Source organism: Actinomadura sp. 3N407 (assembly GCF_052245875.1).
Classification (GTDB): Bacteria; Actinomycetota; Actinomycetes; order Streptosporangiales; family Streptosporangiaceae; genus Spirillospora.
On sequence record NZ_JBQQBP010000003.1, the window covers coordinates 171,935 to 228,731 of the forward strand.

The 56,797-nt window shown below is 71.9% G+C and carries 51 protein-coding genes and 1 pseudogene (2 of these 52 cut by a window edge); 27 read left to right on the forward strand and 25 right to left on the reverse strand.

From position 1 onward, the window contains the following. From ACTWPP_RS08540 to ACTWPP_RS08550, 3 genes are all read right to left on the reverse strand, one after another. Positions 1-278, reverse strand: partial view of a sugar ABC transporter substrate-binding protein gene (locus tag ACTWPP_RS08540; RefSeq protein ID WP_443103574.1) — the 5' end (the start) only. Its footprint begins 721 nt before the window's first position; 278 of the gene's 999 nt are visible here — the first part of the coding sequence; the start codon lies at positions 276-278; its stop codon lies off the left edge, out of view. Between the two features lie 11 nt (positions 279-289). Beyond that, positions 290-1,054, reverse strand: a complete 765-nt coding sequence (locus ACTWPP_RS08545) for an SAM-dependent methyltransferase (RefSeq protein WP_443103575.1) — start codon at positions 1,052-1,054, stop codon at positions 290-292. Positions 1,055-1,217: 163 nt separating this feature from the next. Then, positions 1,218-2,012 carry an SAM-dependent methyltransferase gene (locus tag ACTWPP_RS08550; protein WP_443103576.1) on the reverse strand — a complete coding sequence of 265 codons (795 nt, stop codon included), beginning with the start codon at positions 2,010-2,012 and terminating at the stop codon, positions 1,218-1,220. Here ACTWPP_RS08550 and ACTWPP_RS08555 point away from each other — a divergent pair. The 4 genes from ACTWPP_RS08555 to glgX all read left to right on the forward strand — a co-directional run bounded on the left by ACTWPP_RS08555 (position 2,011) and on the right by glgX (position 6,030). Then, positions 2,011-2,457, forward strand: a complete 447-nt coding sequence (locus ACTWPP_RS08555) for a hypothetical protein (RefSeq protein WP_443103577.1) — start codon at positions 2,011-2,013, stop codon at positions 2,455-2,457. The genes ACTWPP_RS08550 and ACTWPP_RS08555 overlap by 2 nt on opposite strands. A gap of 77 nt (positions 2,458-2,534) precedes the next feature. After that, positions 2,535-3,053 (forward strand): DUF4262 domain-containing protein, encoded by a 519-nt coding sequence (locus ACTWPP_RS08560; protein WP_443103578.1) that lies wholly within the window; start codon positions 2,535-2,537, stop codon positions 3,051-3,053. A gap of 38 nt (positions 3,054-3,091) precedes the next feature. Next, complete coding sequence (locus ACTWPP_RS08565; RefSeq protein ID WP_443103579.1) at positions 3,092-3,679, forward strand: GNAT family N-acetyltransferase; 588 nt, start codon at positions 3,092-3,094, stop codon at positions 3,677-3,679. A 257-nt stretch (positions 3,680-3,936) separates the two neighbouring features. Further along, positions 3,937-6,030, forward strand: coding sequence for a glycogen debranching protein GlgX (gene glgX / locus ACTWPP_RS08570; RefSeq protein WP_443103580.1), 2,094 nt, complete (start codon positions 3,937-3,939; stop codon positions 6,028-6,030). Between the two features lie 6 nt (positions 6,031-6,036). Here the strand turns inward: glgX and ACTWPP_RS08575 are convergent, their stop codons facing one another. Both ACTWPP_RS08575 and ACTWPP_RS08580 read right to left on the reverse strand, forming a co-directional pair. Then, positions 6,037-7,434: an FAD-binding oxidoreductase gene (locus ACTWPP_RS08575; protein WP_443103581.1), complete on the reverse strand. Its 1,398-nt coding sequence runs from the start codon at positions 7,432-7,434 to the stop codon at positions 6,037-6,039. A gap of 3 nt (positions 7,435-7,437) precedes the next feature. Beyond that, on the reverse strand, positions 7,438-7,992 hold the full coding sequence (locus ACTWPP_RS08580; protein ID WP_443103582.1) for a dihydrofolate reductase family protein: 555 nt from the start codon (positions 7,990-7,992) through the stop codon (positions 7,438-7,440). Between the two features lie 138 nt (positions 7,993-8,130). On the opposite strand from ACTWPP_RS08580, the gene ACTWPP_RS08585 reads away from it, so the two are divergent. Then, positions 8,131-11,439, forward strand: coding sequence for a BTAD domain-containing putative transcriptional regulator (locus tag ACTWPP_RS08585; RefSeq protein ID WP_443103583.1), 3,309 nt, complete (start codon positions 8,131-8,133; stop codon positions 11,437-11,439). On the opposite strand, the gene ACTWPP_RS08590 is transcribed toward ACTWPP_RS08585, so the two are convergent. Next, complete coding sequence (locus ACTWPP_RS08590; protein WP_443103584.1) at positions 11,436-11,837, reverse strand: hypothetical protein; 402 nt, start codon at positions 11,835-11,837, stop codon at positions 11,436-11,438. The two genes, ACTWPP_RS08585 and ACTWPP_RS08590, sit on opposite strands and share 4 nt — an antisense overlap. Before the next feature lie 146 nt (positions 11,838-11,983). On the opposite strand from ACTWPP_RS08590, the gene ACTWPP_RS08595 reads away from it, so the two are divergent. Further along, positions 11,984-12,703 carry a pyrimidine reductase family protein gene (locus tag ACTWPP_RS08595; protein ID WP_443103585.1) on the forward strand — a complete coding sequence of 240 codons (720 nt, stop codon included), beginning with the start codon at positions 11,984-11,986 and terminating at the stop codon, positions 12,701-12,703. Here ACTWPP_RS08595 and ACTWPP_RS08600 read toward each other — a convergent pair. Then, positions 12,685-13,386 (reverse strand): dihydrofolate reductase family protein, encoded by a 702-nt coding sequence (locus tag ACTWPP_RS08600; protein ID WP_443103586.1) that lies wholly within the window; start codon positions 13,384-13,386, stop codon positions 12,685-12,687. The genes ACTWPP_RS08595 and ACTWPP_RS08600 overlap by 19 nt on opposite strands. Before the next feature lie 76 nt (positions 13,387-13,462). On the opposite strand from ACTWPP_RS08600, the gene ACTWPP_RS08605 reads away from it, so the two are divergent. Beyond that, positions 13,463-14,554, forward strand: coding sequence for an ATP-dependent DNA ligase (locus ACTWPP_RS08605; protein ID WP_443103588.1), 1,092 nt, complete (start codon positions 13,463-13,465; stop codon positions 14,552-14,554). A 99-nt stretch (positions 14,555-14,653) separates the two neighbouring features. Here the strand turns inward: ACTWPP_RS08605 and ACTWPP_RS08610 are convergent, their stop codons facing one another. Continuing rightward, entirely contained in the window at positions 14,654-16,330 is a 1,677-nt protein-coding gene (locus tag ACTWPP_RS08610; RefSeq protein WP_443103589.1) for an alkaline phosphatase D family protein, read from the reverse strand. Between the two features lie 218 nt (positions 16,331-16,548). Between ACTWPP_RS08610 and ACTWPP_RS08615 the strand changes: the two genes are divergently transcribed. Together ACTWPP_RS08615 and ACTWPP_RS08620 are read left to right on the forward strand one after the other, a co-directional pair. After that, on the forward strand, positions 16,549-19,044 hold the full coding sequence (locus tag ACTWPP_RS08615; protein WP_443103591.1) for a HelD family protein: 2,496 nt from the start codon (positions 16,549-16,551) through the stop codon (positions 19,042-19,044). 204 nt (positions 19,045-19,248) lie between these two features. Beyond that, positions 19,249-21,189 carry a Xaa-Pro dipeptidyl-peptidase gene (locus ACTWPP_RS08620; protein WP_443103592.1) on the forward strand — a complete coding sequence of 647 codons (1,941 nt, stop codon included), beginning with the start codon at positions 19,249-19,251 and terminating at the stop codon, positions 21,187-21,189. 66 nt (positions 21,190-21,255) lie between these two features. On the opposite strand, the gene ACTWPP_RS08625 is transcribed toward ACTWPP_RS08620, so the two are convergent. After that, positions 21,256-21,489 (reverse strand): hypothetical protein, encoded by a 234-nt coding sequence (locus ACTWPP_RS08625; protein ID WP_443103593.1) that lies wholly within the window; start codon positions 21,487-21,489, stop codon positions 21,256-21,258. 65 nt (positions 21,490-21,554) lie between these two features. Continuing rightward, positions 21,555-22,640 (reverse strand): DNA polymerase domain-containing protein, encoded by a 1,086-nt coding sequence (locus ACTWPP_RS08630; protein WP_443103594.1) that lies wholly within the window; start codon positions 22,638-22,640, stop codon positions 21,555-21,557. Between the two features lie 65 nt (positions 22,641-22,705). Between ACTWPP_RS08630 and msrB the strand changes: the two genes are divergently transcribed. Beyond that, the gene (gene msrB / locus ACTWPP_RS08635; RefSeq protein ID WP_443103595.1) at positions 22,706-23,107 is read left to right on the forward strand and encodes a peptide-methionine (R)-S-oxide reductase MsrB; all 402 of its coding nucleotides are present in this window, start codon (positions 22,706-22,708) and stop codon (positions 23,105-23,107) included. Positions 23,108-23,166: 59 nt separating this feature from the next. Further along, the gene (locus ACTWPP_RS08640) at positions 23,167-23,808 is read left to right on the forward strand and encodes a TIGR04222 domain-containing membrane protein (protein WP_443103596.1); all 642 of its coding nucleotides are present in this window, start codon (positions 23,167-23,169) and stop codon (positions 23,806-23,808) included. On the opposite strand, the gene ACTWPP_RS08645 is transcribed toward ACTWPP_RS08640, so the two are convergent. From ACTWPP_RS08645 to hemG, 3 genes are all read right to left on the reverse strand, one after another. After that, complete coding sequence (locus tag ACTWPP_RS08645; RefSeq protein ID WP_443103597.1) at positions 23,805-24,386, reverse strand: hypothetical protein; 582 nt, start codon at positions 24,384-24,386, stop codon at positions 23,805-23,807. The genes ACTWPP_RS08640 and ACTWPP_RS08645 overlap by 4 nt on opposite strands. Before the next feature lie 85 nt (positions 24,387-24,471). Next, positions 24,472-25,170: a hydrogen peroxide-dependent heme synthase gene (hemQ, locus tag ACTWPP_RS08650; protein ID WP_443103598.1), complete on the reverse strand. Its 699-nt coding sequence runs from the start codon at positions 25,168-25,170 to the stop codon at positions 24,472-24,474. Further along, entirely contained in the window at positions 25,127-26,599 is a 1,473-nt protein-coding gene (gene hemG / locus ACTWPP_RS08655) for a protoporphyrinogen oxidase (RefSeq protein ID WP_443103599.1), read from the reverse strand. Before hemG ends, hemQ begins: the two co-directional genes overlap by 44 nt. Before the next feature lie 139 nt (positions 26,600-26,738). Here hemG and ACTWPP_RS08660 point away from each other — a divergent pair, with 139 nt between their 5' ends. Continuing rightward, positions 26,739-26,876, forward strand: a complete 138-nt coding sequence (locus tag ACTWPP_RS08660; protein ID WP_443103600.1) for a hypothetical protein — start codon at positions 26,739-26,741, stop codon at positions 26,874-26,876. 164 nt (positions 26,877-27,040) lie between these two features. Next, positions 27,041-28,084, forward strand: coding sequence for a DUF4349 domain-containing protein (locus ACTWPP_RS08665; protein ID WP_443103601.1), 1,044 nt, complete (start codon positions 27,041-27,043; stop codon positions 28,082-28,084). A gap of 20 nt (positions 28,085-28,104) precedes the next feature. Here the strand turns inward: ACTWPP_RS08665 and hemE are convergent, their stop codons facing one another. Beyond that, complete coding sequence (gene hemE / locus ACTWPP_RS08670; RefSeq protein ID WP_443103997.1) at positions 28,105-29,121, reverse strand: uroporphyrinogen decarboxylase; 1,017 nt, start codon at positions 29,119-29,121, stop codon at positions 28,105-28,107. Positions 29,122-29,448: 327 nt separating this feature from the next. Here hemE and ACTWPP_RS08675 point away from each other — a divergent pair, with 327 nt between their 5' ends. The 3 genes from ACTWPP_RS08675 to ACTWPP_RS08685 all read left to right on the forward strand — a co-directional run bounded on the left by ACTWPP_RS08675 (position 29,449) and on the right by ACTWPP_RS08685 (position 31,754). Beyond that, entirely contained in the window at positions 29,449-29,571 is a 123-nt protein-coding gene (locus ACTWPP_RS08675) for a hypothetical protein (RefSeq protein WP_443103602.1), read from the forward strand. A gap of 130 nt (positions 29,572-29,701) precedes the next feature. After that, on the forward strand, positions 29,702-30,259 hold the full coding sequence (locus ACTWPP_RS08680; protein WP_443103603.1) for a DUF3000 domain-containing protein: 558 nt from the start codon (positions 29,702-29,704) through the stop codon (positions 30,257-30,259). Positions 30,260-30,548: 289 nt separating this feature from the next. Next, the gene (locus ACTWPP_RS08685; protein ID WP_443103998.1) at positions 30,549-31,754 is read left to right on the forward strand and encodes an HRDC domain-containing protein; all 1,206 of its coding nucleotides are present in this window, start codon (positions 30,549-30,551) and stop codon (positions 31,752-31,754) included. Positions 31,755-31,760: 6 nt separating this feature from the next. Here the strand turns inward: ACTWPP_RS08685 and ACTWPP_RS08690 are convergent, their stop codons facing one another. The 8 genes and pseudogenes from ACTWPP_RS08690 to ACTWPP_RS08725 form a co-directional block, all read right to left on the reverse strand. Continuing rightward, complete coding sequence (locus ACTWPP_RS08690; RefSeq protein WP_443103605.1) at positions 31,761-32,123, reverse strand: hypothetical protein; 363 nt, start codon at positions 32,121-32,123, stop codon at positions 31,761-31,763. A 79-nt stretch (positions 32,124-32,202) separates the two neighbouring features. Further along, entirely contained in the window at positions 32,203-33,396 is a 1,194-nt protein-coding gene (locus ACTWPP_RS08695) for an ABC transporter permease (RefSeq protein ID WP_443103606.1), read from the reverse strand. Then, a complete protein-coding gene (locus tag ACTWPP_RS08700) occupies positions 33,393-34,091 on the reverse strand; it encodes an ABC transporter ATP-binding protein (protein WP_443103607.1) in 699 nt (232 codons plus the stop codon). Before ACTWPP_RS08700 ends, ACTWPP_RS08695 begins: the two co-directional genes overlap by 4 nt. 11 nt (positions 34,092-34,102) lie before the next feature. Continuing rightward, entirely contained in the window at positions 34,103-35,149 is a 1,047-nt protein-coding gene (locus ACTWPP_RS08705) for a peptidoglycan-binding protein (RefSeq protein WP_443103608.1), read from the reverse strand. Then, on the reverse strand, positions 35,146-35,478 hold the full coding sequence (locus tag ACTWPP_RS08710) for a hypothetical protein (protein WP_443103609.1): 333 nt from the start codon (positions 35,476-35,478) through the stop codon (positions 35,146-35,148). Before ACTWPP_RS08710 ends, ACTWPP_RS08705 begins: the two co-directional genes overlap by 4 nt. Before the next feature lie 696 nt (positions 35,479-36,174). Then, positions 36,175-36,615 carry a hypothetical protein gene (locus tag ACTWPP_RS08715; protein ID WP_443103610.1) on the reverse strand — a complete coding sequence of 147 codons (441 nt, stop codon included), beginning with the start codon at positions 36,613-36,615 and terminating at the stop codon, positions 36,175-36,177. A 788-nt stretch (positions 36,616-37,403) separates the two neighbouring features. Then, positions 37,404-38,207 (reverse strand): thioesterase family protein, encoded by an 804-nt coding sequence (locus ACTWPP_RS08720; protein WP_443103611.1) that lies wholly within the window; start codon positions 38,205-38,207, stop codon positions 37,404-37,406. A gap of 1,585 nt (positions 38,208-39,792) precedes the next feature. Beyond that, positions 39,793-40,320, reverse strand: a pseudogene (locus ACTWPP_RS08725) (TerD family protein); the annotation flags it as partial. A gap of 350 nt (positions 40,321-40,670) precedes the next feature. On the opposite strand from ACTWPP_RS08725, the gene ACTWPP_RS08730 reads away from it, so the two are divergent. The 4 genes from ACTWPP_RS08730 (at position 40,671) to ACTWPP_RS08745 (ending at position 44,312) form a co-directional block, all read left to right on the forward strand. Next, entirely contained in the window at positions 40,671-41,510 is an 840-nt protein-coding gene (locus tag ACTWPP_RS08730) for an SMP-30/gluconolactonase/LRE family protein (protein ID WP_443103612.1), read from the forward strand. Positions 41,511-41,594: 84 nt separating this feature from the next. Next, complete coding sequence (locus ACTWPP_RS08735; RefSeq protein WP_443103613.1) at positions 41,595-42,398, forward strand: hypothetical protein; 804 nt, start codon at positions 41,595-41,597, stop codon at positions 42,396-42,398. Between the two features lie 43 nt (positions 42,399-42,441). Continuing rightward, positions 42,442-43,104: a response regulator transcription factor gene (locus tag ACTWPP_RS08740; RefSeq protein WP_443103614.1), complete on the forward strand. Its 663-nt coding sequence runs from the start codon at positions 42,442-42,444 to the stop codon at positions 43,102-43,104. Then, positions 43,101-44,312 (forward strand): sensor histidine kinase, encoded by a 1,212-nt coding sequence (locus ACTWPP_RS08745; RefSeq protein ID WP_443103615.1) that lies wholly within the window; start codon positions 43,101-43,103, stop codon positions 44,310-44,312. The genes ACTWPP_RS08740 and ACTWPP_RS08745 overlap by 4 nt, the downstream gene beginning before the upstream one ends. Here ACTWPP_RS08745 and ACTWPP_RS08750 read toward each other — a convergent pair. Further along, entirely contained in the window at positions 44,309-46,117 is a 1,809-nt protein-coding gene (locus ACTWPP_RS08750; RefSeq protein WP_443103617.1) for an AMP-binding protein, read from the reverse strand. The two genes, ACTWPP_RS08745 and ACTWPP_RS08750, sit on opposite strands and share 4 nt — an antisense overlap. Before the next feature lie 219 nt (positions 46,118-46,336). On the opposite strand from ACTWPP_RS08750, the gene ACTWPP_RS08755 reads away from it, so the two are divergent. The 6 genes from ACTWPP_RS08755 to ACTWPP_RS08780 all read left to right on the forward strand — a co-directional run bounded on the left by ACTWPP_RS08755 (position 46,337) and on the right by ACTWPP_RS08780 (position 54,091). Next, positions 46,337-47,539 (forward strand): thiolase family protein, encoded by a 1,203-nt coding sequence (locus tag ACTWPP_RS08755; protein WP_443103618.1) that lies wholly within the window; start codon positions 46,337-46,339, stop codon positions 47,537-47,539. Next, positions 47,536-49,623 carry a 3-hydroxyacyl-CoA dehydrogenase NAD-binding domain-containing protein gene (locus ACTWPP_RS08760; protein WP_443103620.1) on the forward strand — a complete coding sequence of 696 codons (2,088 nt, stop codon included), beginning with the start codon at positions 47,536-47,538 and terminating at the stop codon, positions 49,621-49,623. The genes ACTWPP_RS08755 and ACTWPP_RS08760 overlap by 4 nt, the downstream gene beginning before the upstream one ends. A gap of 188 nt (positions 49,624-49,811) precedes the next feature. After that, positions 49,812-51,293 carry an amino acid permease gene (locus tag ACTWPP_RS08765; protein ID WP_443103621.1) on the forward strand — a complete coding sequence of 494 codons (1,482 nt, stop codon included), beginning with the start codon at positions 49,812-49,814 and terminating at the stop codon, positions 51,291-51,293. A 95-nt stretch (positions 51,294-51,388) separates the two neighbouring features. Continuing rightward, entirely contained in the window at positions 51,389-52,222 is an 834-nt protein-coding gene (locus ACTWPP_RS08770; RefSeq protein ID WP_443103623.1) for an SAM-dependent methyltransferase, read from the forward strand. Positions 52,223-52,307: 85 nt separating this feature from the next. Further along, positions 52,308-53,654: an FAD-dependent oxidoreductase gene (locus tag ACTWPP_RS08775; RefSeq protein ID WP_443103624.1), complete on the forward strand. Its 1,347-nt coding sequence runs from the start codon at positions 52,308-52,310 to the stop codon at positions 53,652-53,654. A 71-nt stretch (positions 53,655-53,725) separates the two neighbouring features. Then, positions 53,726-54,091 carry a hypothetical protein gene (locus tag ACTWPP_RS08780; RefSeq protein WP_443103625.1) on the forward strand — a complete coding sequence of 122 codons (366 nt, stop codon included), beginning with the start codon at positions 53,726-53,728 and terminating at the stop codon, positions 54,089-54,091. Positions 54,092-54,110: 19 nt separating this feature from the next. On the opposite strand, the gene ACTWPP_RS08785 is transcribed toward ACTWPP_RS08780, so the two are convergent. Continuing rightward, entirely contained in the window at positions 54,111-55,073 is a 963-nt protein-coding gene (locus tag ACTWPP_RS08785) for a helix-turn-helix transcriptional regulator (RefSeq protein WP_443103626.1), read from the reverse strand. Positions 55,074-55,136: 63 nt separating this feature from the next. On the opposite strand from ACTWPP_RS08785, the gene ACTWPP_RS08790 reads away from it, so the two are divergent. Then, positions 55,137-56,279, forward strand: coding sequence for an epoxide hydrolase family protein (locus ACTWPP_RS08790; protein WP_443103628.1), 1,143 nt, complete (start codon positions 55,137-55,139; stop codon positions 56,277-56,279). Between the two features lie 222 nt (positions 56,280-56,501). On the opposite strand, the gene dxs is transcribed toward ACTWPP_RS08790, so the two are convergent. Beyond that, positions 56,502-56,797 carry the final stretch of a 1-deoxy-D-xylulose-5-phosphate synthase gene (gene dxs, locus ACTWPP_RS08795; protein WP_443103630.1) on the reverse strand. The gene runs 1,642 nt beyond the window's last position, so only the last 296 of its 1,938 coding nucleotides appear in the window; its start codon lies beyond the right edge, outside the window; it ends in the stop codon at positions 56,502-56,504.

Here is a 56,797-nt window from a genome sequence, read left to right on the forward strand (position 1 = left end):
CCGAACCGCTTGGAGGTGATCGCGTCCTGAATCTGGCGGACCTGCGTCGGGGCGTCGAAATTGGAGTCGAAGAACTCCGCCTTCCCGCCCTCCTTGGCCGCCTGTTCCTTCACGCCTTCGAACGTGGCCTGCGAAAACGAGTTGGCCTTGGCGAACCCGAAGAACGCGATGCTCTTGGCGTCACCGCCACCGCCGCCGGACGAGCCGCCCTCGTCCGGGTCCGCGCACGACGTCAGGAGGACGAGCGCCGCCGCGGCGGCCATCCAGCGCCTTCTCACGATTCGCCTTCTCATGGCTTCCGCCCTACTCCCACATAGAACCATTCACCGCCGGGTCGCTCCCGGTCCTCGTCGTCGTCCGGGCGCCATTCGTTGACCACCGTGACCCCGGGGTCCAGCAGTTCGAATCCCTCGAAGAACCGGGAGATCGCCGCGTGGTCGCGGTGGATCAGCGGGGCATTGGCCTCGTCGTAGACCTCCCTGGCCGCCGCGCCGACCTCCGGGTGGGCGTCGTCGGTCAGATGCGTGACGATCAGGTGGCTGCCCGGCGCCATCCGTTCGGCGAAGGTCCGCACCACGCCCCAGGGGTCCTCTTCGGCGGTGAGGCAGTGCAGGATGGCGACGAACAGCACCGCGACCGGCTCGGAGAAGTCGATCAGCCGCAGGACCCCGGGGTCCTCCAGGATCTCGCGGGGGCGGCGGACGTCCCGCTGCACGACGTTCGTGGTGTCGTCGATGGCGCGGAGCGCGCGGGCGTGGGCGAGCACGACCGGGTCGTAGTCGACGTAGACGACGCGCGCGGTGGGCAGGACCCGCTTGGCGACCTCGTGCACGTTCTCCTGCGTCGGCAGGCCCGTGCCGAGGTCGAGGAACTGGGTGATGCCGTTCTGGGCGGCGAGCCGGACGGCGCGCCCGAGGAACCGCCGGTTGGCGATGCAGATGTCCCGGCTCGGGCCCAGCGCCATGATCTTCCGGGCGGCCTCGCGGTCGGCGGGGTAGTTGTCCTTTCCTCCCAGGTAGTAGTCGTACATCCGGGCGGCGTTGGGTGTATCCACGTCGGGTTCGTACGGCGTGAATTCCTCTCCTGTCACCGATGCCCCTTCGCATGGCGGACGGCGCGATGCCACAGCGTATTACCCCGCAAGATCACGGAAGGCAATTCTCGTGGGAAAGCACTCAATAGAGGGATTTACCGCCAGACCCCTTTGTGGGTTTCGGTCAGGGCTTGCGGCCCACGGCGCCGTAGGCGTCGATCCGGGCCGCGTCGCCGTCGGGCCGCCATTCGGTGATCGGCACCATCCCCGGCTCGACCAGTTCGAGGCCCTCGAAACACCTGCCGAGCTGCTCCGGGCTGCGCAGGACGTAGGGGGCGCCCCCGCTCTCGACGAGCTTCTCCGCGCCCTCGACGACCGCCGCGCCCGTGTCGGTGCCGTCCCACAGCACCAGGTGGCTGCCGGACGCCGTCGCGTCCATCACCCGTTCGACGATCGCGCGGACCACGGCCAGGTCCGGCTCGTAGCCGAGCACGCCCATGAACATCACCGCCACCGGCTCACCGAGATCCACCACCTTCGCGGCCTCGTCGAGGATCCGGCCCGGGTCGTGGTAGTCGGCGTGCACGTACGTGGTCACGCCCTCCTCGGTGGCGCTGCCGAGCAGCGCGCGGGCGTGCACCAGCACCAGCGGATCGTTGTCGACGTAGACGATCCGGGACTCCGGCGCGACGCCCTGCGCGACCTCATGCGTGTTCTGCATCGTGGGAAGCCCGGTCCCGATGTCGATGAACTGGCGGATGCCGCACTCGGCCGCCAGGAAGCTCACCGCCCGGATGAGGAAGCGCCGTGACTGCCGCGCCATCGTGACGATCTGCGGATACACCTCCGCCACCGCGTCACCGGCGGCCCGGTCGGACACATAGTTGTCCTTGCCGCCCATCCAGTAGTTCCAGATCCGCGCCGCGTGCGGAACCTCGGCGTTCACGGCGGCGGGCTCGACTGCGTCGCGGTCGAACATGGGAAGTCCTTCCTCGGGGGGAACCAGCGACTCTCCGGGTCAGTTCAACGTACTTGCCCGCCCCCCGTCCCGGGGAGCCGATCGGCGGCCGGACCACCGTTCCGGAACCGGAACGAGACGCGGTCCGGGCGCTGGCCCGGCGCGTCGCGGAGCGGACGTTCCCCGGGGCGCGGGACGTCCGCGTCCACACCGAACAGGGCCGTGGCATGCCGGCGCCGGCGCCGCCGTCGCGGTCCCGGCGGGACGCCAGGGCGACAACCTCGGCGTCGCGGGCCTGCTCGGCGGGACGGCACTGGACGTCGCGACCGCCGCGCCCCTCGCCGCCGTGCCGCTGGGGCTGCCCGCCGTGATGCTCCTGGCGACGATGCTCGCCCGCCCGCGCTCCGGACCGGACGCCCCCGGCGGCCACGGGAGCGGGCCCCGGGACACCGGCGTGTTCTGGTGACGGTCCCGGTGCGATACACAGGGTCGATTGATCGTAAACTGAAGGTCATGTCCGGCGATCGCCCATCATGCACCTGCGTGATCTGTCGTGACTACGGTGACCGCGACCGGCTCGACAACTTCCAGCTCCGCACCATCGTGCACATCACGCAGTACGGCTGGAGCGTCGTCCTCGTCCACCCCGACGACGCCGGACCCGGCTGGGCGTACACGGTCGGCCTGTGGCACAGCCACCGCGCACCGGAACTGGCGATGTTCGGCGGCGACGTCTACGAGACGGAGGAGATCCTCAACACGCTCGGCCGGCACACCGCCGAGGGGCGCGCCCCCGCGGACGGCGAGCGCCGCGACGGCCTCGTCCGGGGGCAGGCCGCCGCATTCCGGGAGATCGACCCGCGCTGGTACGACGCGCTGTTCGGTGGCGCCGTCACGTTCTACCGGCGCCCCCCGCTGCCGATGCTCCAGGTCGTCTGGCCCGACCGGGACGGCCTGTTCCCCTGGCAGCCCGGCACCGACCTGCCGTTCCGCCACTCCCAGCCGTGGCTGTGGCTCGACCCGAAGCAGCACTCCGCCGGCGTCTGGACACGCCGGCTCTGACCGGGCCCCGGCGCGCGGCGAGGCATACGATCGGCGGGATGTACGGGCCGCTCGCCGAGACCATCCGGACCCAGCGCCTCGTCCTGGAACCGCTGGCCGCCCATCACGCCGACGAGATGGCCCCCGTCCTGGACGACCGGCGCCTGCACCGCTACATCGGCGGCGAGCCCCTCACCCTGGAGGAACTCCGCGCCCGCTACGCGCACCTGGTCGCCGGGCCGGCGCCGTTCCACCAAGAGTACTGGCTGAACTGGATCGTCCGCCGCGGCCGCGACCGGCAGGCCGTCGGTTACGTGCGGGCGACCGTCACCCCGGCGGCGCGGGCCTTCACCGTGACGCCCCCCTCGACCGGCTCGACCGTCAGGCCGGGCCCGCCGCGCCGCATCGCCTCCGTCGCCTGGGTCATCGCGATGCCCTACCAGGGGTTCGGGTTCGCCACCGAGGCCGCCCGCGCCCTGCTGAACTGGCTCCTCGCCCACGGCGTCCACGACATCGTCGCCACCGTCCACCCGGACAACCGCCCGTCCGCGGCCGTCGCCGCCAAGCTCGGCCTGTGCCGCACCGGCGAGACCACGGGCGACGGCGAGGACGTCTGGCGCCTCCCGCACGGAGTGTCCCCGCCGTGACACCCTGGTAACGAGCGTGGCGCACGGAGCGGGGGCTGGCAGGAGGACGCCGAGCGGAGCTCGTCCATTGGATGGTGGTGGGTGGGGGCTGGCAGGAGGACGCCGAGCGGAGCTCGTCCATTGGATGGTGGTGGGTGGGGGCTGGCAGGAGGACGCCGAGCGGAGCTCGTCCATTGGATGGTGGTGGGTGGGGGCTGGCGGACGGTGGGTAGGCCACAATCGACGGGCCAGGACGGACCGGCCGAGGAGTTGGAGACATGCGGGAGGTTTGGCCCGGGGACCCCTATCCGCTGGGCGCCACCTGGGACGGCACGGGCACGAACTTCGCGCTGTTCTCGGAGGTGGCACGGCGGGTCGAACTGTGCCTGTTCGACGCCGGCGGGCGCGAGACGCGGCGGGAACTGCCCGAGGTGGACGGGTTCGTCTGGCACGGGTACCTGCCCGGCGTCGGCCCCGGCCAGCGGTACGGCTACCGGGTGCACGGGCCGTTCGACCCGCGCCAGGGGCACCGCTGCAACCCGTCCAAGCTGCTGCTCGACCCGTACGGCAAGGCCGTCGAGGGCGAAGTCCGCTGGCACGAGTCGCTGTTCTCCTACCGGTTCGACGACCCCGACGCGCTCAACGAGGACGACAGCGCCCCGTACATGCCGAAGAACGTGGTGATCAACCCGTTCTTCGACTGGGCGGACGACCGGCCGCCGCGCGTCCCGTACCACGAGAGCGTCATCTACGAGGCGCACGTGAAGGGCCTGACGAAGCTGCACCCCGGCATCCCCGAGGAGCAGCGCGGCACGTACGCGGGCATCGCGCACCCGGTGATGATCGACCATCTGCTCGACCTCGGCGTGACCGCCGTGGAGCTCATGCCGGTGCACCAGTCGATCCCCGAGCACGCACTGGTGGCGCGGGGCCTCGACAATTACTGGGGCTACAACACGATCGGGTTCTTCGCGCCGCACAACTCCTACGGCTCGTCCGGGCAGTGCGGCGAGCAGGTGCTGGAGTTCAAGGCGATGGTCCGCGCCCTGCACGAGGCGGGCATCGAGGTCATCCTGGACGTCGTCTACAACCACACCGCCGAAGGCGACCACCTCGGGCCGACGCTGTCGTTCCGCGGCATCGACAACGCGTCCTACTACCGGCTCCGCGACGACGACAAGCGCTACCACCTCGACTACACCGGCTGCGGCAACTCCCTGAACGTCCGCAACCCGCACGCGCTGCAGCTCATCATGGACTCGCTGCGCTACTGGATCCTGGAGATGCACGTCGACGGGTTCCGCTTCGACCTCGCCTCCGCGCTGGCCCGCGAGCTCCACGACGTCGACCGGCTCGCCGCGTTCTTCGACCTCGTCCAGCAGGACCCGGTCGTCTCGCAGGTGAAGCTGATCGCCGAGCCGTGGGACGTCGGCGAGGGCGGCTACCAGGTCGGCAACTTCCCCCCGCTGTGGACGGAGTGGAACGGCAAGTACCGCGACACCGTCCGCGACTTCTGGCGCGGCTCCTACGCGACGATGCCGGAGTTCGCGTTCCGCCTGACCGGCTCGTCCGACCTGTACGAGCACAGCGCGCGCCGCCCGTTCGCGTCCATCAACTTCGTCACCTGCCACGACGGTTTCACCCTCACCGACCTGGTCTCCTACGACCACAAGCACAACGACGCCAACGGCGAGAACAACCGCGACGGCACCGACGACAACCGGTCGTGGAACTGCGGCGCCGAAGGCCCCACCCGCGACCCCTCCGTCCTGGCCCTGCGCGCCCGCCAGCGCCGCAACTTCCTGGCGACCCTCTTCCTGTCGCAGGGCGTGCCGATGCTCTCCCACGGCGACGAACTGGGCCGCACCCAGAAGGGCAACAACAACGCCTACTGCCAGGACAACGAGATCGCCTGGGTGCGCTGGGAGGACTCCGACGACATGGAGTTCGTCCGGACCCTGTCGCGGCTGCGGCACGACCACCCGGTGTTCCGCCGCCGCCGCTTCTTCACCGGGACCGGCACCGGCGCCGCCGCCGACATCGCGTGGCTGACCCCCGCCGGTGAGAGCATGACCGACCACGACTGGAACGTCGGCTTCGCCAAATCCCTCGGCGTCTTCCTCAACGGCGACGCCATCACCGAGCCCGACCCTCGGGGCCGCCGCGTCCGCGACGACTCGTTCCTCCTCCTCATCAACGCCGGCTCCGACCCCGTCGAGTTCGCCCTCCCCGGCGGCGAGTACGGCGAACGCTGGGAGTTCACCCTCGACACCGCCGAACCGGGCACGATCGGCGAACGCCCCCGCGTCAAGGCCCGCGACACGGTGACGGTCACCGACCGCGCCCTCATGGTTCTCAGGAGGCTCCCCTAGCCGTACCTAGCCCCGTGGCGTCGGCGGGATGTTGTGGTTGAGGTGGAAGACGTTGCCGGGGTCATACCGGTCCTTGAGCGCCGTCAGCCGGGCCAGCTTCTCCTCGGGGTAGGCGCGCCGCACGCCCGGCTCGCCCTCGTCGGTCAGGGTGTTGACGTAGGCGCCGGCGGCGAAGGGCTCCAGCGTCGCCGCGTACCGGCGTGCGGCCGCCATGCGTTCCGCGTCCTCGGCGGGGTCCGGCCAGCGCGCCGCCGCGACGAACTCGACGAGCGTGTCGCGGTGGCTGAAGGCCGCCTCGTCGTCGGCCACGTCCGCGATCGCGCCGCCGTACGACTGCAGGCCGGCCGCCGGCAGATACGGCGCGTCGGGGTCGTCGGTGCCGCGGGCGAGGAAGGCGCGGACGGCGTCGTCGGGGAACTCGCTGAAGTAGTGGCCCTTCCAGTACCTGCGGTGCCGGTGGCCCTCGGCGCTGTCGTCCATCGTCTGCAGGTCGAGATAGGACAGCTCCTCGACGCGTTCGGCCACTGGCGAGCCCAGGCCGCGCAGGGCCGGCAGGAGGCGGCGCCCCTCTTCCGGATCCCCCACCCAGACGTAGCCGATGCCGGCCAGTGGCCGCCCGCGCAGCTCGGGCGGCAGGTGCGGCCAGTCGCCCGCCGTGCCGACCCACGCCGTGAGGGTGGCGCGGCGCGGCGCGTCGCCGATCAGATCGCGCCACCCGCGCAGCGCCGCCGCCGCGTCCTCGGGCGGGAAGTACAGGTCCGCGAGGAGGGACCGGGTACCGACCTGATGCAGCCGGAACTCGAACTCGGTCACCACGCCGAAGTTGCCGCCCCCGCCGCGCAGGCCCCAGAACAGGTCGGGGTGCTCCGCCGCGTCCACATGCAGGACGGTGCCCTCGGCGGTCACCAGCTCGAAGGACGTGACGTTGTCGCACGAGAGGCCGTGTTCCCTGGCCAGCCACCCCATCCCGCCGCCGAGCGTCAGCCCGCCCACGCCGGTGTGCGACACGTTCCCCGCCGTGGTGGCCAGGCCGTACGGCTGGGTCGCGCGGTCCAGGGCGCCGAGCAGCGCGCCGCCCTGGACGCGGGCGCGACGCCCTTCGGGATCGACCCGGACGGCGTCCATGGGCGCCAGGTCGATCACCAGGCAGCCGTCGGCGACCGGGGTCCCGAGGATGCTGTGGCCGCCGCAGCGGACCCCGATCTCGAGGCCCTGCTCGCGCCCGAATCGGATCGCGGCGGCGACATCGTCCGGGCCGGTGCAGCGGGCGATGAGCGCGGGCCTCTGGTCGACCATCGCGTTCCAGACGCGCCGGCACTCGTCATAACCGTCGTCGCCGGGGGTCATGACCCGCCCCGCGAAGCCGCGCCGCAGCAGCGCCGCGCCCGTGGCTCTCGTGGCCATGGGCTAGGCGTCCTGGGCCGAAGGCACCCGGTAGGAGAGCATGACGACGCCGGATCTGAGGGTTCGCGTGCCGATCAGGTCCAGCCGGGCGTCGTTGCCCTCGCTGAGCAGCATGTCGCCGGGGCCGCCGACACCCGCGAAGTGCGGGTGCACCCACAGGTGGAGGACGTCGAGCAGGCCGTTGGCGATCAGCGCCCGCGCCACGGGGCCGAAGCCGTGCATCAGGACGTCCCCGCCCCGCTTCCTGAGCGCCGCGACCTCCGCCACCAGGTCGTCCTTGATCACCGTCGTGTTGTTCCAGCCGGCCTCGTCGAGGGTGGTGGAGGCGACGTACTTCGGCATGCTGTTGATCCGGTCGGGGACGGCGCCGTCCCGCTCCGGCCAGACGGACGCGTACGCGTCGTACGTCTCACGGCCCATCAGCAGGGACTCGCTCGCCTGCAGCTGTTCCAGGGCGATCTGCTCGGTCTCGTCGTCCACGTAGGCGAAATGCCAGACCTCCATGTGGTTGATGACCCCGTCGACGCTGACGAACGTGGAATTGACGATCTTTCCCATTCCGGGCTCCCCCGTCGTTCGATTCACAGGCCCAGATTCGTATGAATGGTCGTGCGCTGGGCCTCTCCACGGTGACGGATGATGTTGACGGTTTGTCGACGGTCACCCGACGTGACGAGCCCGCGTTATCGTGCCCGCATGCGCTTTGGGGTACTGGGCCCGGTGGCGGTGTGGACGACCGGCGGCGAACCCGTTCCCGTGCCGGGCCGGAAGGTCCGCGCCCTGCTCGCGGTGCTGCTCGCGCACGAGGGGCGTCCGGTGCCGGCCGCCCGCCTCATCGACGCGCTGTGGGGCGAGAACCTGCCGGGCGACCCGGCGGGCACGCTGTCGGGCAAGGTCACGCAGCTGCGCCGGGCCCTGGAGCGGGCGGAGCCCGGCGGCCGGCGGCTGGTCGCGTCGCCCCCGCCCGGCTACCGGCTGCTGATCGACGCCGACGTGGTGGACGCCGGCCGGTTCCGGGCGCTGACCGTGCGGGCCCGCGAAACCACCGACCCGCGGGCCAGGGCGGGGCTGCTGTCCGACGCGCTGGCGCTGTGGCGGGGCCCGGCCTTCGCCGACTTCGCCGACGAGCCGTTCGGCAGGACCGCCGCCGCCCGGCTGACGGAGGAGCGGCTGGCCGCGTGGGAGGACTACGCGGAGGCGCGGCTCGCACTCGGCGAGCACACCGGGCTGGTCGCCGAGCTCGCGCAGCTGCTGGCCGCGCATCCGCTTCGGGAACGGCTGCGCGCCGCGCACATGCGGGCCCTGTACCGGTCCGGACGGCCCGGCGAGGCGCTGGACTCCTACCGGGAGCTCCGCGCACGGCTGGCCGACGCGCTCGGCCTCGACCCCGGCCCCGACCTGGTGGCGCTGCACCGGGCCGTGCTCGCCCGGGATCCCGCGCTCGCCGCCCCGGCCCCGTCGCCCGCGGTACGGCCGCGCACCAACCTGCCCGCCGCCCTCTCCGAGCTGATCGGCAGGGACGCCGCCGTCGCCGCGGTCCGGGCCCGGCTGGCGACCGGCCGGCTGGTCACGCTCACCGGCCCCGGCGGGGTCGGCAAGACGCGGCTGGCCCTGGAGACCGCGGGCACCATGGTCGACGAAACCGGCGAGTTCCCCGACGGTGTCTGGCTGGCCGAGCTGGGCGGGCTGGAGGCCGGGTCGGCCGGGCGGCCCGAGGACGTGGTGATGGCGGCGCTCGACATCCGTGACATGACGGGTGCGGCCGACCGGCTCGTCGACGCGCTGCGGGCCAGGCGGCTGCTGCTCGTCCTCGACAACTGCGAGCACGTCGTCGAGCAGGCCGCCGAGCTGACCGGGCGGCTGCTGCGGGGCTGCCCCGGGCTGCGCGTCCTGGCGACCAGCCGGGAGCCGCTCGGACTGCCCGGCGAGGCCGTCCGGGCGGTCCCGCCGCTCGACGTGTCCGGCCTCGCCGCCGAGGGCGCCGACACCGGCGTGGCCGGGCTCGCCCGCTCGCCGGCCGTCCGGCTCTTCGTGGCGCGGGCGGCGGCCGCCGCGCCGGGATTCGCGCTCACCGCCGGCAACGCGCCGGCGGTCGCGGTACTGTGCCGGCGGCTCGACGGGATCCCCCTGGCTCTGGAGCTGGCCGCCACCCGGGTCAGGGCGCTCGGCGTCGAGGACCTGGTGGCCCGGCTCGACGACCGGTTCCGGCTGCTGGACGCCGGCCGGCGGGACGCCCCCGCGCGCCAGCGGACCCTGACGGCGATGATCGACTGGAGCTGGGACCTGCTCACCGAGCCGGAACGCGTCGTGCTGCGGCGGCTGGCGGTGCACGCCGACGGGTGCACGCTGGAGGCCGCCGAGGATGTGTGCGCCGGGCCCGGCGCGGTCGACCGGGCCGACGTGGCGGGCCTGCTCGCCCGCCTGGTCGACCGCTCCGTCGTCACGGTCGCGCACGGCTCCGGCGGTCCGCGGTACCGGCTGCTGGAGTCGGTGGCCGCCTACTGCGGCGACCGGCTGGCCGAGGCCGGCGAGACCGAACGGGTGCGGGACCGGCACGGCCGGTACTACACCGAGCTGGCCGTCCGGGCCGAGGACCGGCTGTACGGCCACGATCAGCGCCGGTGGCTGTGGCGGCTCGACACCGAGACCGCGAACCTGCGCAGCGCCCTGGACCATGCGGTACGGCTGGGGGACGCCGAGCGGGCGCTGCGGCTCACCTGCGCCCTGACCTGGTACTGGTTCCTGCGCGGCAGGCTGGCCGAGGCCCGGCGCTCGCTCCGTGCCGCCCTGTCGGTCGAGGCGCAGTCGGTCGAGGCGCAGTCGGTCGAGGCGCAGTCGGTCGAGGCGCAGTCGGTCGAGGCGCAGTCGGCCGGGGAGCGGGCGGCCGGGGAGCGGGCGCACGCCGCGCTGCGGGCCAGGGCGGAGGCCTGGAAGGCCGGGATCGAGGTCCTGCTGGGCGAGCCCGTCCCCGCGGCCGCCCGGGTGTGCGAGCGGGTTACGGAGCCGGTCGCGCGCGCCAGGGCGGAGTGGTTCCTGGCGTACGCGGAGACCGACTTCGGAAATGTACCGGCGGTCGACGAGCGCCTGGAGCGGGCGCTTCCCCTCTTCCGCGGCGCCGGCGACCGGTGGGGCACGGCCGCGGCGCTGAGCACCCGGGCGAAGCTCGGGTACCTGCGCGCCGACCTCGGGGCGCTGGAGCGCGACGGCGAGGAGAGCGCCGCGCTGTTCCGCGAGCTCGGTGACCGCTGGGGGCTGCTGCAGGCCACGGCGTGGCTGGGCGGACTGGCCGAGATGGTCGGCGACCACGTCAAGGCGACCCGCCTGTACCGCGAAGGGCTGCGCATGGCCGAGGAGCTCGGCCTGTGGCCCGAGGTCTCGGTGGGGCTGGCCTCCCTGGGCTGGATCGCCGTGCAGCAGGGCGACTACCCGCGGGCGCGGGACCTGAGCGGGGACGCGCTGCGGCTGGCCGCCGAGCAGGGGTTCCGGGTGGGCGAGACCTTCGCCGAGATGGGAGTGGCGTTCGCCGCCCGCCGCCAGGGCGACCTCGACCTGGCGGAACGGCACCTGGGCAAGCTGGTGCGCGCCGCCGGGCCGGAAGAGGAGGACCGGGCGCCGCCTCTCTACCTGCCGGTGGTCCTCACCGAGTTCGGCCTCCTCACCGAGCGGCGCGGCGATGCCGCCGAGGCCAGGCGGCTGCACCTGAGGGCCCTCCGGACGTCACGGAAGCTGGGCAGCCCCCGGGGCGTCGTGATGGCGCTGGAGGGACTGGCCGGCGCCGTCGGTCTCGCCGGTGACCACGAGACCTCGGCCTGGCTGCTGGGCGCCGCCGCCGCCGCGCGGCGGGCGGCCTCGATACCCCTGGCCCCTTCCGAGCAGGCGGAGATCGACCGCATCGCGACGGCCACCCGGACGGCGCTCGGCGAGACCGCCTTCGACGCCGCCCACCGGGACGGCCGGGCCCGGACCCCGGACGAGGTGGCGGCCCGGCTCGACGGCTGGCGTTAGGCGCGGGTCACTTCGAGGGCGCTGAGGAGGACCAGGACGAACGTCGTGGCGGCGACGGTGCCGTGGACGGCCACGGCGGCGGCGGGGAAGGCCTGTTCCGCGCCGCGGGCGTGACGGCCGCCGCCTCCGACGAGCCAGCGGGTGAACAGCATGAACCCCTGGAGGGTGACGACCAGCAGCGCGGCGAACGCGAGCCAGGCGTACGCGGCCCGCGCGGTGACCAGATAGGCGATCCAGACGACGAGCCCGGCGGTGCCGGCGAGGGGATGCCCCACCACGACCAGGGCCGGGAACCGCGTCACCTTCGCCGAAGGCCCCCCGTCGGCCATCCATTCGATCAGCAGGTAAGCGCCCGCGCCGGTGGCGAGGACCCACGCGCCCAAAGCGGCGAACTCCAACCCCCCGCTCCCTCCGTGAGATTCTCATCCCCGTCCCCCGGCCTTAGTGTCACCCCCGAACCCTTCCGCCATGACGGATTCGTACAGATTGATGCGCGGACCGTCATCCGCGTGGCCGGCCAGGGCTGGAGTAGCTTGGGTCCCCTATGCGGACCCTTTCTCCGGAGGCCGGCGACGTCGACCTCGCCGAGCGCTACGCCTACCCGCCGGACGGACCGTGGCTGCGGGCCAACATGGTCGCCAGCCTGGACGGGGCGGCGCAGCGCGACGAGCGCAGCGGCGGCCTCGGCAGTCCCGCCGACCAGCATCTGTTCCTGCTGCTGCGCGGCCTCGCCGACGTGGTCATCGTCGGCGCCAACACGGTGCGCGCCGAGGGCTACGGGCCGGTCAGGCCGAGCGAGGGCTGGAACGGCGTCCGGGACGGGCGCACCCCCGTCCCGCCGCTGGCGATCGTCTCGCGCACCCTCGACCTGGACTTCGACGCGCCGATCTTCACCGAGGCGAAGGCCAGGACGATCGTGCTGGCGACCGCCACCGCCGACCCGGTGCGGCTGAAGGCCGCGCGGGAGCGCGCCGACGTCATCATCGCCGGGAAGGACTCGCTCGACTTCGCCGCCGCCGTCGGGGAACTCGCGGCGCGCGGACACAGGCGCCTCCTGTGCGAGGGCGGTCCGGGCGTCCTCGCGCAGGTGGTGACGGCCGGGCTGCTCGACGAGCTGTGCCTCACGCTGAGCCCGCTGCTGCTCGGCGGGCATCCGACGCGGATCCTGAACGGGCCGCCGGTCTCCGTCCCGCCGGAGCTGACCCTCGCCCACACCCTGCAGGACGAGGATTTCCTCTTCCTGCGTTACGTCCGCAGCCGGTAGCGCACGAACAGCACGCCTTCGTCCAGGTGCAGGGCGGTGGGGTCGAGCGGCACCTCGGCTTGCAGGCCGTCCAGGAGGCGGGTGTGGCAGGGACCGCCGAGGAGGGTCGGGGCGATGTTGAGGCACAGTTCGTCGACGAGGGACGCGCGGATCAGCGCGGTGGCCAGGGCGGGGCCGCCCTCGCAGAGGAGACGCTCGTAGCCGAGGTCTTCGCGGAGCGTCCTGATGGCGGCGGGCAGGTCGACGTCGTCCTCACCTGCGTCGACCACCTGGATGTGGCTCGGAACCTTGTTCCGGACGTTCCGCGATGTCACGACGATGGTCGGTGTCTCGGCCTCGGTGAACAGTGGAAGCGTCCAGTCGAGGTCGAGCGAGCGGCTCACCACGACGATGGGGGCGGGCGGGCCACCGCGGCGCGCGCGCAGATCGGTGCGCAGGCGGGCGGGGCCGAGACGTCCTGTGCGGACGGTCGCGGCCCCCACTAGGATCGCGTCGGCGAGGGCCCGCAGGGTCCGGAACACGCGGAAGTCGGCGTCGCCGCCGAGGGTGTCGGTCCAGCCCTCGGCGTCGGTGACGGAGCCGTCCACGCTCATCACCATGCCGAGTCGGAGCGCCGGCGCGTCCGCGTAGGCGTCGAACGGGTCGATGCCGCCGGCGGCGGGCTCGGGCAGCAAACGGCGCATGACCTGCAGGTTATCCAATGACCGTTTTGCGCCCACGGGATGTCCTTTTGTCGGTGCCGGGGAGCAAGATGGGGGGATGGACCTGCCGATCAGCCTGCCGCTGCCGCCGATGCTGGCCAAGGCGGTCAAGACCATGCCCAAGGGTGACCTGCTGTACGAGCCGAAGTGGGACGGCTTCCGCTGCATCGTGTTCCGCGACGGCGACGAGGTGGAACTGTCCAGCCGCGGCGAGAGGCCGCTCACCCGCTACTTCCCCGAGCTGGTCGAGGCGGTGAAACGGGAGCTGCCCGAGCGGTGCGTGGTGGACGGCGAGATCGTCCTGCCGAAGGGCACGCGTCTCGACTTCGACGGCCTCCAGCAGCGCATCCACCCGGCCGCGTCGCGGATCAAGCTCCTGTCGGAGCAGACACCGGTGTCGTTCGTGGCGTTCGACCTGCTGGCCCTCGGCGACGAGTCGCTGATGGAGGTGCCGCTCGGCGAGCGGCGGCGGCGTCTGGTCGACACGCTGTCGGGCGTGAAGGCGCCGGTGTACGTGACGCCGGCGTCCGACTCCTACGACCTGGCGCTGCGGTGGTTCGACGAGTTCGAGGGCGCCGGGCTGGACGGCGTCATCGCCAAGCCGCGCGACACCGTGTACGAGCCCGACAAGCGGATCCTGTTCAAGGTCAAGCACGAGCGGACCGCCGACTGCGTGGTGGCGGGCTTCCGCTGGCACAAGTCCGGGCCGATCGTCGGGTCTCTGCTTCTCGGGCTCTACAACTCCGAGGGGAAGCTCCAGCATGTCGGGGTGGCGGCCTCGTTCACGATGAAGCGCCGCGCCGAGCTGGTCGAGGAACTGCAGCCGTACCGGCTGGACGATCTCGCCGACCATCCGTGGGCGGAGTGGGCGCAGCAGTCCGAGGCGACCGTCGACCGGATGCCCGGCGCCGTGTCGCGGTGGACGGGCAAGAAGGACCTCAGCTGGGTCCCGCTGCGTCCCGACCTGGTCGTCGAGGTGGCCTACGAGGCGATGGAGGGCGACCGGTTCCGGCACACCGCCCGCTTCCGCAACTGGCGGCCCGACCGCACGCCCGACTCCTGTACGTACGAGCAGCTGGAGGTGCCCGTGGCCTACAACCTGGACGACATCTTCAGCGGCTCGGCGACGAGCCCGCGCGCCGACCGCTGAGGCGGGAGGAGCCGGGTCCGGGTCCGGCGCCGTGCCGCGTCCGGCACCGGACCCGCGGGGGGCCGGGACGCGCGCCGCACGCGTCCCGGCCGCGGTCCGTCAGGGCTGGGTCTCGTTCTCGATGGTCTGCCGGATGATCTCCTGGTCCGGCCGCGCCGACATCTTCGCCGAGGCGTGGGGCCGCAGGTAGGTCTGGTTGACGCCGGGGACGCGGTCCTCGATGACGAACGTCGCCTTCACGGACGCCTCGGCGCCCGGCGTCCGCACGGTCGGCAGCGTCGTGAAGTCGGCCTTCATCTCCTCCTTGCCGATCGTCGTGATCACGTAGCCGCGCTGATTGTTGTAGAAGCGCAGGTGCGGGTTGATCTTGAGGAAGGGGTGGTCGGCGGGGTCGGAGTCCCGGCCGTCGCCGTTGCTGGTGATGGACGTGCACACCAGCTCGGAGCCGACCGTCCTGGAGTTCGGGTCGTCGTAGTCGGCCTTGAGGTCGCTCGCCCAGTGGGCGTGGACGTCGCCGGTGAGCACGACGGGGTTGCGGACCCCGGCGTCCAGCCAGCCCTGGGTGATCCGGTCACGGGACGCGGCGTAGCCGTCCCACGCGTCCATCGACGTCTTCTTCACCGGGCCGGCGGTGTTGTCGCGCTGCGCGAAGAACACCTGCTGGCCGATGACGTCCCAGCGGGCGCGGGACCGGCGGAAGCCGTCGAGCAGCCACTTCTCCTGCGCGTCGCCGGTGATGGAGCGCTTCGGGTCGGCGGCCTCGGGGCAGTCCTTGTAGCCGTCGCCGCAGCCCTGGTCGTCCCGGAACTGGCGGGTGTCGAGCATGTGGAAGCCGGCGAGCCTGCCCCACCGGATCCGCCGGTAGAGCTGCATGTCCGGGCCCTTCGGGAGGGAGCGGCGGCGCAGCGGCATGTTCTCGTAGTACGCCTGGAACGCGGCGGCGCGGCGGGTGCGGAACGCCTCATGGGACGGGGTTTCGGAGTTGTTCTCGGGGATGTCGTCGGCCCAGTTGTTCTCGATCTCGTGGTCGTCGAACACGACGAGCCACGGCGCGGCCTCGTGCGCCGCCTGCAGGTCGCGGTCGGACTTGTACTGGGCGTGCCGCTGCCGGTAGTTCGCCAGCGTGACGGTCTCGGGGCCGTCGTGGTCGCGGACGTTGCCGCCGGGGCTGTTGTAGACGCCCTTCTTGTACTCGTACTGGTAATCGCCGAGATGCAGGATCAGGTCGGGGTGCTCTTCGGCCAGCCGTCGATACGCCGTGAAATAGCCGTGTTCGAACTGGGAGCACGAGACGAAGCCCATCGCGAGGGCGGGACCGAAGGTGGCCGGGTGCGGGGCGGTGCGCGCCCGTCCGGCCGGGGAGACGTGGTCGCCGGCGCGGAAGCGGTACCAGTACTCGCGGCCGGGTCGCAGGCCGTTCAGTTCGACGTGGACGGAGTGGGCGGCGGCGGGCCGGGCGGCGGCCGTGCCGCGCCGTTCGATGCGGCGGAAGCGCTCGTCGGAGGCGACCTCCCACCGCACCGGGATCGTGCGGTCCGGCATCCCGCCGAGGCCGTCCTCGGCGAGGGGGTTGAGGGCCAGCCTGGTCCACAGGACGAACCCGTCGTGGTCGGGGTCGCCGGACGCGACGCCGAGGGTGAACGGGTCGCCGGGCAGGGGCCGGGGGCGGGGGGCGGCGTGGGCGGGACGCGGGGCGGAGGTCACGGCGACGGCGGTGGCGAGTCCGCCGGCGACCAGCAGGGTTCGCCGGTTGATCGGACGTGCGGTGTCGGCCATGGAGAAAGCGACCTTTCGGAGGTTCCGGTAACGACTGCCGGAAAGCCTCACCACGGCCGGTGACCTGGAGGCACCACGCGGATGACATCCGCCACAACAACGATGATCTTTTGGGGAGCGGGCTAGAAGATCATGTGCAGCGGGAAGAACGGATGGTAAGGTAGCGACTTACGAGTTGCGCATAAAAATTCCATCCTGAAAAGGAGTGTAGCCGAGGCATGGGACTCCGTCAAGCCGACGCTGTCAACCCGGAACGCGATGAAAAGGCGCGAACGTCCGCGATGCTCGCCGAACAGGAGTACGTGTCCCGCGTGTACGCGCGGCTCGACATCGAGCGGGCGAGGGCCGAGGCCGCGCTGCGCGACGGACCCGCCGCGGGCGGCGGCAGCGCTTTCCAGGCCCGGCTGGAGAGCGCCGTCGCCACCGACGAGGCGGCCCGCCGCCTCGCCGGTCTCGGCGGCGTCGAGCACGGGCTGTGCTTCGGCCGCATCGACCACCGCGCGGACGCCGACGGCCCCGGCGACACGTTCTACATCGGCCGCATCGGCCTCCGCGACGAGGACCACGAGCCGATGCTGATCGACTGGCGCGCCGCCGCCGCACGCCCGTTCTACACCGCCACCCCCGGCGCCCCCGGCACCCTCGCTCGACGCCGCCACCTGCACCTGCGCCGCCGCGAGGTCGTCCGGCTGGACGACGAGGTGTTCGACCTGGAGGGATTGGACGAGTCCGAACGCGGCGGCATCGTCGGCGAGGCCGCCCTCCTCTCCACCCTCCGCCGCGGCCGGACGGGCCGCATGAGCGACGTCGTCGCCACCATCCAGGAGGAACAGGACCAGGTCATCCGTTCGGACCTGCAGGGCGTCCTCGTCGTCCAGGGCGGCCCGGGCACCGGCAAGACGGTCGCCGCCCTGCACCGGGCCGCGTACCTCCTCTACACGCACCGAGACATCCTCGAACGGCGCGGCGTGCTCGTCGTCGGGCCCAACGCCACGTTCCTCCGCTACATCGAGCAGGTCCTCCCCGGCCTCGGCGAAACCGATGTCGCCCTTGCCACCGTCGGTGAGCTCTACCCCGGCCTCAAGGCGACGGCGACCGAGACCCCGGCGGTCGCCGTCATCAAGGGAGACCTGCGAATGGCGGACCTGATGCAGGCGGCCGTCCACGACCGGCAACGCATCCCCGCAGACGGCCTCCACATCGAAACCGACGGCCTCACCCTGGTCGTGGACGCCGAAAAGTGCGAGCAGATACGCGACCGTGCCCGCGGCCTGCACCTCCCCCACAACGTCCAGCGGCGCCGCTTCGTCCACGACCTCCTGGAGGCCCTCGCCATCAACAGGGCCGAGCAGTACGACCGCATCATGGACGAGCCCTTGGAGCAGCTCGCCGAGAACGGCGGCCTCCCCGACTGGCTCCAGGAACTCATCGACGAGGCCGAAGACGAGCCCCTCCTCGACGAAACAGACCTCCGCCTGGCCAAGGAAGCCCTCTGGCAGGATCCCGCCGTCCGGTCCGCACTCAACGGCCTCTGGCCCGAGCTGACACCCGAGCGACTCCTCACCGACCTCTACGCCGACCCCGACGCCCTCGCCCGAGCGGGCGCACGAGCCGACCTCGATTGCACGCTCCTCCACCGTCCCCCCAACGCCCCATGGACGATCTCGGACGTCCCCCTCCTTGACGAGGCAGCCGAACTCCTGGGCAAGGACGACTCCGCCGAGAAAGCGCGCCGGCGCGCCGCCGAAGCCGCCCGCGCCCAGGAGGAGCTGTACGCCCGCGAGGTCATCGAAGCCGCCGGCCCTGCGAACCCCGAGATGCTCTCCGCCGCCGACCTGCTCTCCGCCGCCGAGCTGGCCGAACGCCACCACGACGACGGCCCGTCGCTCACCACCGCGCAGCGCGCCATCGCCGACCGCGAATGGGCGTACGGGCACGTGATCGTGGACGAGGCGCAGGAACTGTCCGAGATGGCCTGGCGCACCGTGATGCGGCGCGTCCCGACCCGTTCCCTCACCGTCGTCGGCGACACCGCGCAGACCGGCAACGCCGCCGGCGCCGCGTCCTGGGGCCAGATGCTCGACCGCTACGTCCCCGGCCGCTGGCGCGAGCAGCGCCTCCTGGTCAACTACCGCACCCCCGCCGCCATCATGAGGGTCGCCGCCGACGTCCTCGCCGCCGTCGCCCCCGGCCAGACCCCGCCCGAACCCGTCCGCGACGACGGCCCCCCACCCACCGCGATCGCGATGCCGGTGACCGAACTCCCGTCCCTCATCGAATCCGAGCTGTCACTCGTCACCGGCGGAACCCCCGACGACATCGGCGGCGCCTTCAAGGAGGGCCGCCTCGCCGTCATCACCTCCGCCGCCCGCCGCGCCGCCGTCCTGGAGGCGGTCCCGGACGCCGCCGTCGGCGCGACTCCGAAGGCCCTCGACTCCCCCACCGTCGTCCTGACCGCCGAACAGGCCAAGGGCCTGGAGTTCGACTCCGTCATCGTCGTCGACCCGTCCGGCATGCTGACCGAGTCCCCGAAGGGCGGCCAGGACCTCTACGTCGCCATGACCCGAGCCACCCGCCGCCTGACCCTCACCCACAACAACGACCTCCCACCGTTCCTGTCGGCCCTGGAGCAGGCCGGCGAGGATCGGGGCGTGCGCGGCGGCGACGACCCCGCGCAGGGCGGGCCTGCGGTTGCCGACCGCGTGGAGGGGTGAGTTGATCCGGCCGGTGCGGGGGCATCCTCGCGCCGGCCGGAAAGGCAACGGCAGGACGTGACCAAATCCGGTCCGAGTTAGTCGTGCGCCGCTCTTTACCCGGGCTCCGGGGGCGAGGAACGTGTGCCCCCGTAGAGATCATTTTCCTTTTCCCGGGAGGTGCGGGTTTTGGCCAGGCGATCCCTGAGACGAACCCGGCGGACGATGACGGTGGCCGTGCTGACCGGCGCGGCGGTGACCGCGGCGGGCGGCGGCGCGGCGGCGCTGGCCCAGACGTCCCCCAAGATCGTGGTGAAGGGCGGCGTGACCCAGCCGGTCTTCTCCTATGAGGACGCGATCCGCGAGCACGTGTACGTCGAGTCCAGCGTGGACAGCGACCGCGACGGCGAGCTCGACCGGGTCAACGTGGACATCATCCGGCCGAAGGAGACCGAGCACGGCCTCAAGGTGCCGGTGATCATGGATGAGAGCCCGTACTACGACAACGCGGGCCGCGGTAACGAAAGCGAGCGCAAGACCTACGACGCCGACGGGAACCCGGTGAAGTTCCCGTTGTTCTACGACAACTACTTCGTCCCGCGCGGGTACGCGTACCTCGCCGTCGACATGGTGGGGACGACCCGCTCCGACGGCTGTCCCGTCAGCGGCGGCCCGACCGACGTCCTCGGCGGCAAGGCCGTGGTGGACTGGCTGAACGGCCGCGCGAACGCGTACCGGGCGGACGGCACCCCGGTGGAGGCGGCCTGGAGCACCGGCCGCACCGCCATGATCGGCAAGTCCTACGACGGCACCCTCGCCAACGGCGTCGCCGCGACCGGCGTGAAGGGGCTGGAGACGATCGTCCCGATCGCGGCGATCAGCAGCTGGTACGACTACAGCCGCATGAACGGCGTGCGGTACTGGACGGACGAGCAGCCGTGGCTCGCCGGCTACGTCGACACCGACCCGCCCGAGAAGTGCGCCGCCGTCAACGCCGACCTCGACGAGGGCGAGGACGACGCGACCGGCAACTACAACGCCTACTGGAAGACCGCCGACTACCGGCAAGGGACGATCGCCCGCGCGTCCCGCGTCCGCGCGAGCGTCTTCGCGGTCCACGGCGTCAACGACCTCAACGTCAAGGACAACCACTTCGCGCTGTGGTGGGACGCCCTGGCGCGGCGCGGCGTGCAGCGCAAGGTGTGGCTGACGCAGCGCGGCCACGTCGACCCGTTCGACTTCCGGCGCGACCACTGGGTGGCGACGCTGCACAAGTGGTTCGACCACGAGCTGCACAAGATCCGCAACGGTGTGATGGACGAGCCGCGCGCCGACATCGAGACCGGCCCCGAGCAGTGGATCACCCAGCGGGACTGGCCGTCCCGCGACGCGCACGACATCACCCTGCGGCCCGGCGAGGACGGCACCCTCGGGCTGAAGCGCGCCCCGAAGGGGTCGACGGCCGCGTTCACCGACGCTCCCGGCCCCCGCGGCGAGGGCTACCCCGAGAGCGCGATGGTCGGCGACCCGACGGCGGAGCAGCCGTTCCGGGCCGCGTTCGTCTCGGGCCCGCTGCCGAGGACCGGACGGCTGTCCGGGACGCCCGAGGCGCGGCTGAGGATCAAGCTGGACAAGCCGACGTCCAACGTCACCGCGCTGCTCGTCGACTACGGCGAGGACACCCGCGTGGACTACCTCGGCCCGGGCTCCGGCATCCGCACCCTCGACACCGAGGACTGCCACGGTGAGAGCACGCCCACCGACGACGCCTGCTACAAGCAGACCGAGGTCACGACGGTCACCTCACCGGTGAACGTGGTCGCCCGCGGCTGGCTCGACGCCCAGAACCACCGGTCGCTGAGCAATCCCAAGCCGCTGAAGCCGGGCCGGTACTACGACGTCCGGTGGGAGACGCTCAGCCAGGAGTACCTGCTGAAGAAGGGCCACCGCCTGGCGCTGGTCCTGGCCGGGACGGACGCCGACTACAACACCGAGACGCCCACGGGCGCCAAGGTGACGGTGGACCTGCGCGGCAGTTCCATCAGCGTCCCCGTGGTGATCGGTGCGGAGGAGCCGGCCGCCATGGTCGCCCCGCCGCAGCCGGAGACCGCGTGGCGCGGCCCGTCCGACGTCACTCTCCCCGTCCAGGAACGCGAGTTCCACTGACCCGTGACGCCGCCGCCCCGGCCCCCGTCGGGGCGGCGGCCCACGGGCCCGTCCCCTGCGGGCACCTCACAGCTCGATCTCCTCGCCGGGTGCGAGGAGGCGGAGCCGGTCGGTCAGGCCCCCGCCGGTCAGGACGAAGCCGGTGACCGGGCCCGTGAGGTGCTCGGTGCCGTCCGGGCCGTGCTGGGCGGGGACCCCGGTGACCCGGAGGGTCCCGCCGCCGGGGCGCGGCAGGTCGGCGTGCTCCCACGCGGGCAGGGCGCGGGCGATGCCGCCGTACCTGACGTTCAGCGAGGACATGATGCCGCCTTACAGGTCGATCAGCGTGTGTCCTCGTAAGCCCGGGCGCCGTGCGGCTATTCCCGTCAGGTCTGGTTGTCGGTGTCCTTGCTGGGCTGGACGCGTTTGGGCTCGCCCGGCATCTTCGGATAGTTCGGCGGATAGGGCATGTCGCCGAGGCCGTGGTCCCGCTCGTCGCGGTCGGCCATGTCGAGGAGGGTGTCCAGGGGGAACGACTCGTCGTCGATGGACGCGTGCGGGTCGCCGAGTTCGGCGAAGCGGGCGGGCATCGTGGCGATGGTGAAGTCGCGGGGGTCGGCGTCGGGCAGCTCGTCCCACGTCAGGGGGGCCGAGACGGGGGCGTGCGGGGCCGGGCGGACGCTGTAGGCCGACGCGATCGTCCGGTCGCGGGCGTTCTGGTTGTAGTCGATGAAGATCTGCTCGCCGCGTTCCTCCTTCCACCACTTGGTGGTCACCTCGGCGGGGGCGCGGCGCTCCACCTCGCGGCCGAACGCGAGGGCGGCGCGGCGGACCTCGGTGAACGTCCAGCGCGGCTCGATGCGGACGTAGACGTGCACGCCGCCCTTGCCGGACGTCTTGACGTAGCCGGTGTAGCCCAGCTCGGACAGCAGGTCACGGGCCGGGCCGAGCGCGACGCGGACGGCGTCGGAGAAGTCGGTGCCGGGCTGCGGGTCGAAGTCGATGCGCAGCTCGTCCGGGTGATCGACGTCGCCCTTGCGGACGGGCCACGGGTGGAACGTCAGCGTGCCGAGATTCGCGGCCCAGGCGATCACGGCGACCTCGGTGGGGCAGACCTCGTCGGCGGAGCGGCCGCTGGGGAACTCGATCCGGGCGGTCTGCACCCAGTCGGGAGCGCCCTTCGGGATGCGCTTCTGGTAGAACGCGTCGGACTTGCCGGCGCCCGCCCCCATCTGGCCGCGCGCGTAGTCCTCCCGGGTGGCCATCCGGGCGCCCTCGAACACGCCGGCGGGCCAGCGCTCCAGCGTCGTCGGGCGGTTCCGGGTGGCGCGGACGATGCCCTCGCCCACGGCCAGGTAGTACTCCACCAGCTGCCGCTTGGTGTAGCCGTGCTCGGGGAAGTAGACCTTGTCTGGGTTGGTCACCTTGACGAGCCGATCCCCAACCGGGATCTCGATGAAGGGCGAGGCCATAACTGCACGTTAACCCACGGGCACGACAGTCCCCGGGAACGCCCCCGCCGGGTACCTTCGAAGGCATGGAGAAGATCCGCAAAAGCGAGGATGAGTGGCGGGCCCGGCTCAGCCCGGAGGAGTTCCACGTGCTGCGGGAGGCGGGCACCGAGAAGCCGTTCACCGGCGAGTACACCGACACCAAGACCGTCGGCGTGTACCGGTGCCGTGCCTGCGGGACGGAACTGTTCCGTTCGGCGACCAAGTTCGAGAGCCACTGCGGCTGGCCGTCGTTCTACGAGCCGTCCGACTCGGACGCGGTCACGCTGATCGAGGACCGTTCGCTCGGCATGACCCGCACCGAGGTGCGGTGCGCGGCGTGCGACTCGCACCTGGGTCACGTGTTCCACGGCGAGGGCTACGACACCCCCACCGACGACCGCTACTGCATCAACTCGGTCTCGCTCACCCTCGAACCCGCCGAGTAGGCAACCGGTACCGGCGCTCGGACGTCTCATGGACGACGCCATACCGCCTGGGGGTCTCCATGAGCGAGTCCGGTCCCGACGAGCTCCGCCCCGGCGAGCGCCGCCCCGACGAGCCCCGGGCTGGCGAGCCCGGTCTCCACGAGTTCGGTCTCTACGAGATCGCCCTGCTGCGCGGCGGGCCGGAGCGGGTCGCGCAGACGGCGCTGCTGGCCCTGTACGAGGGGCGCCGCATCAGGATCTCCCGGGGGACGCGCCGGGTCGAGGTCGTCCGGCGTGAGTCCGACGACGCGGTGCAGGGCGCCGTCCTGGCGGAGATCCCCGACGTGGGGCGGCCGCTGGGCCAGGTGATCGCCGCGGCCGCCGAGGCGCCGCGGACGCGCGCCGTCGGGGACGGGCTGCGCGCGGCCGGACTGCTGCGCGGCGGGCGGCTCCGCCCGACCCGCCGGGGCCGGGCGGTGCGCCGCGGCCTCGCCGACAAGCCCGGCGCCTCCGGGCCCGAGCGCCTCGCCGCGCTCGGCCCGGCCGGTGTCGAGGACACCCGGATGCGGGAGATCCTGGAGACCGGCGACCCGAAGCCGATGAAACTCCCGCACGGCCCGGTGGGCGGCCGCCGGTCCGACGGCACGGGCGGCCGGTTCCGCGGCGCGGAGAGCGCGGCCGACGGCGAAGGCGGCGCCGACGGGGGCGGCGGGGGCTACTAGCGGGTCTCGCCGACCTCGCAGTCGTCCTTGTCGCTCTGCTTGTTGGCGAGGACGATGCTGCCGTTGCCGTCGCTCGTGCCGTGGACGAAGACGCGGGGCTCGTCGTCGCCGCCGTCGCGCAGGAACTGCGTCGTCCACTTGCACAGGTCGAGGGCGGGTCCGGAGTTCTCGTCCCCCTCGCCCAGGTCGGTGTAGACGCGGACGAACCGGCCGCTGCGGCGGACGTCCGTGACGTGCTCGACGGCCTCGTCGTCCGGGTCCCTGGTCTCGAGGTAGGGCACCGCGCCGGGGATCTCGTCCGGGTCGCCGGCGGCCACGACCGTCTCCTGCGGTGCCGGGGAGGCGGCGGCGGTGCGGGCGGCCACGGCGGCGCGAGGGTCGGCCTTCGAGCCGCCGGCCAGCGTCAGCGCGGCGGCGACCGCGAGCGCCCCCGCCACCGCGAGCGCCGTCCCGGCCGCGGCCAGCCGGCGGCGCCGCGACTCCCGCAGCGACGCGATCAGGCGGTTCCAGCGGATCTCGAGCCGGGACGGCGGCCGCGCGTGCCGTCCACGGGAGTGCCGGGCGGGAGACTTGGTCACGGACGGCACCTTACTCAGGTTCCGCCGCGTCCAAGGCGGGTTGGCCATGCCCCGGACAGGCGTGACGCCGTCCGGGGACGGGGCCCTAGACGAGGTTGGCGACGAGTTCGGCGACCGGCTTGCGGCGGCCGGTGTAGAACGGGACCTCTTCGCGGGTGTGCAGCCGCGCCTTCGCGCCGCGCAGGTGACGCATCAGGTCGACGATGCGGTGCAGTTCGTCGGCCTCGAACGCCAGCATCCACTCGTAGTCGCCGAGCGCGAACGCCGAGACGGTGTTGGCCCGGACGTCGGGATAGTCGCGCGCCATCTTGCCGTGCTCGGCGAGCATCGCACGGCGCTCCTCGTCCGGCAGCAGGTACCACTCGTAGGAGCGCACGAACGGGTAGACGCACACGTAGGCGCGCGGCTCCTCGTCGGCGAGGAACGCCGGGACGTGGCTCTTGTTGAACTCCGCCGGGCGGTGCAGCGCCATCTGCGACCACACCGGCTCGCTGGCGCGGCCCAGCGCCGTACGGCGGAACCGGGTGTAGACCTCCTGCAGGTCGTCGGACGTGGGCGCGTGCCACCAGAACATGTAGTCGGCGTCGGCGCGCAGCCCGGCGACGTCGTAGACGCCGCGGGTGGTCACGTCCTTCTGGTCCGCCTGGTCGAGGAGGGCCTGGACCTCGGCCGCGTCCTGCTCGCCGAGCGTGCCCGGCTTGGCCACCCGGAAGACCGACCACATGGTGTAGCGGATGACGTTATTGAGTTCGCGTGCCTTCGGCTTGCCCGCCGGCTGCGTCATGGTCTGCTCCTTCTCGGCTGCGCAGATGGTCCAGTACCCGGGTGGCCGCCGCGCGCGCGGAGGCGATGCACGCGGGGATGCCCAGGCCGTCGTAGGCCGCGCCCGCGACGGCGAGCCCCGGCTCTCCGGCGACCGCGGACCGGACCCTGGCCACGCGGTCGGCGTGGCCAACGTTGTACTGCGGGAGGCCGCCGCCCCACCGGGTCACCCGCGTCTCGGCGGGCAGCTCGGCGACGCCGCAGGTCGCGGCGAGCTCGGCCATCGCGGCGGCGGTCAGCTCCGCGTCGGTCCGCTGGAGCGCGTGCTCCTCGCCGAACCGCCCGACGGAGCAGCGCACCGCGATGACGCCGGGGTCACGGTCGCGCAGATGAGGCCATTTTACCGAGCTGAACGTGACGGCCTTGACCCCCCGCCCGCCGTTCTCCGGCGCGCTCTCCACGGCGGGGACGAGGTAGCCGCTGCCCTTCGGGAGCCGCGAGAACGCGGTGGCCCGGTACGCGAGGGTGATGATCGCCATGCTGGCGTACTCGATGCCCTCCAGTTCCCGGGCGGCGGCCGGGACGTCGTCCTTGAGCAGCCGGGACGCGGGGGCCGCGGGCACCGCGATCAGGACGGCGTCGGCGTCGAGGGACTCGGGGTCGCGGGCGGGGCCGATGGTCAGCCGCCATCCGTCCGGGCGGCGGCGCAGCTCGCGGACCGTGGCGACGGTCCGGATCGTCCCTCCGGCCGCGGTGACGTCGTCGGCGACGAGGTGCGGGAGCGCGCCGAGGCCGTCCGGCAGGGTGGCGAACACGGGGCCGGGGTCCTTGGGCGCGGCGTCCCGGATGCCCTGGACGGCGTGGAGCAGCGAGCGGTGGGAGCGCGCGGAGGCGGCGACGGCGGGCAGCGTCGAGTCGAACGAGAGCCGTTCGACGAGCCCCGCGTAGACGCCGCCGAGCAGCGGTTCGACGAGGCGGTCGACGACCTCCCGGCCGACGCGGGCGCCGATGTAGTCGGCGACGGACACGTCGGTGCCGCGCGGCGTCTCGGGCAGGACGAGGTCGAGCGGGACGCGCGCCAGCCCGGCCGCGGACAGCACCTGGGAGGCGGCCAGCGCCCGCAGGTCGGACGGGACGCCCATGACCTGCCCGGACGGGATCGCGCGCAGCGCGCCGCGGCTGAAGATCGCCGAGGACGTGGTGCCGGGGTTGACGAGATCGTCGAGGCGGCCGAGGTCGCCGACGAGGTCGAGGCCCTCGGGGCGGCGGGCGAGCATCGACTCGGCGCCCTCGTCCACCGGGATCCCGGCGATCTCGCTGACCCGGAGCTTGCCGCCGATGTGGGGGGAGCCCTCCAGCACGGTCACCCGCACGCCGCCGCGGGCGAGCAGGCGCGCGGCGGCGAGGCCCGCGATCCCGGCCCCGACGACGACGGCATGGGACCTGTTCATGTCCCCCAGCCTCCCAGACGCGCCGCCGGATCGCGCACCGGGGCGGCCGCGCCGCCACCGGTTTCGTGGCCGGGATGACAAGATCCAGCGACTACGCCAGTGAATACTGGCATACATGATCTCCTGGAGGAGCCCGCTCATGGCACGGCCGACCACACCCGTCCCGAACAGGAGCGACATCTACGCGACCGCGCCGGCCGTCGTCCCCGGCGCCGGCGCCCCGCGGACGCTCGGCTCCGTCAACATCGGCGGGTCCGTCGCCCTCTCCGGCGGCTGACGCCCGGCCCCGCCGACCACCCGCGAACCGCCGGAGAACCGCCCGTGAACGCGGCCCGAGCAGGGGCCGGTCCGTGATCCGCGTGTGCCCTGTTCGTGCCCGGATCGCGACGGACCCCGAGGAACCGGTGATCCGCATCACCCCGTCCAAGCTCCATGCGGATAGTGAAGAGCGTCAGGAATGCGACATGCGCGTTCATCGTCCTCCTGCTCGCCGGGATGCTGGCCGCCTGCGGAGGAAGCGACGGCGGGTCCGATAGCGCGGAATCGTCCGCGGGCGGCAGGGGCGCGGTGACCGGCACGAGCGACACCCGGCGCCCGGAGGGACCGGCCGCCGCCGAGAGGGACGAAGAGTCCGGGACCGGCCAGGACGCCGGGACGCGGAAGAAGCCCTCGGCGCCGCTCGCCGCCGCACGCGAGGTCGTCCACTCGGCGACGCTCCGCGTCAGGGCCGACGACGTCGACGCCTCCGCGACCAAGGCCAAGCAGATGGTCACCGAGGCGGGAGGCTACGTCGAGCGGGAGTCCAGCTCCACCGAGCCGCCCCGCTCGGAGATCGCGCTGAAGATCCCCTCCGACCGGTACACCGACCTCCTGAACCGGCTCGGCACGCAGCTCGGGACCAAGCTGTCGCTGCGGCAGGAGGCCGAGGACGTCACCGGCGAGGTCGCCGACGTGGACGCGCGGGTGCGCTCCGCGGAGGCCACCCTCGCCTCGTTCCGCAAGCTGTACGAGAAGGCGAACTCCGTCGGCGAGATCATCAACCTCGAAGAGGAGATCGCGGAGCGGGAGTCCGACCTGGAGGCGCTGCAGGCACGCCAGAAGTCGCTCCAGCACCGCACCCGGTTCGCGACCGTGACCGTGACGCTGGTGGGCAAGTCCGCGCCGGCCGCTGAGGACGACGACGGGCCCGGCGGCTTCCTCGGCGGGCTGCAGAGCGGCTGGAGCGCCTTCACGGCGTTCGTCGGAGGCGTCGCCACCGTGTTCGGCTGGCTCCTGCCGTTCCTCGTCACCGCCGCGGTGCTGGGCCTCCCGGTGCTGGCGTTCCGGCATCGCCTGCGCGACCGCTTCCGGAGCGGACCCGCCCCGGCGGGCGGCGGCACCCCGGCGGGCGGCGGCACCGGGCCGCGGGCGGAGCCGGAGAAGGCCGCCGTCGGCGCGGGCACGGAGCCCGCGCGGGAACGCCAGGCGCCGCCCCCGCCCGAGTAGGGGGTCCGGCGCAGGCGCGGTCAGAGCGTGTCTTCGGTGCTCGCCTCGTGGACGAGGTCCGCGAGGCGAGCCAGCACGTCCGGGTCCGTGGACGGCAGGACGCCGTGGCCCAGGTTGAAGATGTGCCCCTCGGCGGTACGGCCCCGGGCCAGCACGTCGCGGGCCCGGCGCTCCACCGTCTCCCACGGAGCGAACAGGATCGCCGGGTCGAGGTTGCCCTGCAGCGCCTTGCCGGGCTCGACGCGGCTGACGGCCTCGTCCAGCGGCACCCGCCAGTCGACGCCGACGACGTCCGCGCCGGCCTCGCCCATCGGGCCGAGCAGCTCGCCCGTCCCGACACCGAAGTGGATGCGCGGCACGCCGAGCGGCTCTACCTCGTCGAAGATGCGGCGCGCGTGGGGCAGCACCGACTCGCGGTAGTCGTGCGCGGAGACCGCGCCGACCCACGAGTCGAAGACCTGCACGGCGCTCGCCCCCGCCGCGACCTGCACCTTCAGGAACGCGATCGTGAGGTCGGCGAGGCGGCTCATGAGGTCGTCCCACAGCTCGGGCTCGCCGTACATCATGGCCTTGGTGCGCTCGTGGTTCTTGGACGGGCCGCCCTCGATCAGATACGACGCGAGCGTGAACGGGCCGCCCGCGAACCCGATCAGCGGCGTCGGCCCCAGCTCGCCGACCAGGCCCTCGACGGCCTCGGTCACGTACGGGACGTCGCCGGGTTCGAGGGGGCGCAGCGCCGCCACGCCCGCCGCGTCCCGGATCGGGTCGGCGATCACGGGCCCGACGCCCGGCTTGATGTCGAGGTCCACGCCGATGGCCTTGAGCGGCACCATGATGTCGCTGAAGAAGATCGCCGCATCCACCGAGTACCGGCGCACCGGCTGCATCGTGATCTCCACGATCATCTCGGGGCGGGCGCAGGACTCCAGCATCGGGACGCCCTCGCGCAGCCGCAGGTACTCCGGCAGCGAGCGTCCGGCCTGCCGCATGAACCACACGGGCGTGTGCGGCACCGGCCGGCGGCGGCAGGCCAGCAGGAACGGGCTTGAAGCGAGGCCGCCGTTGTCAGGCGAACTCGAAGAGACGTCGTCAGGACGGTCGGCATCAGCGGTCACGCTGTGATGGTCCCACGAAACGCCGGTGACAAAGCACGGGGGCACGGCCGCCGGCGGCACGAACTTCCGGACACGCCGAGCGAAGTCCCGCATTCTGTCACCGGCGCGTGCGAACGTGATGCGTGTCATAGCCGAGGGAGGTCCCCCTTGTACTGCTCCACCTGCGGTGATGAACGTGTGTTCGAGCAGCCGCCATGTCCGGACGGTCATGGCGAGGAGTGCCCGGAGCGAGCGTGCGTCGAGTGCGGCATGGCCATCCTCATCGGTTCACCGCCACCCGCCCTGGCCGCCGCTCCGGCCATCACGACCGCCACCGACGCGGCGCGCGGCCCGGCCGCCGGCCGCGGCGCCGACGTGCGGGCCGTGGCCTGACCGCCCCGGCCCCCGAAACGAAACCTGTGCTGTGCCTGCTTCCCCTCCGCATCCTCTCGCCGCCCGCGGCGGCGCCCCGCACCGGCGTCCCCGACCCGAGTCACTCCCCCGCACCCAGGCCGGTCCACCCATGAACCCACCTGCCTTCCAGCGGGCCCTCGACACGCTGCGCGACATCCTCGACGGTCCCGGCGTCCGGCCGGAACTCGACCTCGAGGACATGCCCGCGCCGCAGAGCCTGGCCCCGTACGCGGCGGCGATGTCCGGCAGCGTCTACCGCGACGACGACACCGAGGTCGCCACGGGCCGCCTCATCGTCCTGTACGACCCGGACGGCCGCAGCGGCTGGACGAACGGCTTCCGCGTCGTCGCCTACATACGCGCCGACCTGGAGCCCGACATCGCCGCCGACGAGCTGATCGGCTCCGTCGCGTGGGACTGGCTGCTCGAGGCGCTGGAACCCGCCGGCTACGCGGGCGTGTCGGGGACGATCACCCGTGCGGTGTCGGAGAGCTTCGGCGACAAACGCGACGAGCCGTCCACGACCGAACTTGAGCTGCGCGCCTCCTGGTCGCCGACCGGTGAGGATCTCGCCGGGCACGTGAAGGCGTGGTGCGAGGTGATGTGCACCACGGCGGGCCTGCCGCCGTCAGGTGTCGCGGCGCTGCCGAACGGTCCGGACGGCTGAGCGACGTACGGTAGGGGACGTGAGCAGAGCGTCCGAAACCGAGGCGGCGGGGGAGAACACGGAAGAAGCGCACCTTTCTCGCCGGCCCGTGTCCCCGAGGCCCCGGCCGGTCCGTCGACTCGAGGATGAAAAGGGTTCAGCAGGAGTGTCCGAAACGCGCGCCACCGGCCCCCAGGGGGATACCGGTACGGAGAAGACGGCCGCCGAAGGGCTGCCCGGGGCCGTTCCAGCACCGGCCGCGGCGGAGCCCGGCCCCGCGGACGCGGAGGCCGGCGCCGGTCCCCCGCCCGTGCCGTTGCTGGAACCGCGCGATGGCGTCCCGTCCGTGGTCACCGAACCCGCCGAACTGGAACGTGTCATCGCGGCGTTCGCCGCGGGCAGCGGCCCCGTCGCGGTCGACGCCGAGCGCGCCTCCGGCTACCGGTACGGGCAGCGCGCCTACCTGGTCCAGCTGCGCCGCGCCGGCGCCGGAACCGCGCTGATCGACCCGATCGCCTGCCCCGACCTGTCGGTCCTGGACGCCGCGCTCGCCGACACCGAGATGGTGCTGCACGCCGCCAACCAGGACCTGCCGTGCCTGGCGGAGGTCCGTCTCGTCCCGCGGCGGCTGTTCGACACCGAGCTGGCCGGGCGGCTGCTCGGCTACCCGCGCGTCGGGCTCGGATCCATGGTCGAGAACGTGCTCGGCTTCCAGCTGGAGAAAGGGCATTCGGCGGCCGACTGGTCGACGCGCCCCCTCCCGGAGGACTGGCTCCGCTACGCCGCGCTGGACGTCGAGCTGCTGATCGAGCTGCGCGACGCGCTGCAGGAGGAGCTGGAGTCCGCGGGCAAGCTGGAGTGGGCGCTGGAGGAGTTCACCGCAGTCCTGGCGGCGCCGCCGAAGCCGCCGCGTCCCGACCCGTGGCGCCGCACCTCCGGCATCCACCGCGTCCGGAACCGGCGGGCGCTCGCCACCGTCCGCGAGGTGTGGGAGGCCCGCGACAAGATCGCCCGTGAGCGGGACCTGTCCCCCGGCCGGGTGCTGCAGGACGCCGCCATAATCGAACTGGCGCAGAAGGCCCCCAAGACGCCCGCCGAGCTGCAGGCGCTCCCCACGATGCGGGGGCGCGGCGCCCGCCGGCACCAGTCGGCGTGGCTGCGCGCCGTGACCCGCGCCCGCGACCTGTCCGACCGCGGGCTGCCCGAGTCCAACATCCCCGGCGACGGGCCGCCGCCCGCGCACCGCTGGGCCGACCGCGACCCGGAGGCCGCCAAGCGCCTCACCGCCGCCCGCGCCGTCGTCGCCGCGCTCGCCGACGAGCATTCGATGCCGTCGGAGAACCTCATACAGCCCGACTCCGTCCGCCGGCTGGCCTGGACGCCGCCGCCGGAGGCGTCCGCTTCGGCGATCGCCGCCGCGCTCCGCGACCTCGGCGCCCGCCGCTGGCAGATCGAGCTCACCGCCCAGCCCATCGCCAAAGCGTTCCACCGCCTCGAATGCAAAGGAGATCTCTGAGGCGCGTCACAGATCGGGCAGCGGGTCCTTGGGCAGGCTGTCGCGGTCGAAGATCTCGGCGTCGGCCGCGTTGACGACCGCGATGTACTCGTCGTCGACCTCGAACACCGCGCCGCCGAACTCGAACGACGCGCCGGCGCCGGTCTCCACCGGCCCGATCCGGGTGCCGCGGGGGTAGCTGCCCCAGACGGTCTTCGGGGTGCTGCGGCTCAGCGCGCCGGTGGAGATCACCGCGACCTGGTCGTCGGTGATGACGAAGATGAAGCTCGACCCGCCGCCGTAGGCCATCGCGGGGAAGATGTAGCCGATCTCTCCGTCGATCCCGAGGAACTCCCGGCAGCGTTCGCGCAACGGGCGTGGAACCGGCATGACCGTTGAGGCTCCTCCCCCGGGTCGGACGTTGTCTGCCGTCCCAATCATGCCCCGGTTCGTGAGAGCGTGGCCAGGGTCAGACCGTCGCGAGAGCGGTGGTCGGCGGCAGCCGCGCCGCGCGCATCGCCGGGTACAGGCCCGCGACCGTCCCGATCGCCAGGGTGGCGGCGAGGGCGCCGCCGAGCGCCCAGGCGGGCACGACCGGCGGCCAGCCCTTCCACAGCGCGAACCCGACGGTGACCGCCGTCCCGAGCACGACCCCGGCGGCGCCACCGAACGCCGACAGCAGCAGCGACTCGGCAAGGAACTGCACCCGCACCTGCCCGCGCGTCGCGCCGAGCGACCGGCGCAACCCGATCTCACGGCGCCGCTCCAGCACCGAGATGACCATGGTGTTGGCGACGCCGACCCCGCCGACCAGCAGCGCGACGGCGCCGAGCCCGAGCAGCAGCCCGGTGAACGCCCCGTCCGCCGCGGCCTTGGCCTCCAGCGCGTCCGAGGGACGGCTGACCTCCACCTCCTCGGGATGCTCCGGACTGACCGTCCGCGCCAGGACGTTCCGGACGTCCTCGACCGCGGCGTCCGCCGACCGCTCGTAGATCGTCGTCGGATGCCCGTCGAACCCCAGATACCGCTCCGCGGCGTCCCAGCCGACGAGCGCGGACCGGTCGATCTCGGGCGCCAGCTCAGCGGGCCGCAGGACGCCGAGAACCGTGAACCATCGCCCTCCGATCCACACCTGCCCACCCGCCCGGTCCAGGCCGAGGCGCCGCGCCGCCTGGTCGCCGAGCACGACGCCCGGGTAACGGCCGGTGGCCGCGTTCAGCCACCCGCCACTCGCGGCCTCCACCTCGAGCGCGCCCAGCAGCTCGACCGTCGCGGCCTGCACCGCGATTCCGTGCGTGACCTCCTCCGGGATCCTGTCGGTGCGACGAACGGTCGCGTCCACCGAACCGGTCGCCCCGACCGCCGTGACGGGCCCGATCCTTCCGACCATCTCCGGCGCCCCGACGGGCAGATCGGCCTTCTCACCGAACAGGGTGTCGCCGGGCTTGACCGTCAGCAGATTCGTGCCGAGCCGGTCAAGGCGCCGCAGAAGATCCTCCTTGCCGGACGACGAGATCCCGATGACCGCGACCATCGTCGCGATCCCGATCGCGATGCCCAGCGCGGACAGAACCACCCTGGTCGGACGCGCCCGCAACCCACCGAGCCCGACGCGCAGCACATCGCCCACGCTGAGCCGCGCGGGCACCGACGCGGCCCTCATCGGCTCTCCACCGCCGCCCGCTCATCGGCCACGATCAGGCCGTCCCGCATCAAGACCCGGCGCGGCGCCCGGCCCGCGACCTCCAGGTCGTGCGTGATGATCGCGACGGTGGTGCCGGCGCCGTTCAGCTCGTCCAGCAGCGCCAGCACCTCGGCGCCCGCATTCGAGTCGAGGTTCCCGGTCGGCTCGTCCGCCAGCAGCAGATCCGGCTCGCCCACCACGGCCCGAGCGACCGCGACCCGCTGCTGCTCACCACCCGACAGCTCGTGCGGCCGGTGCCCGGCCCGCTCCCCGAGCCCGACCCGCTCCAACGCCGCCCGCGCCCGCTCCCGGCGCTCCTTCAACCCCGTCCCGCTGTAGAGGAGCCCGTCGGCGACGTTGTCGAGAGCACTCACCCCCGCGGCCAGATGGAACTGCTGGAACACGAACCCGATATGCCGCGCCCGAAGCGCCGACAACTCCCGGTCACTCAGCCCCGACACCTCATGCCCGGCGACCTTCACGCTTCCCTCGGTCGGACGATCCAGCGTCCCGACCATGTGCAGAAGCGTCGACTTCCCGGACCCGGACGGCCCCACGATCGCGGCCATCTCCCCCGGCGCTATCACCAGATCGACACCCCGGAGCGCCGCCACACCCGTGTACTCCTTGGTCACCCCGCCCAGCTCAACGATGTACGCACCCTCGACATCCATACCCCGCACGCTCATTCGGCCGGCACCCCGACCTTCACGCCCTCACGCAGCCCGCCACCGCCGACCTCGACGCGCCCCCCACCGAACGCCCCGACATCAACCGGGACGAGCCGCCGCCCCGTCCCGTCCACGACCTCCACACCGAAGCCGCCCTCACGCAGCGCCAGCAGGGCCTCCACCGGCACCGACAGGACGTCCTTCCTCCGCTCGCTCTCCAACTCCACACTCACGGGCGCCTCGTCCAGCCGCCCCGTCTCCGCGTCGCCGAGCGAAATATCGACATCGACCGTCGTCTTCTTCTCCTGCCCCGACCCGCTGGTCTCCGCGACCCTCCCGACCTCGGTGATCTTCCCCTTGACGGTCCTGCCGCCGGGCAACTCCACGGCGACCTCGGCACCCTTCTCGGCGAGATCCTGCTTGTCGGCATCCAGATCGACATGAACGACCCGCCGCGTCCCCGCCACCGTCAGAACCGGCTGCCCTCCGGCGATCCGCTTCCCCTCGGGCGCCTCGACCTCCCGCACGAGCACGGCCCCGCCCAGGAACACGACCTGATCGGGGCCGACCGTCCCGGTCTCCTCCAGCCCCCGATCGTCCTGCCACTCCCTGACCGCGGCCTCGGTCGCGCCGGTGAACTCCTTGTCCACGGTCATGCCGCCGTACCCGAGCGCCCGCAGGTTCTGTTCAAGCTGCCGCACGTCCTTCCCCGAATCCCCGTTCCCGAGCGTCCGGTACATGGGACTACCGCCGTACATGAGCGTGACCGGCCTCCCGGCCACCCTCAGCAGGGTCCCGCCCCGCTCGACCGTCGCCCCCTGCCCAGGCGCCCACGTCACCACGCCCGACGCCCCCGCCCACACCTCACGGACGCCGTCATAGGTGAGCTTCCCGTCCACCGTCTCGGTATCGACAAGATCTCCCCGGGTCACCACGGCCGTCGCCGGCCGCACCCCCTGCCCGGCCTCCCCCTCGTCACCGTCGACCGTCCACGCGAGCACGCCTCCCCCGGCGACGACCACCAAGCCGGCGACGCCGCCCACGACCACGAGCCGCCTCACTTCCCGGCCCCCGGCAGGTCGAGCTTGCACTTCTTCCGGGCCTTCTCCACCGCACCGGGGTCGATGTCCCCCGGAGGAAGCTTGAGCTCCCCGTCCGGCCCGGGATCCGGGAGGTCGACCCCGTTCTCCCGCATGCACTGCGCGAACTCGACGTACTGGTCACGCACCTTCGGGTCCTTCAGGTCGGGCATCCGCCCGCCCGCCTCAAGCCACGACCGGCACTTCTCCAGCGCCGCCTCCAGCTTCTTCCGGTCGGTCCCCTCCCCCAGCCGCTTCGCCCCCGCGTCCCCGCCGCCCGGATCGGGGACGTCCACCCCGTTCTCCCGCATGCACCGCGCGAACCTCAGCTGAGCATCCTCCGGCGACAACGACTCACCGGGCGACGCCGAAGCCGTGGCCCCCGCCCCACCGGCACTGGCCACCCCACTCCCACCACCGTCGTCCCCACACCCCGCAAACCCGAACAAGACCGGCACCACAACCACCACGGCCCAAACCCGAAGTCCCATGACGTCCTCCCCGCCGAGGACACCCGCCCCGACGAGAAGCCACAAAACCCACCCCCGCGTTAAACCCGCATTAGCCCTGCCGCCTCTCGCGAGATCGGACCAAGTCGGGGGACGTCGCCGGACGAGCCCGGCTCGATCGTCTACGACCGGACCAAGACCGTGGTGCGCCGGCACGTCACGCCGGGCAAGGCGGTGCCGTTGCATGAGGCGGTCGCGTTTCGCCTACACCAGATGGCGAGCGGACTTCCACGGAAGAGCGCCTCAGCGAGATACTGGAGAGATATGGGGACGGGAACGTAGTCACAAGAGCAATCACAAAGTCTTCGCCATGGCTCATTGCTGCCACCAAGCAGACACAACAGATCCCGCTGTCGCATTAATTACATTCACCGCGTGGACACTGCCGCCAGGAATAAAGTCACCTGGCGGTAGCTGCAGCTGTACATAGAGCTGTCACCTTTGAGGCAGCAGGAAGATTCGACAAAGTCTTCGGTTCCATGATCGTTCGGTGTTTCATCAGTCCGGAAACCAATACCTGTGCTGAGTGCGGCGCAATCGACGCGCGTCCACCTCAGCCCGATGCGCATCCGCCTCGGCCCGATGCGCGTCCACCTCGGCCCGACGAGCGATCTCAGTGGCCTCCTGCTCGGCGGCCTGCCGCGCGCGTTCCGCCATCCGCTCGACTTCCCGCTTGGCGTCCTCTCGTTGGGCGGCCTCCTGCTCGGCCCTCCAATTGGGGCCCCGGCTTTTCCGCTCGGCCCTCCGACGCTCCCACTTTTCGCTTTCCCGAATGGCCGCTTCAGCCTCCGCCCGGCGCCGAATGATAACATATGCGACCGACATACTTAAAAGGAAGCCGACCATCGTCGCGAAAGGAAGCCATCTGGGCAACTCCAACGCTCGGGCGTCGGTCGCTATCCCTGCAACCGCCGCCCCGTCAACCGGCAGGATCCACATCGCATCCTCCTGGGAATGGACGCGCGAGTCGAATGCCCCGTAGCAGCCCGGTATGGGGTGCGGTCTTTGGTGATCCAGCGTTCTACCGTTTTGGGGTCCACGTCGAGCGATTCGGCGAGCGTGGCGATAGTAGGCCCTTGCTCCAGCAGGGCGGCACGTAGGCGTTCGTTCGGCATCTGCCCGTCCGGGATCCGGGACGTCCTGGGACGCGATCAACCCTAGAAGGACGTCATGAACACGTCCAGCCATGTAGTGATCTCGTCCCCCAGGTCAAGCGCATTCTCGTAAGCCACCGAACGCCCGAAACCGCCCCGCCGGAAACGGGCCTTACGAGAGGCGTGATCGCACATCATCCTCGCCCTGGCATCGATCATCGCCGTGTTCCTGGCGGGCCTCCACCTGCGGCATCTTCGCCATGCGTCTGCTCAGCACCCGCACCCGGACGTATGACGACATGCCCCGGCGTGTGCCGGCGGGGCGGTGAGGATGCGCCTTATGCCTCGTGTCATCACCGGCCATGCGTGCGCGTGCGGCGCGCGTGTCGAGCCCGGTAACGGGCGGTGCCGCAAGTGTCGCGCCCGCGCCCGGTGGCTTCGGCGGGGGCGCGGCTCCCGGTTCCCGGACCCGTGGCTGTGAAGGGGTGAGCCCGTGGACGTTCCGGGGCGCTGTGCGCGTCTCTCCGATGCGCGAGGACAAAGCCAACCGGTTCGAATTGCGGGTACTCGACACCGACGCGCTCCCGTGGCCCGGACCGTCCGTCGCGTCCATTACCGAGATCAGGTCCGGGGTTATGAGGGGGCAGGCCGGTGAAGGAGGGTGAGCTGCCGGGACTGGGCCACCAGGCGCCCCGCCGAGTCCCAGATGTCCATGTCCTCCTCGCACAGGCCGCCGGTGACGTAGCGGGTGCCCACCCGGCATGCCAGCCAGCCGCGGGCGGGCCGCCGCCGGATGTGGACGGTCGCCTCCAGGGTGGTGGACGGGGACCGGCCGATCTCCAGCACCATCGGGGACATCGCGTCCCACAACAACACCAGCGCCAGCGGGTCGGGCTCCCGGCCGTCGCGCAAGCGCATCCACAGGTCGCGGGCGGGCGTGCCGCCGGGTTCGCCGCGCAGCCAGCCGGGGACCTCGGTGGTGCGGTACTCCACTCGGTCCAGCAGGCTCATGCCCGGCATCGCCACGCCGTCCAGCGGATCGACGCACTCGTCCGGCGGCGGCAGTTGCGGGGGGCCGCCGAACATCGACGTATCGCCGTCGACGCGATGGAGATCGGTGAACGTGGCGATGGCCCGCAGTTTCTCCTCGCCGTCCTGGCTCAGGCTCACCTGACCGGTCGCCATGCGGTTGCCGGTGCGTGCTACCTCGGTGTGCGCGACGGCGGGGCCGCCCTCGACCGGACGCAGGAAGTACGCCGACACTGACAGCGGATCGGGATGGGGCATGCGCCGCGCCAGCGCCCGCACGGCGACCGCCAGTCCGTAGCTGCCGAGCGGCGTACCGTGCAGGGCGTTCCAGCGGTCGGTGATCTTGGCGTCATACGTGCCGCCGGCGCGGCACGTGACCTCGGTGTCGGAGTCGAAGATGTCTCCCATGCGCACAGCGTCCGGCATCTGGCTCTATGGCCGCGATTACGCCGGAGGTAAACGACGGGGATTCGTGGTGGTCGCCGTGGCCGACAGGCCGGCCTTGGGGGCCGGCGGGTTCACCAGGGCCGATCTGGAGCTTCGGTGGTCAGATGGGTGGCTTGTTTTCGGCAGTTGACGCGGGATCGAATTTCAGGACCTGAAGGATCTCCTGGTGGAAGCGGTCCATCGCGTCGTCGACGCTGCGGACGAAGCCGGTTTCCTCGATGCCTCGTTTGGTGCCCATGCCGGATGCGAGGGTCAGCCGGAAGGTCGCGATCTGTTTCGCGTCACCGGGCACGAGGAGGCCGGGTTCGCTGATCAGGTTCTTCAGGAGGTCGCAGGGGCCCGTCCTGTGGCCTGGGGTGAGGGCTTCGACGCGTAGTTCGGGCGGTGCCTCGTTGAGCTGGCGCAGGAGCCACTGGACGCGGGTGAGAGGGCGTGTGCGGGCCGCGGCGGGGATCTCGACGGTGGTCTCGATCTGGCCGGTGCGCAGATCGGCTTCCAGGAGGACCGGGCCGCCTGCGTTGGGCATGCGGATCTCGGCGCTCATCCGTCCGTTCTCCACCAGTGATGTGACGGTCTGCAGGCGGCGCACCGACGCGTCGCCGTCCTTTCGTTTGCGGAGGACGGGCGCGATGGACATGCCGGTTTTGCCGCTCAGGCGCAGGCACAGCTGCCGGATCAGCTTCTCCCAGCTTTCGGCCACTTGCATGGCGCGCCGGTCCCCCAGGCGCAGCGTGCCTGCGGTGACGGCGTTGCGCACCGGGACCCAGGCGGCGCCCATGTCGCGGAATCCCTGGCATCCGGCGTTGTCCTGGCGCAGGTAGTGCAGGAGTTCGCTCAGCAGCCAAGCGTGGACGGGGTTGGCCACGCCGTCGTGGTGGCAGAGCATGTCGGCTTCATGGGCGACTTCGGCCCAGGACACGTGGCGCAGGGCGACCTTGCGCAGCAGCCGCTTGTCGACCTTGAGCGGATGCTCGTTGTCCAGGGCCAGGTCGTTGGACAGGGTGATCACGGTTTCGTAGCCGTGCCGGGCCGCGACGTCCAGGTAGGCCTCGACCTGCTCCGCTTTGAGGGGGTTGCCGCCGGTCTTGGTCTCGATCAGCGCGGTCCAGATCCTGCCGGCTCTGGCCACGCGCAGAACGCCGTCGGGCCTGACCTTGCCGTCACCGTGTTTGAAGGTCGCTTCGGCGAAGGTCTGGATGGTGCCGGCCGGGGCATTGAAGCGGGCCGTAAGGCGTCGGCCGAACTCGGGGACCTGTGCCGTCACCGCCAGCAGCGTCGCTGTGGCCCGCACCTCGCGTTCCTGGTCGTTGCGCAGGCCGGTGACCGAGAACAGGCGCGCATGCCGCCAAGAGGAATGTTCGGCAAGATTGACCTTGGCCGCTTTGGGGACGGTGGTCTTCTTCTTGGCCGTTCGAACCCGCTTGGCGCGGTCGCCGTCCTTGGGCGGCGGCCCCTGCGCGGAAGGGGCGGTGTCGGCCATGGAGGAAGGTTCCGGCTGGTCGGTACCGGTCGCTTCGCCCTGATCCTCTTCCTCTTCGCTGTCATCGACGTTGATGCCGAAGTCGGCGGCCAACCCCGCGAGCCCGGACTCGTACCCTTGGCCGACTGCGCGGAATTTCCAGCCGTCGCCTCTGCGGTACAGCTCTCCGAAGATGAACGCGGTCTCGGTGTCGGCATCCTTGATGTCGAAGACCAGCAGCGTCTCGCCGGAGCTGTCGGAGACGGCCAGTCGCAGGTCGTCCAAGGCCCCGAAGGTCGCTCCGCCGTAGCGGCTGGCGGCGATGACGATGCGCTGTACCCCGGGACGCAGTGCCGTCAGGTCGACCAGGATGCGGTCCTCGCTGCCGGTGGCCGTGGGGGTCTTGCCCAGCAGCCGGACGGAGTCATCGGCGGTCGCGGGCTGGTTGTAGAAGACGAGGTCAGCGTCGCCGCCGACCCTGCCGTCGGCGTTGACCAAGAGCACCGAGACATCGGCCTCGCCTTCACCGGAAGGGTCGATCCAGCTCAGCGCCACGGTGAACGGTCCGGTCGCCGTGGTCAGGCCGGACATGTCGATGTTGGCGCCCTTGGACATCTGCTGCACTGGTCGGCTCCTCGGCTCGTGACGGGTCTCACGCGCGCGGTGGGAGCCATGACAGCCGCAGTTCCGCGCAAGCACGTACGGCGATCATCTGTGTGCGCAGTGCAAGCGTACGCTGATCACCGCGCGTGCATATCGCCGCTACACGGAGGGGCCACACCCGGCCAAACCGATGCGGATGGAGCGGTTCCGCCCGTTCGCCCGCGCGCCTCCGGGGCGGAACGTGGGTGGGTCTGGTGTGAAGCGGCGGTGTGGGGGAGGTTGGTCATATGTGGTCTCGACTGTTCGTCGTTGCAATGGCGGTTGGGCTCCTTGTGCCGCTCGGGGGGTCGGCGCAGGGGTCTGTGGAGGGTGAGAGGGGGCTGCTGCCGGATCGGATCGTGCTTCCGGACGGGTTCCAGCCCGAGGGCATCGCCATCGGGCCCGGGCCCGTGGCGTTCTTCGGGTCGCGGGCCACCGGGGCCGTCTACCGCGCCGACCTGCGCTCCGGGGAGGGAAAGGTCATCAGTTCCGGGCCGGGGACGCCTTCGCTCGGCATGAAGACCCGGGGGCGCAAGCTGTTCGTCGCCGGTGGGACGGGTGGGGACGCGCGGGTCGTGGACACGCGGACGGGGCGTGTCCTGAAGTCGTACGCGCTTACTGAGAAGCCGTCGTTCGTGAACGACGTCGTGCTTACTCGGCACAGTGCCTGGTTCACCGATTCGACCAATCCGGTGCTGTACCGGGTGCCTTTGCGGGGGCATGGCCGGGTGAAGACCGTGCCTCTCAGCGGGGACATCGCCTACGCGGACGGCATCAATGCGAACGGCATCGTCGCCGTTCGGGGCGGGTCGTCGCTGCTGGTGGTGCAGTCCAATACCGGGAAGTTGTTCAAGGTCGATTCGCGGACGGGGGTCGCGAAGGAGGTCGACCTGCATGGGGAGTCGCTGGCGAACGGTGATGGCCTCCTGCTGGAGGGCCGGACGCTGTACGCGGTGCAGAACCGGCTCAACAGCGTCGCGGTGGTCAAGCTGAACGGGGAAGCCACCGAGGGGCGGGTCGTCGAGCGGCTGACCGATCCGCGATTCGACATCCCGACCACTGTGGCGCGGTTCGGAGATCGGTTGTACCTGCCGAATGCGCGGTTCGGCACGCCGCCCACTCCGGAGACTCCGTACGACGTCATCGCCATCCGGGCCCGGTAATCCTTGCCCCGGTGATAAAGCGGGGGTGCGGAGTGTGTGGTTCGGGTGCATTACTCAATGTGCCCGTTCGGCGATAATCCGTTCGTGCCGATCCGTACCGCTCCACCGTTGAACGAGGACTTCCGGCTCGTCGAGGCGCTACAGGCGCGGCGGCCGGAGGCGGTCGCCCAGGTCTACAACGTGTACGGGCCCGAGCTGGTCGAGTACGCCGAGGGGCTGCTCGGTGACCATGACGGGGCGGTGGAGGCGGTCCGGGCCGCGCTGCTGGTGCTGCCGGACGAGGGCGCGGACGCGGGGACGTTCCGGGATCGGCTGTACGAGCTGGTGCGCGACGAGTGCCGGGAACCGCCGGTGCGGCTGCACCGGTGGCTGGTGGTCATCGGGGTCGCGGTGGGGATCGTGCTGACCGCCGGGTTGCTCGTGCTGTTCGAGTCGACGGACGGGGACGGGACGTCACCGGCGGTGCCGCCGGTGACGATGACCACGCCCGCGGCGCCGAGCCCGTCGCCGACGCCGTCCCGTGAGGAGAAGAAGGCGACGGTTCCGGCCAAGGACGACGAGCCCGCGAAGACGCCCGCCAGGCCCGGGCGGTTGTCGGTCGATGACGGGAATTGCCGCGGGGTGCGGGCCGCGGGACTGCCGACGCGGTGTGAGATCCGCCTGACGGCGCGGGACGGCGCGGTGAAGTGGTCGGTGTCGTCGGTCCGGTCGAGGGACGCGCGGATCAGCGCGGACGGGGGCGGCAGGCTCGCGGCGGGGCGCTCGACGTCGGTGACGGTGACGGTGCGTCCGAAGGTGCTGTGCTTCCTGGACGGGAGGGGCGGCGGGACGGTGTCGTTCGCGCCGGGCGGCACCGCGACCGTCACCTACACCTGCTGGCGGCGCTGAATACTTACCGGCGTTTAACCTCCCGCCGGTCATGCTCGGCGGCATGCGTGTACTGATCGTCGAGGACGAGCGGGTGCTGGCGGACACGATCGCCGAGGGGCTCCGCGAGGAGGCGATCGCCGTCGACGTGGTGTACGACGGCGATGCGGCGCTGGAGCTGGCCTCGTACAACGAGTACGACGTGGTGGTTCTCGACCGGGACCTGCCGGCGGTGCACGGGGACGAGGTCTGCCGGGAGCTGGTGGAGCGGCGGAGCGCCGCGCGGATCCTGATGCTGACCGCCGCGGGGGACGTGGACGACCGGGTGGACGGGCTGTCGCTCGGCGCCGACGACTATCTGCCGAAGCCGTTCGTGTTCGGTGAGCTGGTCGCGCGGGTGCGGGCGCTGGCGCGCAGGTCGGGGCCGCCGGTGCCGCCGGTGCTGGAGCGGAGGGGCATCCGGCTTGACCCGCATCGGCGCAGGGTCGCGCGGGACGGGCGGGAGCTGCGGCTGACGAACAAGGAGTTCGCCGTGCTGGAGGAGCTGCTGCGGGCGGAGGGCGGTGTGGTGAGCGCCGAGCGGCTGCTGGAGCGGGCGTGGGACGAGAACATCGACCCGTTCAGCAACATCGTCCGGGTGACGATGGCGACGCTGCGCCGCAAGCTGGGGCAGCCGCCGGTGATCGAGACGGTGACGGGTTCGGGGTACCGGCTGGAGGCGCGATGACGCCGAGGGTGAGTGTGCGGGCGCGGCTGACGCTGGTGTACGGGTCGCTGTTCCTGGTGACGTCGGCGGTTCTGGTCACGGTGACGTACCTGCTGACCGTCCGGACGATGGATCAGCGCTTCTCGGGGAGCGGGGGCCTGGACCCCGAGGTGATCACGCGGCTGCGGAACCTGTCGTCCCAGGGGAACCTGTCGTCGCAGGACGGGATCGCGCAGCTGATGGCGTTGAGGGAGGAGGCCGACCGGCAGCTCGCCCAGGAGAAGCGCGACGTGCTGGAGCAGCTGCTGCAGAGTTCGCTGCTGCTGATGCTGGTCGTCGGCGTCCTCGCGGTGGTGATCGGGTACGTGGTGGCGGGGCGGATGCTGCGTCCGCTGCACAGGGTGACCGCGACGGCGCGGCGGCTGTCGGAGAGCAATCTGCACGAGCGGATCGCGCTGGAGGGCCCGCAGGACGAGATCAAGGATCTGGCCGACACGTTCGACCGGATGCTGGACCGGCTGAACCGCGTGTTCGACGGCCAGCGCCGGTTCGTCGCGAACGCGTCGCATGAGCTGCGCACGCCGCTGACGATCAACCGGACGGTGCTGGAGGTGGCGCTGGCCAGCCGGAAGAGCCCGCCGGAGACCAAGGCGCTCGCGGACGTGCTGCTCGGCAACACGGCGCGCCACGAGCGGCTGATCGAGGGGCTGCTGACGCTCGCCAGGTCGGAGCGGGATCTGGGCACGCGGGTGGGGACTCCGCTGCCGGACGTGATCCGCAGCGCGCTGGACCATCTCGACGATCAGGCCGCGGACGTGGACGTCGAGGCCAGGCTCGCGCCGGCCATGGTGACCGGTGATCCCGTCCTGCTGGAGCGCTGTGCGGTGAACCTGCTGGAGAACGCCGTGAAGTACAACGTGCGGGAAGGGCGGGTGTGGGTGCGTACCGGCGTCCGGGACGGTGCGGCGTTCCTGCAGGTGGTCAACACCGGGCGGCCCGTCCCGTCCTACGAGGTCGGGACGCTCTTCGAGCCGTTCCGGCGGCTGCGCGCGGACCGGACGGGGTCGAAGGACGGCGCGGGTCTCGGGCTGTCGATCGTCCGGGCGGTGGTGGACGCGCACGGCGGCACGGTCGAGGCGGTCCCGCGGCCGGGCGGCGGCCTGTCCGTCACGGTCAGGCTGCCGGTCTCCGGGGAGCCGGTGCCCGCCCTGGAGGCCGCCGCGACCTAGCCCGCCCGACCGGCCTGCTCGGCGCCCAGCGGCGGCCATTCGACGTGTCCCTCGGGCCGCGGCAGGCCGGGGCGCGCGGTGAGCCATCGGTGCACGACCTTGCCGGTGGCGTTGCGCGGCAGTTCGGCGATGAAGTGCACGTCGCGGGGCACCGCGTACCGGGCGACCTGCTCGTGCACGTAGGCGCGGACGGCGTCCGCCCGCAGCCGGGTCCCGGGCCGCAGGACGATGTAGGCGGCGAGCCGCTGCCCCCATTCGTCGTCGGGGACGCCGACGACGGCGACCTCGCCGATCTCCGGGAGCCGCAGCAGGGCGTCCTCCACGTCGCGCGGGACGACGTTCTCGCCGCCCGACACGACGAGGCCGTCGCCGCGGCCGTCCACGAACAGCAGCCCGCGGTGGTCGACGTGGCCGAGGTCGCCGGTGGCGAGCATCCCGTCGCGGACCTCCATCGGCTCACCGGCGGTGTAGCCCTCGAACAGCAGCTCGTTCGCGGCGTAGATCTGCCCGATGGTGGAGCGGCCGAGCCTGCCGCCCTCGGCGTCGAGGATGGCGAGGGAGGTGTTGCGCGGGGGCCGCCCGGCGGTGCGCGGGTCGATTCGCAGGTCGCGCGGGGTGGCGATGGACACCCAGGACACCTCGGTGGAGCCGTAGACGTTGTAGAGCCGGTCGCCGAACACGTCCATGAACCGGGTGGCGAGGTCGCCGGGCAGCGCGGCGCCGCTGATCGCCACGATCCGCAGCGAGGACGCGTCGTAGACGGCGCGGGTCCCGGCGGGCAGTTCGAGGATCCGCTGGAGCATCACCGGGACGGCGAACACGGTGGTGTCGCGGTGGGAGGCGATGGCGCGCAGCGTCTGCTCGGGGTCGAACCGGCGGTGCAGGACGACGGGGGCCCGCAGCGCCCACGCCATCTGGAGGGCGGCGTATCCCCAGGTGTGGAACAGCGGCGCCTCGATGATCATGGTCTGCCGGGCGCGGAGCGGGATCCGGGACGTCATCGAGGCCAGCGGCCACAGTCCGGGGCGGGGCGGGCGGCGGGCGCCCTTCGGGCGTCCGGTGGTGCCGGAGCTGAGCATGATCGTGCGGCTCTGGATCTGCGGCGGCCGGGCCCCGGCGTCGGACGCGGGCACCGAGGCGATGATCTCCTCGATGCTCGGGCCCCGTTCCGCCGGGGCGGGCGGGGAGGGCTCGGGGGCGGGGCGCGGCGGGGGCGCCAGCGTCCCGGCGGGGACGGGCGCGGACAGCGGCATCCCGCGCGGGGGTCCGGGGCGGCGGTCGGCCCACAGGACGGTCCGGCGCAGCGCGATGGGCACGGTCCGCAGCAGCGGCGCGAACTCGGCGTCGGCGACGATCAGGGCGGGGCGCAGTTCGCCGAGCACGGCGCGGAGCTGGCCCGTTCCGAAGCCGGTGTTGAGCAGGACGACCTCGGCGCCGCGCCGGCTGCACGCGACGAGCGTCTCGACCATGCCGCGGTGGTTGCGGCACAGGACCCCGACGCGGGGGCGGGGGCCGTGCAGCGGCAGCCCGGCGGCGAGCCGCGCGGCGCGCTCGTCGAGTTCGGCGAACGTGAGGACGCCCTCGTCGTCGATCAGGGCGGGGCGGGACGGGGAGCGGGCGGCGGACGCGGCGACCAGCCCGGCGAGCGTGGTGCCCCAGCGCCGCAGCGTGCCGACCTGCCGGAGCAGGCGGCGGGGGCCGCCGCCGAACAGCAGCCCGGTGCGCAGCAGGAGCGCGGTGAGATCGCGGATATGCCCGATCCGCCGGCGTACCCCCGGCCGGTATACGGGCCTCGCGTGCGTCACCGTGCCCTCCTCCGGTGATATCGGGCCACGTTACCCACCCGTCAACAGCCGAACAAGGGCGCCGGGGGACACACCTTCGTCAGTGGTTACTGATGAGTAGCATTTGTGGTTACCGGCAAGTAGCATCGTTGTCGCGGGCACTCGTGCCGCCGGAAACAGGCAGGGGCGGCACGAGGCCCGACACCTTCACCGAGCCCCCACCGCAGGGAGGACGACCCCGTGCCTCGCACCGCACGCGACGTCGTGTTCGTCGACGGCGTCCGCACGCCGTTCGGCAAGGCAGGCCCCAAGGGCCTGTACGCGGACACGCGCGCCGACGACCTCGTCGTCCGCGCCATCCGCGAACTGATGCGCCGCAACCCGTCCCTCCCGCCCGAACGGGTGGACGAGGTCGCCGTCGCCGCCACCACCCAGACCGGCGACCAGGGCCTGACCATCGGGCGGTCCGCCGCCGTGCTGGCCGGGCTGCCGAAGAGCGTCCCCGGATACGCCGTCGACCGCATGTGCGCGGGCGCGATGACCGCCGTGACCACGTCCGGAGCCGGCATCTCCTTCGGCTCCTACGACGTCGTCATCGCGGGCGGCGTCGAGCACATGGGACGCCACCCGATGGGCGAGGGCGTCGACCCGAACCCGCGGTTCCTCGCCGACAAGCTCGTCGACCCGTCAGCCCTGGTCATGGGCTCGACCGCCGAGAACCTGCACGACAGGTTCCCCGGCATCACCAAGGACCGCGCGGACGCCTACGCCGTCCGCAGCCAGCAGAAGGTCGCCGCCGCCTACGCCGCCGGGAAGATCCAGCGGGACCTCGCGCCGACCGCGATCCGCTCGGCGGACAAAGGTTGGGGGCTCGCGACCGAGGACGAGCCGCCGCGTCCCGGTACGACGCTGGACGACCTGGCCGGGCTGAAGACCCCGTTCCGCGTACACGGCAACGTCACGCCGGGCAATGCCGCGGGCCTCAACGACGGCGCCACCGCCTGCCTGCTGGCCGCCGAGGACGTGGCCCGCGGACTCGGCCTCACCCCGAGGATGCGGCTCGTCGACTTCTCCTTCGCCGGCGTGGAGCCGGAGGTGATGGGCGTCGGGCCCGTCCCCGCCACCGAGCGGCTCCTCGCCCGCAACGCGCTGACCATGGACGACATCGGCCTCATCGAGATCAACGAGGCGTTCGCGGTGCAGGTGCTGGCGTTCCTGGAGCACTTCAAGATCGCCGACGACGACGCGCGGGTGAACCCGTGGGGCGGCGCGATCGCCCTCGGGCACCCGCTCGCCTCGTCCGGCGTGCGGCTGATGAACCAGCTGTCGCGGCTGTTCGAGGAGCGCACCGGCGCCCGGTACGGACTGACCACGATGTGCGTGGGCATGGGCATGGGCGGAACCGTCCTCTGGGAGAACGTCAACTGGGAGGGGACGAAGTGAGCAACCTCGCGGAACTCTTCGCGGACGAGGTCGTCACGCGCGCGTACGTCAGGGACGTGACACTCCCCCACGGCGCGGGAACCCTCGCCCTCATCACGCTCGACAACGGGCATGACCACACCAAGCCCAACACCTTCGGCCCGAACGGCCTCGCCGAGCTGAACGCCGCCATCGACACCGTCGCCGGACGCGACGACATCGCGGCCGTCGGCGTCACCGGCAAGCCGTTCGTCTTCGCCGTCGGCGCCGACCTCAACGGCGTCCCGCTGATCAGGTCCCGCGCGGACGCCCACGCCATCGCCAAGCTGGGCCACGACGTGTTCCGGCGGCTCGGCGAGCTGGGCGTGCCGTCGTTCGCCTACTACAACGGCGCGGCGATGGGCGGCGGCGTCGAGATCGGCCTGCACTGCACGTACCGGACGATCTCGTCGGGGGTCCCGGCGTTCGCGCTGCCCGAGACGTTCCTCGGGCTGGTGCCCGGCTGGGGCGGGACGTATCTGCTGCCGCGGCTGATCGGCGCGGAGAAGGCGCTCAAGGTCGTCATCGACAATCCGCTGGCCCAGAACCGCACGATGAAGGGCGGGCAGGCGTACGACCTGGGCATCGCCGACGCGATCTTCGACTCGGCCGACTTCCTGGAGGAGTCGCTCTCCTGGACGGCCCGCGTCCTGAACGGCGACATCACCGTCCGGCGGCCCGAGGTCGACACGGGCAAGGCGTGGGACGACGCGGTCGCGATGGCCCGCTGGAACGTGGACGGCAAACTCCACGGCGCGGCCCCGTCCTACACCCGCGCGCTGGACCTGATCGCCGCGGCAAAGGACCGCACGCGCGACGAGGGCTTCGAGGCGGAGGACGAGGCACTCGCCGACCTCATCATGAGCGACGAGCTGCGCGCCGGCCTGTACGCGTTCGACCTCACCCAGAAGCGCGCGAAGAAGCCCGCCGGGGCACCCGGCACGTCCCTGGCCCGCAAGGTCGCCAAGGTCGGCGTCATCGGCGCGGGCCTGATGGCCTCGCAGCTCGCGCTGCTGTTCGCGCGCCGCCTGGAGGTGCCGGTCGTGCTGACCGACCTCGACCGGGAGCGCCTCGACAAGGGCGTCGGCTACGCGCACGGCGAGATCGACAAGCTGCTCGGCAAGGGCCGCCTGTCCCCCGACAAGGCCAACCGGCTCAAGTCGCTGATCACCGGCTCGCTCGGCAAGGAGGCGTTCGCCGACGCCGACTTCGTCATCGAGGCCGTGTTCGAGGAGATGTCGGTCAAGAAGAAGGTGTTCGCCGAGGTCGAGGAGCACGTCTCGGCCGAGTGCGTGCTCGCGACCAACACCTCGTCGCTGTCGGTCGGCGAGATGGCGTCCGGGCTGAGGCACCCCGAGCGGGTCGTCGGCTTCCACTTCTTCAACCCCGTCGCGGTGCTGCCGCTGCTGGAGATCGTCCGGGGCGAGCGCACCGACGACGCGACGCTGGCGACCGCGTTCGCGGCCGGCAAGGCCCTGAAGAAGTCGTGCGTGCTGGTCGAGGACGCCCCGGCGTTCGTCGTCAACCGCGTCCTGCTGCGGCTGCTCGCCGAGATCGTCCAGACGGTGGACGAGGGCACGCCGATCGAGGTGGCCGAGCGTTCCGCCGCCCCGCTGGGCCTGCCGATGCCGCCGTTCGTGCTGATGGGCCTCGTCGGGCCCGCGATCGCGCTGCACGTGAACGAGACGCTGCACGAGGCGTTCCCGGACCGGTTCCCGCTGTCGGACAACCTGGCGAAGCTGGTCGCGTCCGGCAAGCCGGGCGTGTACCTGCCCGACTTCTCCGTCGACCCCGAGGTCGTGGAGATCTTCGCCGGCGGGACGGACCCGTCGACCGAGGAGCAGGTCCTCGACCGGGCGCTCACCGCGCTCGCCGACGAGATCCGCGTCATGCTGGACGAGGGCGTCGTCGCGGCCCCGCAGGACATCGACCTGTGCATGACCCTCGGCGCCGGCTGGCCGTTCCACCTCGGCGGCATCACGCCGTACCTGGACCGGTCGGGCGTCGCCGAGAGGGTGACCGGCCGCCGCTTCCTGGCACCCGGGGAGGCGTCCCTCCCGGCCTAGTCCTCCGCCGCTCCCCGAAACCGGAGAAGGGGCGCCTCGAACGCGATTCGAATGCGATTCGAGACGCCTCTTTTCCGGCGTTCCCGCACTTCGCGGGCATGCGGACGTTTCACCCGCCATAAGACGCGCACATATGGGCATACGGCAGTCGGCCGTGTCGAGCACCGGGAGGCGAAGGGGCCCCAAGGATGAACCTGCTGCGCACGAAGTCGGTCGAACAGTCGATCCGCGACACCGAGGAACCCGCGCACCGGCTCCGGCGCGCGCTGTCGGCGCTGGACCTGACCGTGTTCGGGATCGGCGTGATCATCGGGACCGGCATCTTCGTGCTGACCGGCCAGGTCGCCCGGGACAACGCGGGGCCCGCGGTCGCGCTGTCGTTCATCCTCGCCGCCGTGGTGTGCGGGCTCGCGGCGCTGTGCTACGCCGAGTTCGCCTCCACCGTCCCGGTCGCCGGGTCGGCCTACACCTTCTCCTACGCCACGCTCGGCGAGTTCCCCGCGTGGGTCATCGGCTGGGACCTCATCCTGGAGATGGCGCTCGGCGCGGCGGTCGTGTCGGTCGGCTGGTCCGGCTACTTCGCCTCGCTGCTGGACGACGTCGGAATCACGCTGCCGACCGCCATCGCCGACCCGCCGGGCGAGGGCGGGACGGTCAACGTCCCCGCGATCGTGCTCGTGCTGCTGGTGACCGCGCTGCTCGTGCTCGGCATCAAGATCTCCTCGCGGGTCAACGCCGTCGTCGTGGCGATCAAGGTGTCGGTGGTGCTGCTGGTGATCTTCGCCGGCCTGTTCTTCGTCAAGGGCGGCAACTACGACCCGTTCATCCCTCCCTCGAAGTCGACCCCGGAGATCGCCGGACTGGACGCGCCGCTGATGCAGGTGCTCTTCGGGGTCACGCCCGTCGCCTACGGCTGGCTCGGCATCTTCTCCGCCCTCGCGATCGTGTTCTTCGCCTACATCGGCTTCGACATCGTCGCGACCGCCGCCGAGGAGGCCCGCCGCCCGCAGCGGGACCTGCCGATCGGCCTCATCGGCTCCCTCGTCGTCACGGCCATCCTGTACGCGGCGGTGTCGACCGTCGTCGTCGGCATGCAGAACTACACGCGGCTGAGCACCGACGCGCCGCTCGCCGACGCGTTCAAGTCCGTCGGGCATCCCGTGTTCGCCACCATCATCGACGTCGGCGCCGTCATCGGCCTCACCACCGTCGTGATGATCCTGCTGCTCGGGATGAGCCGGATCTTCTTCGCGCTGGGCCGGGACGGCCTCATGCCCCGCTGGCTGTCGGTCGTCCACCCGCGCTTCGGCACCCCCTACCGGTCGACCATCATCATGGGCATGATCGTCGCGGCGCTCGCGGGGTTCATCCCGCTGGCCGAACTCGCCACACTGGTCAACATCGGCACGCTGTTCGCGTTCCTCGTCGTCTCCGCCGCCGTGGTGATCCTGCGCCGCACCCGCCCGGACCTGCCGCGCGCGTTCCACACGCCCCTGGTGCCGCTCGTTCCCATCCTGTCCGTGCTGGCCTGCCTGTTCGTGATGATCAACCTGCCGGTGGAGACCTGGCTGCGGTTCCTGGCGTGGATGGCCGTCGGCGTCGTCATCTACGCCGCGTACGGCTACCGGAACAGCCGGTTGCAGCGCGCCAAGGCGCTCTCCGGAAAGTAGGCCGCCTTTCCGGAATCGGCGATGAGCGGGCCCCCGTCCGTCATACGATCTTGGACGTCCGCGACTGCAACCCGGCATGGACGGTGACAAGGCACATGACCGACGACACCACACCCGCCTCCTCCTCCGCGGACGGGCCCCCGCCCTCGGACCGGATCGACTCCACCCGGCCCCACTCGGCCCGTGTGTGGGACTACTGGCTCGGCGGCAAGGACAACTACGAGGTCGACAGGGAACTCGGCGAGCAGATCGCCCAGGCGAACCCGCACGTCGTCGCCATGGTCCGCGCCGACCGGACGTTCATGCGCCGCTCGGTGGCCTTCCTCGCCGAGCAGGGCGTACGCCAGTTCCTCGACATCGGCACCGGGCTGCCGACCGAACCGAACGTGCACCAGGTCGCCCAGGCCATCGCCCCCGACGCCCGCGTCGTGTACGTCGACCACGACCCCGTCGTCCTCGCGCACGCCCGCGCGCTGCTGAACTCCGCCCCGGCCGGCGCCACCGCCTACCTGGACGCCGACCTGCGCGAGCCGGGCCGGATCCTCGCCGGGGCGGCCGGCACCCTCGACCTCGACAAGCCGGTCGGGATCACGCTCATGAGCCTGATGCACTTCGTGACCGACTTCGGCGACGCCCGCGCGATCCTGTGGCGGCTGCTGGACGCCGTCCCGTCCGGGAGCTGGCTGGCCTTCACCCACGCCACGGCCGAACTCGGCGGGCCGCAGGTCCGGGAGGCGTTCCGGACGTGGAACGAGAACGCCGTCCAGAAGGCTCGGCCCCGCGACCGCGACGAGGTCCAGGCCCTCATCGACGGACTGGAGCCGGTGGACCCGGGGCTCGTCTCCCCGCCACAGTGGCGGCCGGACGGGAAGGACGGCGCGGAGCCGCGGGAAGTGCCGATGTGGGCGGCGGTCGCCCGCAAGCCCTGACGCGGGCGGCCCTCCGGCCACGGCCGCGCGCCGTGGGCGGGGGTCACTGTGTCCTTTTGTCCGCCGGGTGGGCACAATGGCCCGCATGGCTTCTCCACTCGTCGCGGTGATCGGCTCCGGACCGGCGGGGATCTACGCCGCCGAGGCCCTCGTCAAGCAGACCGACGGCAACGTCCGCGTGGACGTGTTCGACCGGCTGCCGACGCCGTACGGGCTGGTCCGCTACGGCGTCGCGCCCGACCACAAGTCGATCAAGTCGATCGCCAAGTACCTGCAGAAGGTCCTGGAGAACCCCGCCGTGCGGTTCTTCGGGTGTGTGGAACTGGGCCGCGACCTCACCCGCGCGGACCTGCTCGGCTGCTACGACGCCGTCATCTACTCCACCGGCGCGATGGTCGACCGGCACATGCGCGTCCCGGGCGAGGACCTGCCCGGCAGCATCGCCGCGACCGACTTCGTCAACTGGTACTGCGGGCACCCCGACGCCGCCGACCACACCTTCGACCTGTCGGTCGAGGAGGTCGCGGTGATCGGCGTCGGGAACGTGGCCGTCGACGTCGTCCGGATCCTCGCCAAGACGGCCGATGAGCTGCGCGAGACCGACGTCCCCGAGCAGGTCATCGAGGCGCTGTCGCACAGCCGCGTCAAGCGCGTCCACATGATCGGGCGGCGCGGCCCCGCGCAGGCGAAGTTCACCACCAAGGAGGCCCGCGAGCTGGGCGAGCTGCCGAGCGCGAGCATCCACGTCAGCCCCGAGGACATGGACCTCGACCCCGCGAGCGCCGAACTGGCCGAGAGCGACCGGAAGGTCCGCGGCAACATCAAGGTGCTGGAGGGCTGGACGGGCGAGCCGGCCGCCGGGCGTCCCCGCCACATCGACGTGCGGTTCTGGCGCGCCCCCGCCGAGATCGTCGGCACCGACCGCGTCGAGGGCCTCCGGCTGGAGAGGACCCGGCTGGACGAGACGGGCCGCGTCACCGGCACCGGCGAGTTCGAGACGCTGCCCGTCGGGCTGGTGCTGCGCTCGGTCGGCTACCAGAGCGTCCCCCTCGACGGCGTCCCGTTCGACGAGCGCTCCTACATCGTCCCGAACGAGGCCGGCCGCATCACCGGCCCGGACGGCGCCCCCGTGCCCCGCGAATACGTCGCCGGCTGGATCAAGCGCGGCCCGTCCGGGGTCGTCGGCACCAACAAGTCCGACGCCGCCGAGACCGTCCGCAACCTCCTGGAGGACCTCGCCGGGTCCGACACGACGCCCAAGCGCACCATCGAGGAGCTGCTGGAGTCGCGCGGCCTGCCCGTCGTCACCTACGACGACTGGCTCAGGCTGGACGCCGCCGAGATCGCCCTCGCCCAGGCCCTCGACCGCGGCGAGCGCGTCAAGCTCGCCCGCTGGGAGGCGATGACGTCCGCCTGCCGCGGCCGGGAGTAACTCGCCTTCGCGGGAAGATCCCGCGCGGAAGGTAGTGACGGACGTATGACCTGAGCGCTACGGTGCGGCCTGTGACCGGCGGTCCAGAACTGTACGGGTTCCCCCCACCCGAGACCGTCCCCGACCTCAGGTGGCTGGGCCCCGACTACGTGTCCGTACTCGTGTACGACCTGACGCAGGGACTCCTGCGCCAGGATCCGCGCACGTCCGTGATGGGCGTGCGGTGCGAGGGCGAGCCCCGGCTCGACCCCTCGGTCGACCCGGCGGGCGTCATCCGCGCGCATGACGCCTGCTTCCCGCTGCAGGTCTACGTGCAGGACGGCGCCGGGCGCCCGTGGCGCCTGCGTGGGCGATGGACGTACTCGGGCCGCGAACTGGGCACGACCGCCGCGTCCATCACCCACTTCTGGCACCTGCTGTCGGCGGAAGGGGTCTAGCCGAGCCGACGGCCGAGATTCACGTCGTGGATGCGCCACCCGCCGCGCGGCGGAGCCTCGTCGCGAGGCGATCGAACGCCGCCGCGAGCTCGTCTCCGTCGATCACCTCGATGTCGACGTCGAGCTGTGTCATCCACAGCGCGAGCCGGTCTGGGTCGTCGGACCCCAGTTCGAAATGGCACGTGGACTCGTCGACCACCTCGATATCGGCCGGGATGGGGATCTTCGCGGCGACCTTGGCGGCGGGAGCATGCGCGAGTACCCGGGCGCGGTACTTCCAGCCCGCCTTGCTGACGCGTCCGACGACGTACTCGACGACATTGTCCTCCGGGACCACGCGCGGCTGGAACCGCGCACCCGTCGGTGTGTGCGGAACCATGCGGTCGACACGGAAGATGCGCCAGTCGTCACGGTCGAGATCCCACGCGAGCAGGTACCAGAGCGACCCCCAGCTCACCAGCCGTTGCGGTTCGGTGTGGCGGGCCCCTTCGCCGCCCCCGGGCTTCGTGTATCCGAACCGGAGCCGTTCGTGGCCGCGGATCGCGGCGGCGACCGTGCCGAGAACCGATAGATCGAGCGGCGGTTTAGCCCCGGGAACGACGCTCGTCGCCTCGCGTACCTCCTCGACGCGCCGACGCAGGCGCGAGGGCAGCACCTGCTCCAGCTTCGCGAGCGCGGTCAGCGATGTCTCTTCGACGCCGAGCCTTTGGGTCGCGACCGCACCCAGTCCGACCGCGACGGCGACGGCCTCGTCGTCGTCGAGCAGCAGTGGGGGCATCGCCGTCCCGGCGGCCAGCCGGTACCCGCCCGCGACGCCGGGGCGCGCGTCCACGGGATAGCCGAGCGACCGCAGCTTGCCGATGTCGGCGCGCACGGTCCTCGTGCTCACATCGAGCCGGCCGGCGAGCTCGGAGCTCGTCCAGTCGCGCTTGAGCTGGAGCAATGACAGCAGTTCGAGCAGGCGGGCCGAGGTCTCCAACATGTTCTCTATCGTCTCAGCAATTGCGGAAGCTAACCCGCCGCATTGCCTGGGAACGTCGGTGTCATGAACGAGAACAACGCACTCACACCGTTCCGCATCGACATCCCGCAGGCCGACATCGACGACCTGCGTAACCGGCTGGCACGCACGCGCTGGCCGATCCCCGTGCCGGGCCGGGACGATCGCACCGACTTCAGCCGCGGCATCCCGCTGGTGTACCTGAAGGAGCTCGCCGAGTATTGGCGCGACGGGTTCGACTGGCGTGCGCAGGAAGAGAAGCTCAACGAGTACGAACAGTTCACGACGGTCGTCAACGGCCAGACGTTCCACGTCGTCCACGCGCGATCGACGAACCCGGAGGCCGCCCCGCTGATCCTGAACCACGGCTGGCCGGGCTCGTTCGTCGAGTACCGGCGGCTCATCCCGCTGCTGACCGATGAGTTCCACGTGGTCATCCCGTCGCTGCCCGGCTTCGGGTTCTCCACCCCGCTGTCAGGGACCGGCTGGGAGCTGGCGCGGACGACGGAGGCCTACGCCGAGATCATGACGCGTCTCGGCTACGAGAGGTTCGCGGCCCACGGCACCGACATCGGTGCGGGCACCACCGGCCGCCTCGCGGCGCTCTACCCGGAGCGCGTCATCGGCACGCACATCGGATGCGACCCCCGGTTGCTCGGGTTGGTCGGCGACAAGTTCCCTTACCCCGACGGCTTGTCCGATGACGAGATCGCCCAGATCGAGGCAGTGCGCGCCGAGGATGCGGCCGACCGCGGCTATCTCGAGATGCAGAACCACCGTCCCGACACGATCGGCGCGGCGCTCACCGACTCGCCGGTCGGTCAGCTCGCGTGGATCGCCGAGAAGTTCAAGACCAGGACCAGCGGCGCCTACCGGACGCCGGACGAGTCGGTCGACCGCGACCAGCTCTTGACGAACATCAGCCTGTACTGGTTCACCCGCAGCGGCGCGTCGAGCGCGCAGTTCTACTACGAGGCCGAGCACTCCGGAGTCGACTTGTTCATGGCCTCCGGCGTGCCGTCCGGATGGGCCGTGTTCGACACCCACCCGCTCGTGCGCCGCGCGATGGACCCGTGGAAGGCGATCGGTCACTGGAGCGAGTTCACCGAGGGCGGTCACTTCCCCGCAATGGAGGAGACGGAGCTGCTCGCGGACGACATCCGCACCTTCTTCCGCGGTATTTCCTGACTCCGCGTCAGGGCCCGCGGGCCACGAAGACCCATTCAAGGCCCGGCCGGTCCGGCACGTCCAGGACCTCGTCGACCTCAAACCCGGCGGCGTTCAGCGACACCTCGGTCTCGTCCCGCTCGTAAACCGCAGGGTCGAGACCGAGGTCGCCACTGGCGTTCCGAACTGGATCTCAGCGCTGACCACTTCCGGAACACGCCCTAGGCGCGTCCGGGACGGGGTCTAGTCCCGGTCGGACGTCTCCCGGTCCGACGCCGCGGGCTCGTGGGCCTCCGGCGAGGTGATCCGGGCGATGTGCTCGGTGATGTCGCGGGCGAGCGCCTGCGGCGTGAGGCCGATGTCGGCGAGGATCTCACCGCGGGCGGCGTGGTCGAGGAACTCCTGCGGGATGCCGAACGTGCGGATCGGGGCGTCGACCCCGGTGTCGCGCAGGAGGCGGGCGACCGCGTCGCCGACGGCGCCTGTGCGGCCGTTGTCCTCGGCGACGGCGACGAGGGCGTGGTCGCGGGCGAGGTCCG

Bases quoted from the DNA above. Each gene is read 5' to 3' on its own strand.
- ACTWPP_RS08555 (WP_443103577.1), top strand. From the start codon at position 2,011: ATGGGAAGTCCTTCCTCGGGGGGAACCAGCGACTCTCCGGGTCAGTTC.
- ACTWPP_RS08550 (WP_443103576.1), bottom strand. From the start codon at position 2,012: ATGTTCGACCGCGACGCAGTCGAGCCCGCCGCCGTGAACGCCGAGGTT.
- ACTWPP_RS08565 (WP_443103579.1), top strand. From the start codon at position 3,092: ATGTACGGGCCGCTCGCCGAGACCATCCGGACCCAGCGCCTCGTCCTG.
- glgX (WP_443103580.1), top strand. From the start codon at position 3,937: ATGCGGGAGGTTTGGCCCGGGGACCCCTATCCGCTGGGCGCCACCTGG.
- ACTWPP_RS08575 (WP_443103581.1), bottom strand. From the start codon at position 7,434: ATGGCCACGAGAGCCACGGGCGCGGCGCTGCTGCGGCGCGGCTTCGCG.
- ACTWPP_RS08580 (WP_443103582.1), bottom strand. From the start codon at position 7,992: ATGGGAAAGATCGTCAATTCCACGTTCGTCAGCGTCGACGGGGTCATC.
- ACTWPP_RS08585 (WP_443103583.1), top strand. From the start codon at position 8,131: ATGCGCTTTGGGGTACTGGGCCCGGTGGCGGTGTGGACGACCGGCGGC.
- ACTWPP_RS08595 (WP_443103585.1), top strand. From the start codon at position 11,984: ATGCGGACCCTTTCTCCGGAGGCCGGCGACGTCGACCTCGCCGAGCGC.
- ACTWPP_RS08600 (WP_443103586.1), bottom strand. From the start codon at position 13,386: ATGCGCCGTTTGCTGCCCGAGCCCGCCGCCGGCGGCATCGACCCGTTC.
- ACTWPP_RS08605 (WP_443103588.1), top strand. From the start codon at position 13,463: ATGGACCTGCCGATCAGCCTGCCGCTGCCGCCGATGCTGGCCAAGGCG.
- ACTWPP_RS08610 (WP_443103589.1), bottom strand. From the start codon at position 16,330: ATGGCCGACACCGCACGTCCGATCAACCGGCGAACCCTGCTGGTCGCC.
- ACTWPP_RS08615 (WP_443103591.1), top strand. From the start codon at position 16,549: ATGGGACTCCGTCAAGCCGACGCTGTCAACCCGGAACGCGATGAAAAG.
- ACTWPP_RS08620 (WP_443103592.1), top strand. From the start codon at position 19,249: ATGACGGTGGCCGTGCTGACCGGCGCGGCGGTGACCGCGGCGGGCGGC.
- ACTWPP_RS08625 (WP_443103593.1), bottom strand. From the start codon at position 21,489: ATGTCCTCGCTGAACGTCAGGTACGGCGGCATCGCCCGCGCCCTGCCC.
- ACTWPP_RS08630 (WP_443103594.1), bottom strand. From the start codon at position 22,640: ATGGCCTCGCCCTTCATCGAGATCCCGGTTGGGGATCGGCTCGTCAAG.
- msrB (WP_443103595.1), top strand. From the start codon at position 22,706: ATGGAGAAGATCCGCAAAAGCGAGGATGAGTGGCGGGCCCGGCTCAGC.
- ACTWPP_RS08640 (WP_443103596.1), top strand. From the start codon at position 23,167: ATGAGCGAGTCCGGTCCCGACGAGCTCCGCCCCGGCGAGCGCCGCCCC.
- hemQ (WP_443103598.1), bottom strand. From the start codon at position 25,170: ATGACGCAGCCGGCGGGCAAGCCGAAGGCACGCGAACTCAATAACGTC.
- hemG (WP_443103599.1), bottom strand. From the start codon at position 26,599: ATGAACAGGTCCCATGCCGTCGTCGTCGGGGCCGGGATCGCGGGCCTC.
- ACTWPP_RS08660 (WP_443103600.1), top strand. From the start codon at position 26,739: ATGGCACGGCCGACCACACCCGTCCCGAACAGGAGCGACATCTACGCG.
- ACTWPP_RS08675 (WP_443103602.1), top strand. From the start codon at position 29,449: ATGGCCATCCTCATCGGTTCACCGCCACCCGCCCTGGCCGCCGCTCCG.
- ACTWPP_RS08680 (WP_443103603.1), top strand. From the start codon at position 29,702: ATGAACCCACCTGCCTTCCAGCGGGCCCTCGACACGCTGCGCGACATC.
- ACTWPP_RS08690 (WP_443103605.1), bottom strand. From the start codon at position 32,123: ATGCCGGTTCCACGCCCGTTGCGCGAACGCTGCCGGGAGTTCCTCGGG.
- ACTWPP_RS08695 (WP_443103606.1), bottom strand. From the start codon at position 33,396: ATGAGGGCCGCGTCGGTGCCCGCGCGGCTCAGCGTGGGCGATGTGCTG.
- ACTWPP_RS08700 (WP_443103607.1), bottom strand. From the start codon at position 34,091: ATGGATGTCGAGGGTGCGTACATCGTTGAGCTGGGCGGGGTGACCAAG.
- ACTWPP_RS08710 (WP_443103609.1), bottom strand. From the start codon at position 35,478: ATGCGGGAGAACGGGGTGGACGTCCCCGATCCGGGCGGCGGGGACGCG.
- ACTWPP_RS08715 (WP_443103610.1), bottom strand. From the start codon at position 36,615: ATGTGGATCCTGCCGGTTGACGGGGCGGCGGTTGCAGGGATAGCGACC.
- ACTWPP_RS08720 (WP_443103611.1), bottom strand. From the start codon at position 38,207: ATGGGAGACATCTTCGACTCCGACACCGAGGTCACGTGCCGCGCCGGC.
- ACTWPP_RS08740 (WP_443103614.1), top strand. From the start codon at position 42,442: ATGCGTGTACTGATCGTCGAGGACGAGCGGGTGCTGGCGGACACGATC.
- ACTWPP_RS08745 (WP_443103615.1), top strand. From the start codon at position 43,101: ATGACGCCGAGGGTGAGTGTGCGGGCGCGGCTGACGCTGGTGTACGGG.
- ACTWPP_RS08765 (WP_443103621.1), top strand. From the start codon at position 49,812: ATGAACCTGCTGCGCACGAAGTCGGTCGAACAGTCGATCCGCGACACC.
- ACTWPP_RS08770 (WP_443103623.1), top strand. From the start codon at position 51,389: ATGACCGACGACACCACACCCGCCTCCTCCTCCGCGGACGGGCCCCCG.
- ACTWPP_RS08775 (WP_443103624.1), top strand. From the start codon at position 52,308: ATGGCTTCTCCACTCGTCGCGGTGATCGGCTCCGGACCGGCGGGGATC.
- ACTWPP_RS08785 (WP_443103626.1), bottom strand. From the start codon at position 55,073: ATGTTGGAGACCTCGGCCCGCCTGCTCGAACTGCTGTCATTGCTCCAG.
- ACTWPP_RS08790 (WP_443103628.1), top strand. From the start codon at position 55,137: ATGAACGAGAACAACGCACTCACACCGTTCCGCATCGACATCCCGCAG.